At 37.7% G+C, this 57,671-nt stretch carries 52 protein-coding genes and 1 tRNA gene (2 of these 53 cut by a window edge); 19 read left to right on the forward strand and 34 right to left on the reverse strand.

Annotation, left to right across the window (positions count from 1 at the left end; genetic code table 11):
• From ACFIME_RS07700 to argH, 4 genes are all read right to left on the reverse strand, one after another.
• Positions 1-141 carry the beginning of a TIGR02302 family protein gene (locus ACFIME_RS07700; protein WP_375684755.1) on the reverse strand. 2,289 nt of this gene lie to the left of the window's left edge, so the window shows 141 of its 2,430 coding nt (coding positions 1-141); the start codon lies at positions 139-141; its stop codon lies off the left edge, out of view.
• Positions 142-267: 126 nt separating this feature from the next.
• Complete coding sequence (lysA, locus tag ACFIME_RS07705) at positions 268-1,548, reverse strand: diaminopimelate decarboxylase (protein ID WP_375634328.1); 1,281 nt, start codon at positions 1,546-1,548, stop codon at positions 268-270.
• Between the two features lie 8 nt (positions 1,549-1,556).
• Positions 1,557-1,736, reverse strand: a complete 180-nt coding sequence (locus ACFIME_RS07710; protein WP_375618333.1) for an LPS translocon maturation chaperone LptM — start codon at positions 1,734-1,736, stop codon at positions 1,557-1,559.
• A gap of 51 nt (positions 1,737-1,787) precedes the next feature.
• Positions 1,788-3,188 (reverse strand): argininosuccinate lyase, encoded by a 1,401-nt coding sequence (argH, locus tag ACFIME_RS07715; protein WP_375684756.1) that lies wholly within the window; start codon positions 3,186-3,188, stop codon positions 1,788-1,790.
• Between the two features lie 32 nt (positions 3,189-3,220).
• On the opposite strand from argH, the gene ACFIME_RS07720 reads away from it, so the two are divergent.
• A complete protein-coding gene (locus ACFIME_RS07720) occupies positions 3,221-3,916 on the forward strand; it encodes a TlpA disulfide reductase family protein (RefSeq protein WP_375642810.1) in 696 nt (231 codons plus the stop codon).
• 2 nt (positions 3,917-3,918) lie between these two features.
• Here the strand turns inward: ACFIME_RS07720 and ACFIME_RS07725 are convergent, their stop codons facing one another.
• The 7 genes from ACFIME_RS07725 to ACFIME_RS07755 form a co-directional block, all read right to left on the reverse strand.
• A complete protein-coding gene (locus tag ACFIME_RS07725) occupies positions 3,919-4,395 on the reverse strand; it encodes a YaiI/YqxD family protein (RefSeq protein WP_375684757.1) in 477 nt (158 codons plus the stop codon).
• 30 nt (positions 4,396-4,425) lie between these two features.
• Entirely contained in the window at positions 4,426-5,280 is an 855-nt protein-coding gene (locus ACFIME_RS07730) for a YihY/virulence factor BrkB family protein (protein WP_375642808.1), read from the reverse strand.
• 410 nt (positions 5,281-5,690) lie between these two features.
• Positions 5,691-6,620 carry a prephenate/arogenate dehydrogenase family protein gene (locus tag ACFIME_RS07735; protein ID WP_375618338.1) on the reverse strand — a complete coding sequence of 310 codons (930 nt, stop codon included), beginning with the start codon at positions 6,618-6,620 and terminating at the stop codon, positions 5,691-5,693.
• 1,952 nt (positions 6,621-8,572) lie between these two features.
• Positions 8,573-9,613 (reverse strand): DNA polymerase III subunit delta, encoded by a 1,041-nt coding sequence (gene holA, locus ACFIME_RS07740; RefSeq protein WP_375633607.1) that lies wholly within the window; start codon positions 9,611-9,613, stop codon positions 8,573-8,575.
• Positions 9,614-9,617: 4 nt separating this feature from the next.
• A complete protein-coding gene (locus ACFIME_RS07745) occupies positions 9,618-10,412 on the reverse strand; it encodes an ABC transporter ATP-binding protein (protein ID WP_375618340.1) in 795 nt (264 codons plus the stop codon).
• Entirely contained in the window at positions 10,405-11,301 is an 897-nt protein-coding gene (locus tag ACFIME_RS07750) for an ABC transporter permease (RefSeq protein ID WP_375634319.1), read from the reverse strand. The genes ACFIME_RS07745 and ACFIME_RS07750 overlap by 8 nt, the downstream gene beginning before the upstream one ends.
• Positions 11,302-11,363: 62 nt before the next feature.
• On the reverse strand, positions 11,364-12,341 hold the full coding sequence (locus ACFIME_RS07755; RefSeq protein WP_375654838.1) for an ABC transporter substrate-binding protein: 978 nt from the start codon (positions 12,339-12,341) through the stop codon (positions 11,364-11,366).
• Positions 12,342-12,527: 186 nt separating this feature from the next.
• Here ACFIME_RS07755 and ACFIME_RS07760 point away from each other — a divergent pair.
• From ACFIME_RS07760 to ACFIME_RS07770, 3 genes are all read left to right on the forward strand, one after another.
• Positions 12,528-12,602 (forward strand) — tRNA-Gly (locus ACFIME_RS07760).
• Positions 12,603-12,878: 276 nt separating this feature from the next.
• Entirely contained in the window at positions 12,879-13,127 is a 249-nt protein-coding gene (locus tag ACFIME_RS07765; protein WP_375684758.1) for a hypothetical protein, read from the forward strand.
• Between the two features lie 84 nt (positions 13,128-13,211).
• A complete protein-coding gene (locus ACFIME_RS07770) occupies positions 13,212-13,649 on the forward strand; it encodes a GNAT family N-acetyltransferase (RefSeq protein ID WP_375684759.1) in 438 nt (145 codons plus the stop codon).
• A 1,889-nt stretch (positions 13,650-15,538) separates the two neighbouring features.
• On the opposite strand, the gene thiD is transcribed toward ACFIME_RS07770, so the two are convergent.
• The gene (gene thiD / locus ACFIME_RS07775; RefSeq protein WP_375633612.1) at positions 15,539-16,393 is read right to left on the reverse strand and encodes a bifunctional hydroxymethylpyrimidine kinase/phosphomethylpyrimidine kinase; all 855 of its coding nucleotides are present in this window, start codon (positions 16,391-16,393) and stop codon (positions 15,539-15,541) included.
• A 129-nt stretch (positions 16,394-16,522) separates the two neighbouring features.
• Here thiD and ACFIME_RS07780 point away from each other — a divergent pair, with 129 nt between their 5' ends.
• From ACFIME_RS07780 to ACFIME_RS07790, 3 genes are all read left to right on the forward strand, one after another.
• Positions 16,523-17,329 carry a 1-acyl-sn-glycerol-3-phosphate acyltransferase gene (locus ACFIME_RS07780; RefSeq protein WP_273790137.1) on the forward strand — a complete coding sequence of 269 codons (807 nt, stop codon included), beginning with the start codon at positions 16,523-16,525 and terminating at the stop codon, positions 17,327-17,329.
• A 692-nt stretch (positions 17,330-18,021) separates the two neighbouring features.
• Entirely contained in the window at positions 18,022-19,119 is a 1,098-nt protein-coding gene (locus tag ACFIME_RS07785) for a D-alanyl-D-alanine carboxypeptidase family protein (RefSeq protein ID WP_375642807.1), read from the forward strand.
• Between the two features lie 406 nt (positions 19,120-19,525).
• The gene (locus tag ACFIME_RS07790; RefSeq protein WP_375633924.1) at positions 19,526-20,587 is read left to right on the forward strand and encodes a CobW family GTP-binding protein; all 1,062 of its coding nucleotides are present in this window, start codon (positions 19,526-19,528) and stop codon (positions 20,585-20,587) included.
• Between the two features lie 886 nt (positions 20,588-21,473).
• Here ACFIME_RS07790 and ACFIME_RS07795 read toward each other — a convergent pair.
• The 3 genes from ACFIME_RS07795 to ACFIME_RS07805 form a co-directional block, all read right to left on the reverse strand.
• Entirely contained in the window at positions 21,474-22,223 is a 750-nt protein-coding gene (locus ACFIME_RS07795) for a L,D-transpeptidase family protein (protein ID WP_375662029.1), read from the reverse strand.
• A 40-nt stretch (positions 22,224-22,263) separates the two neighbouring features.
• Positions 22,264-23,220: an acetyl-CoA carboxylase carboxyltransferase subunit alpha gene (locus tag ACFIME_RS07800; protein ID WP_375611312.1), complete on the reverse strand. Its 957-nt coding sequence runs from the start codon at positions 23,218-23,220 to the stop codon at positions 22,264-22,266.
• Between the two features lie 78 nt (positions 23,221-23,298).
• The gene (locus tag ACFIME_RS07805) at positions 23,299-24,237 is read right to left on the reverse strand and encodes a site-specific tyrosine recombinase XerD (protein WP_375617420.1); all 939 of its coding nucleotides are present in this window, start codon (positions 24,235-24,237) and stop codon (positions 23,299-23,301) included.
• 260 nt (positions 24,238-24,497) lie between these two features.
• On the opposite strand from ACFIME_RS07805, the gene ACFIME_RS07810 reads away from it, so the two are divergent.
• The 4 genes from ACFIME_RS07810 (at position 24,498) to ACFIME_RS07825 (ending at position 27,460) form a co-directional block, all read left to right on the forward strand.
• Complete coding sequence (locus ACFIME_RS07810; protein ID WP_375662050.1) at positions 24,498-25,130, forward strand: shikimate kinase; 633 nt, start codon at positions 24,498-24,500, stop codon at positions 25,128-25,130.
• A complete protein-coding gene (aroB, locus tag ACFIME_RS07815; protein ID WP_375684760.1) occupies positions 25,105-26,238 on the forward strand; it encodes a 3-dehydroquinate synthase in 1,134 nt (377 codons plus the stop codon). Before ACFIME_RS07810 ends, aroB begins: the two co-directional genes overlap by 26 nt.
• Before the next feature lie 416 nt (positions 26,239-26,654).
• Entirely contained in the window at positions 26,655-27,050 is a 396-nt protein-coding gene (locus ACFIME_RS07820) for an MliC family protein (RefSeq protein ID WP_375617422.1), read from the forward strand.
• 17 nt (positions 27,051-27,067) lie between these two features.
• Complete coding sequence (locus ACFIME_RS07825; RefSeq protein WP_375662027.1) at positions 27,068-27,460, forward strand: MliC family protein; 393 nt, start codon at positions 27,068-27,070, stop codon at positions 27,458-27,460.
• Positions 27,461-27,476: 16 nt separating this feature from the next.
• Here the strand turns inward: ACFIME_RS07825 and mnhG are convergent, their stop codons facing one another.
• The 7 genes from mnhG to ACFIME_RS07860 all read right to left on the reverse strand — a co-directional run bounded on the left by mnhG (position 27,477) and on the right by ACFIME_RS07860 (position 34,255).
• Complete coding sequence (gene mnhG / locus ACFIME_RS07830; RefSeq protein ID WP_375662026.1) at positions 27,477-27,887, reverse strand: monovalent cation/H(+) antiporter subunit G; 411 nt, start codon at positions 27,885-27,887, stop codon at positions 27,477-27,479.
• On the reverse strand, positions 27,884-28,165 hold the full coding sequence (locus ACFIME_RS07835; protein ID WP_375633620.1) for a K+/H+ antiporter subunit F: 282 nt from the start codon (positions 28,163-28,165) through the stop codon (positions 27,884-27,886). The genes mnhG and ACFIME_RS07835 overlap by 4 nt, the downstream gene beginning before the upstream one ends.
• Positions 28,162-28,647: a Na+/H+ antiporter subunit E gene (locus ACFIME_RS07840; protein ID WP_375684761.1), complete on the reverse strand. Its 486-nt coding sequence runs from the start codon at positions 28,645-28,647 to the stop codon at positions 28,162-28,164. The genes ACFIME_RS07835 and ACFIME_RS07840 overlap by 4 nt, the downstream gene beginning before the upstream one ends.
• The gene (locus ACFIME_RS07845) at positions 28,644-30,266 is read right to left on the reverse strand and encodes a monovalent cation/H+ antiporter subunit D (protein WP_375684762.1); all 1,623 of its coding nucleotides are present in this window, start codon (positions 30,264-30,266) and stop codon (positions 28,644-28,646) included. The genes ACFIME_RS07840 and ACFIME_RS07845 overlap by 4 nt, the downstream gene beginning before the upstream one ends.
• Positions 30,266-30,607 carry a Na+/H+ antiporter subunit C gene (locus ACFIME_RS07850; RefSeq protein WP_375617427.1) on the reverse strand — a complete coding sequence of 114 codons (342 nt, stop codon included), beginning with the start codon at positions 30,605-30,607 and terminating at the stop codon, positions 30,266-30,268. The genes ACFIME_RS07845 and ACFIME_RS07850 overlap by 1 nt, the downstream gene beginning before the upstream one ends.
• Positions 30,607-33,528, reverse strand: coding sequence for a monovalent cation/H+ antiporter subunit A (locus ACFIME_RS07855; protein WP_375684763.1), 2,922 nt, complete (start codon positions 33,526-33,528; stop codon positions 30,607-30,609). Before ACFIME_RS07855 ends, ACFIME_RS07850 begins: the two co-directional genes overlap by 1 nt.
• 229 nt (positions 33,529-33,757) lie before the next feature.
• Positions 33,758-34,255 carry a BA14K family protein gene (locus tag ACFIME_RS07860; RefSeq protein ID WP_375662022.1) on the reverse strand — a complete coding sequence of 166 codons (498 nt, stop codon included), beginning with the start codon at positions 34,253-34,255 and terminating at the stop codon, positions 33,758-33,760.
• A 167-nt stretch (positions 34,256-34,422) separates the two neighbouring features.
• Here ACFIME_RS07860 and ACFIME_RS07865 point away from each other — a divergent pair, with 167 nt between their 5' ends.
• Both ACFIME_RS07865 and ACFIME_RS07870 read left to right on the forward strand, forming a co-directional pair.
• Positions 34,423-35,520, forward strand: a complete 1,098-nt coding sequence (locus tag ACFIME_RS07865; protein WP_375633736.1) for a carboxynorspermidine decarboxylase — start codon at positions 34,423-34,425, stop codon at positions 35,518-35,520.
• Between the two features lie 55 nt (positions 35,521-35,575).
• The gene (locus ACFIME_RS07870) at positions 35,576-36,814 is read left to right on the forward strand and encodes a saccharopine dehydrogenase NADP-binding domain-containing protein (protein WP_375662021.1); all 1,239 of its coding nucleotides are present in this window, start codon (positions 35,576-35,578) and stop codon (positions 36,812-36,814) included.
• Between the two features lie 1,125 nt (positions 36,815-37,939).
• On the opposite strand, the gene lpdA is transcribed toward ACFIME_RS07870, so the two are convergent.
• The 8 genes from lpdA to ACFIME_RS07910 form a co-directional block, all read right to left on the reverse strand.
• Positions 37,940-39,346 carry a dihydrolipoyl dehydrogenase gene (gene lpdA / locus ACFIME_RS07875; protein WP_375662020.1) on the reverse strand — a complete coding sequence of 469 codons (1,407 nt, stop codon included), beginning with the start codon at positions 39,344-39,346 and terminating at the stop codon, positions 37,940-37,942.
• Positions 39,347-39,377: 31 nt separating this feature from the next.
• Complete coding sequence (gene odhB / locus ACFIME_RS07880; protein ID WP_375606076.1) at positions 39,378-40,589, reverse strand: 2-oxoglutarate dehydrogenase complex dihydrolipoyllysine-residue succinyltransferase; 1,212 nt, start codon at positions 40,587-40,589, stop codon at positions 39,378-39,380.
• Positions 40,590-40,621: 32 nt separating this feature from the next.
• Complete coding sequence (locus ACFIME_RS07885) at positions 40,622-43,621, reverse strand: 2-oxoglutarate dehydrogenase E1 component (RefSeq protein ID WP_375662019.1); 3,000 nt, start codon at positions 43,619-43,621, stop codon at positions 40,622-40,624.
• Between the two features lie 163 nt (positions 43,622-43,784).
• Positions 43,785-44,687: a succinate--CoA ligase subunit alpha gene (sucD, locus tag ACFIME_RS07890; RefSeq protein WP_375684764.1), complete on the reverse strand. Its 903-nt coding sequence runs from the start codon at positions 44,685-44,687 to the stop codon at positions 43,785-43,787.
• Positions 44,688-44,690: 3 nt separating this feature from the next.
• Positions 44,691-45,887, reverse strand: coding sequence for an ADP-forming succinate--CoA ligase subunit beta (gene sucC, locus ACFIME_RS07895; protein WP_375612755.1), 1,197 nt, complete (start codon positions 45,885-45,887; stop codon positions 44,691-44,693).
• Between the two features lie 88 nt (positions 45,888-45,975).
• A complete protein-coding gene (mdh, locus tag ACFIME_RS07900) occupies positions 45,976-46,938 on the reverse strand; it encodes a malate dehydrogenase (RefSeq protein ID WP_375684765.1) in 963 nt (320 codons plus the stop codon).
• 289 nt (positions 46,939-47,227) lie between these two features.
• Positions 47,228-48,427: a cell division protein ZapE gene (zapE, locus tag ACFIME_RS07905; RefSeq protein ID WP_375662016.1), complete on the reverse strand. Its 1,200-nt coding sequence runs from the start codon at positions 48,425-48,427 to the stop codon at positions 47,228-47,230.
• A 98-nt stretch (positions 48,428-48,525) separates the two neighbouring features.
• Positions 48,526-49,071: an AprI/Inh family metalloprotease inhibitor gene (locus ACFIME_RS07910; RefSeq protein ID WP_375620904.1), complete on the reverse strand. Its 546-nt coding sequence runs from the start codon at positions 49,069-49,071 to the stop codon at positions 48,526-48,528.
• Positions 49,072-49,296: 225 nt separating this feature from the next.
• Here ACFIME_RS07910 and dapF point away from each other — a divergent pair, with 225 nt between their 5' ends.
• From dapF to ACFIME_RS07940, 6 genes are all read left to right on the forward strand, one after another.
• Positions 49,297-50,148 (forward strand): diaminopimelate epimerase, encoded by an 852-nt coding sequence (gene dapF / locus ACFIME_RS07915; protein WP_375671703.1) that lies wholly within the window; start codon positions 49,297-49,299, stop codon positions 50,146-50,148.
• Positions 50,148-51,431, forward strand: a complete 1,284-nt coding sequence (gene mtaB / locus ACFIME_RS07920; protein WP_375633947.1) for a tRNA (N(6)-L-threonylcarbamoyladenosine(37)-C(2))-methylthiotransferase MtaB — start codon at positions 50,148-50,150, stop codon at positions 51,429-51,431. The genes dapF and mtaB overlap by 1 nt, the downstream gene beginning before the upstream one ends.
• 14 nt (positions 51,432-51,445) lie before the next feature.
• Positions 51,446-52,699 (forward strand): signal recognition particle-docking protein FtsY, encoded by a 1,254-nt coding sequence (gene ftsY, locus ACFIME_RS07925; protein ID WP_375612760.1) that lies wholly within the window; start codon positions 51,446-51,448, stop codon positions 52,697-52,699.
• Positions 52,696-53,382 carry a septation protein A gene (locus tag ACFIME_RS07930; protein WP_375620900.1) on the forward strand — a complete coding sequence of 229 codons (687 nt, stop codon included), beginning with the start codon at positions 52,696-52,698 and terminating at the stop codon, positions 53,380-53,382. Before ftsY ends, ACFIME_RS07930 begins: the two co-directional genes overlap by 4 nt.
• Before the next feature lie 62 nt (positions 53,383-53,444).
• Complete coding sequence (gloB, locus tag ACFIME_RS07935) at positions 53,445-54,206, forward strand: hydroxyacylglutathione hydrolase (protein WP_375684766.1); 762 nt, start codon at positions 53,445-53,447, stop codon at positions 54,204-54,206.
• 2 nt (positions 54,207-54,208) lie between these two features.
• Positions 54,209-54,682 carry a hypothetical protein gene (locus ACFIME_RS07940; protein WP_375684767.1) on the forward strand — a complete coding sequence of 158 codons (474 nt, stop codon included), beginning with the start codon at positions 54,209-54,211 and terminating at the stop codon, positions 54,680-54,682.
• Between the two features lie 21 nt (positions 54,683-54,703).
• Here the strand turns inward: ACFIME_RS07940 and ACFIME_RS07945 are convergent, their stop codons facing one another.
• The 4 genes in view from ACFIME_RS07945 to mnmG are tightly spaced (at most 41 nt apart) and all read right to left on the reverse strand, a layout consistent with a single transcriptional unit that may run on beyond the window.
• Positions 54,704-55,600: a ParB/RepB/Spo0J family partition protein gene (locus ACFIME_RS07945; protein WP_375684768.1), complete on the reverse strand. Its 897-nt coding sequence runs from the start codon at positions 55,598-55,600 to the stop codon at positions 54,704-54,706.
• A gap of 41 nt (positions 55,601-55,641) precedes the next feature.
• On the reverse strand, positions 55,642-56,439 hold the full coding sequence (locus ACFIME_RS07950; protein ID WP_375617447.1) for a ParA family protein: 798 nt from the start codon (positions 56,437-56,439) through the stop codon (positions 55,642-55,644).
• A 6-nt stretch (positions 56,440-56,445) separates the two neighbouring features.
• Entirely contained in the window at positions 56,446-57,093 is a 648-nt protein-coding gene (rsmG, locus tag ACFIME_RS07955) for a 16S rRNA (guanine(527)-N(7))-methyltransferase RsmG (protein WP_375654813.1), read from the reverse strand.
• Positions 57,093-57,671 carry the end of a tRNA uridine-5-carboxymethylaminomethyl(34) synthesis enzyme MnmG gene (gene mnmG / locus ACFIME_RS07960; protein ID WP_375662012.1) on the reverse strand. 1,290 nt of this gene lie beyond the right edge of the window, so only the last 579 of its 1,869 coding nucleotides appear in the window; its start codon lies beyond the right edge, outside the window; its stop codon occupies positions 57,093-57,095. Before mnmG ends, rsmG begins: the two co-directional genes overlap by 1 nt.

Genomic DNA, 57,671 nt, shown 5'->3' on the forward strand with positions numbered 1-57,671 from the left:
GCTAAACGAACAAAAGAGACTAAGAACGAGGAAAAATGGCAACAACCGTACCCACATCCGTTCAAATGAAAGGATCCCCCACATCAAAATGCGCGCACACAAAAGCTTCATTGCAAAACCTTTGATGTTTTTATTTTTCATAAACAAGCATTTATCCCCTTTTATCGTGGTGCATTAAGATCATAAACCCCATACAAAACAATTTCTAGAAAATAAATTGTTTCATCAAAGTTTAGTAAAAATAAGACCCAAAATATTTAATAATGCTCAATCTAATTTGGGCTCAATCCAATCTGGAATATGATCACAGCCTATCAATTGTGCATAATCAAGGCGTGGACGAATGACTGCATAACGCGTATCCTGAACCAGAACTTCCGGCACCAAAAGTCGACTATTATAAGTGCTTGCCATCACTGCGCCATAAGCCCCTGCTCCTGTTAACATCAAAACATCACCCGCTTTCAACACTGGTAAAGAACGTTCCAAGCCTAAATAATCACCAGTTTCACAAATAGGACCAACAATATCAGCATTAATCAGAGGGGCATCTACTGGTGTTTTTTTCACTGGCATTACATTTTGCCACGCATCATAAAGCGTTGGACGCATGAAATCATTCATCGCCGCATCAACAATAACAAAATTTCGTCCTTCCCCCTTTTTTAAATACACAACCGATGTTACCAATACACCGGCTTCACCAACAATACTACGCCCAGGTTCTAGGATAATATTGATCCCTAAAGGCGCAATATGTTTCTTTACCAGTGCTGCATACTCAAAAGGAGAAGGTACTGGATGCTGCTCATAACCATAAGGAATACCAAGCCCGCCCCCAATATCGATATGGGTTATCGCATAACCATTATTCCATAATTGACGCACAAAATCTGCAACAATAACAAATGCATCTTCAAACGGTTTTAAATCACAAATTTGACTGCCAATATGGAGATCAACACCACACACATGAAGACCGGGCAATTGGGCTGCTTTTTTATATGCATCACCCGCCAAAGACAGTGGAATACCAAATTTATTCTCAGACTTACCTGTTGTAATTTTCTTGTGAGTCTTAGCATCCACATCAGGATTAATGCGTAAAGAAATACGAGCCGTTTTTGAAAGCGCAGCAGCCCGCGCCGATAATTGTTCAAGTTCTGGCTCTGATTCAACGTTAAAACAATAAATATCTTGTGCAAGAGCAAAATCTATTTCTCTCACTGTTTTACCAACACCAGAATAAACAATATTCTGCGCAGGAATACCAACAGCAAGTGCACGCCGTAATTCCCCTTCTGAGACCACATCAGCTCCCGCTCCATTGTTAGCTAAAAGTTGTAAAACTGCTTGATTGGAATTCGCTTTAACCGCATAAGCAATTAAACTCGGCATATCATGAAATGCATTCTGATAATCTTTAAAATGTGCAACGATTGCGCTAGCTGAATAACAATAAAAAGGTGTTCCAACTTCCCGCGCAAGTTCCAAAAGAGAAAGACCTTCAGCGTGAAGCACACCCTGATGATAAGAAAAAAAACGCATAAAAATTCCTATTGTATTAACCGATCAAGAATAAAAGGTTTATCTGTTTTGCCTTGAGAAACAAAAGTTCCTTGTGAAGAATTCACTCCTGTTGAAGGAGGTAACTCTAATGACCCTTTACGCCCACACCCAACAATACCCAAGCCCCCCAAAAGGACAATCACCAACCCCTTTAATATAATTTTCATTTGTCCTCTTTCCTCATCTCGATTTCTTTTTTACCTTTAAAATACAATCACTCAAGCGCTCACGAGACGCTTTTTCCAATATGCAATTTGCCGAAGAACCTCTGAAGGCGCTGTTCCCCCAAAGCTTTTACGACTTTCAACAGATTTTTCAACGGTCAAAACATCAAAAAGTGTCGCATTGATATCAGGACAAATTGCTTGAAGTTCATCTAATGATAAATCATGAAGGCGACACTGTTTTTTTTCTGCCAATGCCACAGCACACCCTGTGATGTGATGTGCTTTGCGAAAAGGAATCCCTAAATTGCGTACAAGCCAATCCGCAAAATCTGTAGCTGTTGCATACCCTAAATCCGCTGCTTGTTTCATGGCTTTTTTATTCACTTTCAAATCAGCAATCATCCCTGTCATTGCTGCTAGTGATAATTCCAAACTCAAAGCCCCATCAAACACATATTCCTTATCTTCTTGCATATCCTTTGAATAAGCAAGCGGTAATCCTTTCATCACCGTTAACAATCCCATAAGTGCACCATTCAATCGACCTGCTTTCGCTCGTACTAACTCTGCCGCATCAGGATTTCTCTTTTGTGGCATAATGGAAGACCCTGTTGAAAAAGCATCTGATAAATGAATAAAACAAAACTGTGCACTTGACCAAAGGACAATTTCTTCCGCCAATCGCGAAAGATGTGTTGCACAAAGAGCACCAGCGCTTAAAAATTCCAATGCAAAGTCACGATCTGAAACACTATCAATTGAATTGCGTGTAGGTTCCCGAAAGCCTAGCGCTTTTGCTGTCATAAAACGGTCAATTGGAAAGCCTGTCCCCGCTAAAGCAGCCGCCCCTAAAGGCGATTCATTCATTCGCTCAACAGCATCACGCATCCGCGATAAATCTCGACCAAACATTTCAACATAAGCCATCATATAATGACCCAATGTTACGGGTTGAGCCAATTGTAAATGCGTAAAGCCTGGCATAAAGGTATCAACATGTTGTTCTGCGCGAATAAGTAATTGCTCTATCAATCCTTTTAAAGCTTGTGCTATTTTTTGCGTTGCTTCACGTACCCACAAGCGAAAATCAACAGCAACTTGATCATTGCGTGAACGCGCCGTATGCAAACGTCCTGCTACAGGACCAATCAACGCACTCAACCGCACTTCAATATTCATATGAATATCTTCAAGCTTTCGTGAAAAAACAAATTTACCGTCTTCAATTTCTTGGCGAATAAGTTTCAAACCATGAACAATTTTTTCATAATCTGATTGTGAAATGATTTTCGTTTGCGCTAACATAGCTGCATGAGAAAGAGAACCTTCAATATCTTGTCGATAAAGTTTTTGATCAAAATCAATAGAGGCATTAATTTCTTCCATAATTGCAGCAGGACCTGCCGCAAACCGACCACCCCACATTTGGTTCTTTAACTTCTCATCTGTCATATTCTGAAAACACCCATCCAAAGGACAAAATTATGATTTTTCAAATTTTCATCAGCGAAAAAAACAATAAAAAAAGGCAACTCTCCCTTGCATTCTTTATCATTGCACTGAGTTTATACGCAACCATAAACTACGATACCAAAAGAGAGTTTTTTCTTTTCAATTTCATTTCAGCAGCACAAGCACAAGAAATAAACATTAATAAAGCACGAGCAGAAAAAATGATGGCGATACGAAAAGCAGCAAAAGGCTTTTTTAGCCACATACGATTTGCTGATACGCTCTCAGATATGAATAAACTCTCTTTCAAGGATATTCAAGGAAAAGAGCGCACACTCAGCGAATTTACCGGAAAACCAATGCTGGTCAATCTATGGGCTATTTGGTGTGCACCTTGCCGCACAGAAATGCCTGAACTTGCGCAATTAAAACGTGAATTAGGTGGAGAAAACTTTGATGTCATAGCTATTAATATCGATAAAACTGCTTCTCCTGAAAAAATTCAGCAATTTTTACAGAATATTCATTCAGATAATTTGCTTTACTATCGCGATGAAACAATGGATATTTTCAACAATGTTAGAAAACAGGGGCTCGCTTTAGGACTCCCCATTACATTGCTCATTGATAAAGAAGGATATCTCATTGCTTCTTTCAATGGTGTAGCTCCATGGGCCAATGACGATGCCAAAGCACTTATAAAAGCAGTCATTAAAGAAGCCCTATAACTTTAATAACCGCGTTTTTTTAAACGTTGTATAACAAGATCCAGTGCTGACAAAAAAGCAGAACGGTCTTTACGAGAAAAAGGACGGGGACCACCTATTATACTGCCCTGTCCACGCAAATCTTCCATCAAATTGCGCATCGCCAAAGCCTGACCAATTGAATTTACATCAAAAATACGCCCCGTTGGCGAAAGACAAAAACCCCCAGCTTGCACAACCCGCGCTGCTAAAGGAATATCACTGGTAATAACGATACTTGCCTCACGCACATGTTCTACGATCCAATCATCAGCACCATTGAATTCACCAGCAACGACCACTCTTTCAATGAGTGCTTCATCTGGAAGGGACAAAGAACGATTTGCCACAACAAATGTCTTAAGCTGATAACGATTCATCACACGATAAACTTCATCTTTTACGGGACAAGCATCTGCATCAATCAACAAAGTGATAGCAGGCTTTATTGGGATACTCATACCTTGGCTTTCAAGTAATAATAAACTCTTTCATTCATCTGAATGTTGCAAATCCTTGCGATAAAACATTATCGCCGCGTTTATTTCTCCTCCCAAAATAAAAATTGCACTCAATATGTAGAGAAAAATAATAGCAACCATAATAGATGCCAACCCTGCATAGGTAGAAATATAATCAAACATCGTTAAATATTGCGCAAAAGCGATAGAAGCCATAAACCATATAAACATTGTCACCACTATTCCTGGTAAAATATCTATAAATTTCCGCCGCCCTGCTGGAAGCCATTTATGAACAATCAAAAGACTGATAAACAAAATAACGATTGCAACTGTATAACGCCATACACGAATAGCAGCAATATATTCAGTCATAAAAAAAGAATGATTTTGCATAATTTTGATCAACAAAGGCGCCAGAATCAATAAAAAGCTAATCACAACAAGACCAACAGCTCCAAGGATTACAAAAAACAGACTTTGAAAACGACAAAACAACAAACTCCGTCGATCAGTAACACGGTAAGCTTTATTTAAAGCCGTACGCAAAGCCTCTATCCCATTAGAAGCAAAATAAGCCGCTCCAATGACAGAAAGCGTCAACACACCTCCTCGATGAATGGTTAAAACATTGACAATTTCCTGAGATAAAGGCTCTGCGATAACATCAGGCAATAACTGCACCAGTGCTTTAATTTTTTGCGGTGTATAGGTAAAAGCACCTAGAAAACGAGCAAACGATGTTCCAAAAATAAAAAAAGGGAAAAATGCTAAAAGCCCCGATAGCGCAACATGGCTTGCAAAAGCACTCCCATTATCACGCCAATAATGACTTACTGCGTCACCCAAAATACGATAGCTATACCAAAAGATATTTTTTAACAAAACTCAATACTTTCTGGTAAAACTCTTCCTCAGTCTATTTCAAGTTTTATAAAAATCATCAAAGCTCTGCAAATAAACATTTTGCAATGTTGCAATATAACGGTCAATAATCAATACGGTCAAGCCCGACTTTATACCAAAACAAAAACAATAACCCACTCTATGAAGTTCTACAACGACCTCATTTTTTTGTTACTTCTACAGATCAGTAACCTCTTCTGTACATCATATGCCCTATAGAGAGCTAAGCAAGATGATCGTGCACACATAAAACCTTTTAAAGTCATGGTTATCTGTATCGGAGCAATCGTCACTCTTTTTTATTGCAATCTATGACTGAATAAAGAAAAAACTTCTTATCGATTTCTAGAAAAAACCAACGAAATTCAACAAAAACCCCTTGCTTTTATTCACCCTTTTTTAGAAACACTCTGACGTCCAAAATCAGGAGCATCAATTTCCTGTCCAGCATCAATAATATTGCGACGTACAGCACGCGTACGTGTAAAAAAGTTAAACAGTGTCTCACCATCTCCTAAATGAATTGCCCGTTCTAAAAAAGCAAGCCCCTCACTAAAACGGCTCAACATTTCTAAAATAGCATCCTTATTATGCAAACAAATATCTCGCCACATAACGGGATCAGAAGATGCTAAACGCGTAAAATCACGAAAACCGGAAGCGGAATAAGCAATTACTTCCGAATTTGTTACTTTTTCTAAATCACTCGCTGTCCCAACAGTATTATACGCAATCAAATGGGGTAAATGTGAAACAATAGCCAAAACAAGATCATGATGCTTAGGTTCCATCTTTTCGACACGCGCACCACAAGCTTCCCAAAACGCTGTTAATTGTGCGACAGCAGCAGCATCGCTATCCGCAAAAGGCGTTAAAATACACCAACGATTCATAAATAAATCAGCAAAACCAGCATCCGGTCCTGAATATTCCGTTCCAGCAATTGGATGCCCTGGAATAAAATGAACCGTTTTTGGCAATAAAGGTGCCATTTCCGCAATAACCAACGCTTTCGTAGAACCAACATCACTCACAATCGCTCCAAGTTTTAAATGATCACGAATGGTTTTTGCCACTTCTGCACTAGCCCCAACAGGAACAGAAAGAATAACCAAATCTGCTCCTTCAACAGCTTTTGCATTATCTGTCGTATAAAAGTCCCCAAGCTCCAATTCACGCGCTCTTTTCAGGGTTTCTGGACGACGTGTTGCAATAGAAATCTGAGCCGCAAGATTTTTCTTTTTAATCACTCTTGCTAAAGAAGACCCAATCAGACCGATCCCAATGAGTGCTATTTTTTCAAACTGAATATGGAGCATCTTTCACCTTCAAAGATTCTTTGCAAATGGCAATAAAGACAATTGTAAAATCACAATTTTCTTGTTTGTTTGTTCAAGAGTTATGCGTAAAACATTAAAAAATGACAACTAGGGAATAAAGAATAACGCAGTTTACCAATTATCACCTGCGCAAGCTGACAACAGATCACTTTACCTAGAAAACACATAAAAAATAAATGACGAGAAATCTAACATCACGCTCTAAAACTCCCTCTTAATTACTGATCAAAGCGCATCACCGAAACAAAATAAAATGCACTCTCAATTAGGATAACAACGACTCTACATAAAATCCCATCAGTTTACTTTATCTTACTAATTTTACTCACAAAAAAACACATCAAAAGCGTAAGCAGACACTAGCTCTTCTCCAATTATCCCGATACGTTCATTAATTTGTACATCAGACCTATATAAAAACGTATTACGCCTCCACCTACAACAACATAAGTTTCGCGAATATTGAAAACACCGTAAAACAACGCATACCAAAAGATACCATTAAAAACATTTTCCTCTCCAGATTCCGGATACCATAAATCAAATAAATATGAGAAAAACACGACCTCTCAATAAAGAAAAAGTTTGATAATAAAAACACCGAATATCCCTTTAATGGAATCACACCCCTCACGTAAAACAGAACGCCCTAAATAGAATAGATTTGGATTACAAATTCATGCGTTTGTTTTAAAAAGGCATCTCGCTCTCTAGCCTATCTCACGACAGTGTTCGTAAATGTTATAACTATAAATCTATTAAGCACGACCCTCTTCACACTTAATAAAACACTATCATTATATTTTCCTACCCCCAATGTTGCAAAAAACCTTGGAATTTGAGAGCATTCATAAGAGGCATTTTAGTGCTTTCTTGCACAGTTTTTATCCACACGCCCCCACTTATGACGCGCAAAAGACATTGTTCTGATTGATTCAATATGAAAAATAATAAATTATTAATAATAAACAATGGCTAGCTCTGTTTATGAGACACATTCATTGCTAAGATAATCATCTCTATATCAAACATAAAAGTTTCCCCATAGGTGTTGTCATTTTCATCATAATCTATTTTGACTTTCTCCTCACCCCACGAAGATTCTTAATTCATACCAATCTGCAAACAATTCATTTTCTTGTCTAAAAGATTCCTCTGGCTCACTATTTTATGTGATTCAATTAATCTATAATACATTGATTTATAAAAATAATACTTTTTTCAATTTGAATCATAACTTCGAATACTGTAAAATTCTTCCATCACAAACCCTCTTATCAATTAAAATCTCTTGTCTACACATCACAAGAAGACATGTGAGCAAAAATGATGAAAAACGCTTTCTAATGCTAAAAACTGTAGCAACATTAGAGGCTAGCAAAGTATATAATGAGTGTCGACTTGCACTTTTATTAAGCGTAAAGATAGAGTTGCTCTATGGGTTTTATATTCTTCACAAGGAACTTTACTTCTACACCATTCATAAACACCGCCGCAAAATAGTTATAACGCGCATTGAAAAATATTTCTAAGAAAGCGTATGAATCTACCATACAAGTGTCTTCTGTTGTTTGAGATACTCTTTTTTACACGGGGGTGTTACTCCATTAAGACTCTATGAACCAACCTAATATTCACCAAATACCCACACAAAAAAACATCGAACACATAAAATTTGATATGGGCCTCGTATCACTACCCTAAAAAACAGTATTTTACGACACAACAAAATAATAAAACTGTTTCAAAATGGCCTTTTGAAAATAAACTATTTCTTTTGAAGAAAAATTTCTATCAAGCTTTCAAGCTCCTAAAATGCATCCTCAAAAATACAAGTTCCCTCAACCTCTACTTGATAGCATAACAGTTTTAATTACTGAAAATACCTCTGTGGTATACCAAAAATAAAAAATCATTATATTTCTAGGCTGTTAAGCTGCCATCTGGCGTCGTGCAATAATTGTAAGCCCTAACAAAACTTGACGAATGATAGCTTCGCCCAAAAGTGGATTTTTACGACTGTCTAAAACAGCACTCTGAATTCTTTCCATTGCATAAGAAATTTGTTCTAACTTCCAATATTTTAAAGCTTGTTCAACGATCTTTTTCCGTTGAAAAAAAATGGGAGGACGTGCCTGAGAAACCACCGTAAAAGGTGAATTTCCTTCAACCTCTACCTGATAACGCAATAGCTGTAATTGCTGAAAATGCCTTTGAGCTGTACTCAAAATTAAAAAAAGTGCCCCCTGCACTGCTGCATGTCGGTTAAAATGCGCTTCAAAGCCTGATATATCGCCCAATAAAAGAGCATCAATGACTTCATCTTGAGAAAGAGCACTGACATCGCTTACAACAGCTTTCACATCTTCAAGAGTAATACGAACATTTGCAGCGTAAAGACAAAGCTTTTCTAATTCACCTCGTGATACAAGGCGATCCGCCCCTAAACATTCATGCAACCATCTACGTGCATCTAAAGAAAGAGTCTTCTTAAACTGTCCTAAAACCTCATCAATCAAACCGTCAAGAGAACGCATATCATCGGCAAAACAGGGCAAAGCCATCGCTTTTGATGCTGTTTCAACAGCATTGCGCAACCCTGTTCCTTTTTTTAAATCCCCTGCCTCAATGAGAATAAAACAAGCTTCTGGTGGTTTCTCAATTAAAAGCTTTAAGGCAGCAAGAAAACCTTTTTGGTTAGCAGCATTAGAGATCCATATCAAACGATCTCCCCCAAAAAGCGATAACGTACGCGCTTCATTTTCTAAACGTGCAGGATCTTTATCAATTTCAGCAGCATCCAAACGAATTGTCGAAAATGGATCTTCTATTGCTACCCGTGTAAGTTTTGCAAAACATTGTGCACGCTCACAAATAAGACCACGATCTGGCCCATAAATGAGAACAATAGGAAAAGCACGTGAAAAGCGCATTAGAAACTGATCAACTTCATGTGCTTTTTTCTGAGCCACACTATTAATCCATTAACAGTTCATCATCATCAAGAACTTCCCCGCGAACTTTCTGAAACATGCCAATTAAATCATTTACATCCAAGCCCTTACGCTCTTCATGACAGACATCCAAAATCACTTTTCCACCATGCAACATCAAGGTACGATCGCCATAATCAAGAGCCTGACGCATAGAATGAGTCACCATGATAGTCGTTAATTTTTTCTCTTCAACGATTTTTTCAGTCAACCGCATCACAAAATCAGCCATTCCAGGATCAAGCGCTGAGGTATGTTCATCAAGCAATAAAACATCCGCATGTGCTAATGTTGCCATCACAAGACAAACTGCTTGGCGTTGCCCACCTGACAAACTATCCATAGGATTATGAATATATGCTTCAAGACCAATGCCTAATTGAGCAATTTTCTCTCGAAAAAATTGCCGTTTCTCATGATTTAAAGCCGCACGCAAACCACGACGACTTCCTCGAAGAGCAGCAAGAGCCAAATTTTCTTCAATTGTTAAAGAACCACAACTTCCCTCTAAAGAATCTTGAAAAACACAAGCAATCTTTCCAGCGCGTTCACTGACTGATTGCCTAGAAACATTTTGTCCATTGATAACCACTTTCCCCGTTGAGGGAAGCGTTGCACCCGCTAAAACACTGAGCAAAGTTGATTTACCAGCACCATTTGAACCAATAACCGTAACAAAACTACCCTGATCAATTTTCAGGTTAATATCAATTAAAGCCTGTTTTTCCAAAGGTGTTTGCGGTTTAAATGTGACCCCAACATGAAAAAATTCAATCACGTTTATGCCTCCTCCAATAGCGTGGCACAATAAGGGTTAAAACAACCAACAACGAAGTAATCAACTGAAGATCTGTCGACGTATCAATACCAATGCCATTTGCTTCAAATGCAAATTGCACCGCCACACGATAAAGTACAGACCCTACAATACAGCTGATTATAATCCAAAAAATATTGCGCGTACGAAAGAGAGTTTCACCAATAATCACGGCTGCCAATCCAAAAACAATTGTTCCAATTCCACCGGTAATATCTGTTGCAATCGCAGTTTGAATATAAAGAGAACCACCAAGTGCCACACACGCATTGGAAAGCCCCATTCCAAAATATATCAATGCTGATGTATGAACACCTTGCGCCGTCGCCATGCGTGGATTAGCGCCCATTGCACGCATAGCAAGACCAATTTCACTTTCCAAAAAGCGCCAAATCAAAAACGCCATAACGAGCAACACAATACCAACGAAAAGAGGACGCACAAAAATATCAGACAAACCAAACAGATTATAAAAGGGCGTTAACGCCGTATCAGCAAGAGCTAAATTAACATTAGACCCTCCCATAATTCCCATAATACGAAGATTAACCGTATAAAGTGCCGACATTGTTAAAATAGAAGCTAAAAGATTCAAAATACCAAAATGCAAACTCAACAGAGCGGTTAATAAACCAGCTACCATGCCTGCACAAAAAGCACATGCCATAGCTGTCCATGCATTAAAACCTAAAAGAATCAAGACGCCACAGACACAAGACCCAAGAAGAAATGAGCCATCAACTGTTAAATCAGGAAAGTCCAAAACGCGAAAAGAGAGATAAACCCCTATAGCCACAAACGCATAAATAAGACCTAATTCTACAGCGCCAGAAAACGCAAATATATTCATGTAAAGACAATCCCCATGAAAACTTAACGTATTTTATTGTATCAACATCCTATCAATGAAAGTCATTGAATCACTTTTGTTGCACGATCAATAACTGCCTGCGGAATAACAATCCCCGCTTTTTTTGCTGCTTTCATATCAATTCGAATGTCATTATTAGCCGCCTGCACAACATCAATATCACCAGGCTTTTCACCCTTTAGAATACGCACAACCAGCTTCCCAGCATCAACCCCTACATCATAGAAATTCACACCTTGCGTCATAAAGGGACCGCGTCCAATAGAATTAGCATCAACAGTAAATACAGGAACATTTGCTTCCTGTGAGACCTTTACTGCCCCCTCTAAAACAGAAAGAACCGTATTATCAGCGGGAATAAAAATGATATCTACCTTACCTATTAAAGCCCGTGTTGCCGCCTGAACATCTGAAGGTTTTGGTGCTGATGAAGGAATGATTTCAATTCCAACTTTTTTTGCCGCATCTTTTAACACCTTAAGTGTTGAAACAGAATTTGCTTCAGAAGCATTATAGAGATAACCAATTTTTTTCAAATCTGGTTTTACTTCTTGTAAAAGTTTAACACTTTCTGCAACATCTATACGATCAGAACTCCCCGTCATATTACCGCCAGGTTTGGTAAGCGAAGAAACGATTTTAGCTCCGATAGGATCAGAAATCGCCGCAAAAACGATAGGAATTGTTTTTGTTGCCGCAAGCATCGTTTGTGCTGAAGGCGTGGTAATTGCTACAATAACATCGGGTTTATCACCAACAAATTTACGTGCAATTTGCGTTGCTGTTGAAATATTACCCTGCGCTGATAAAAAGGTAAGTTGAAAATTTTCACCTTGCTTATAACCATTTTCTGCAAGAACATCTTCCACACCTTTACGAACGGCATCCGCAGCAGGATGGACCATAATTTGCGTTATTGCAACTTTAACGCGTTTAACTTGGTCATCTGCCTTTGCAACACTGTTCATCATAAAAACAGTTGCAATGATAATCCCTAATATATTTATTCTCTTCAACATTATATTCCACCCCTCTCCATGCAAAAATTAAAAAAAGAATAATCTATTACTGAAGAATTTTCTAAAATCAATCTTTATTTCATTTTATTTAAACATGGACAAAATAAATCAAACTAAAATGATATTTTTTTGTTGCAATTCGTAGAAGCCTACGCCATACAGACAAGACATATATCGAATCGGTAAGCGGGTGTAGCTCAGGGGTAGAGCACAACCTTGCCAAGGTTGGGGTCGTGGGTTCGAATCCCATCGCCCGCTCCATTGAATTTTGTATTTATTCGTTCTTGTGTGGAGTTATAGCTTGTCATCGGTTGTTGTAGCTTTATGTAGCTTGCCAGCAGGTTTTGTATATTTTTCCACTCGATCTTGTATCAATTTATTTTTTTTTCAAAGTTTTTCTAAGATTCGTAATTTCTTATGAAGCATCTATTGGATTGGGGGCTTAGATCTAAGATAATAATTTTTAACTTAGACGGATTTTTACAGCCCCCGTATAAAAGATTAATTAGAAATGATGAGCAATGACAAGAAAAACAAATGTTAAACAAATCAAAAATTGACTTATCATTAGAGAATAATTTTTGTTCAAAAGTACGTTTTTTACCAAAATTGTGCCCTAAAATGAAGGTTGTTGATTTTTCAAATGGCGTGTCTTCTATTAATTCAACATTCGCTTCAGATACATTCAATATTATCTCTTCTAAAAATTTACAAGAAACTATACCTGTAGAGCAGGCAAAATCTATAATCGCTTCCTTTAATGCGCAGAAACTACCTTTAGTTTAGTGGGTTGGACCTCATTCATCTCATTATAAAGTTGATGAAGTTCTCTTATCTATTGGCTTAGAGCATGTTGAAACAGAGGTAGGAATGGCAGCTTTAGCGCAAGATATAGACTCACATGTTACTTCTATGCCAGATAGCTTCAAAATCAAGGAAGTTGAATCACTTCAAGATTTTAGAGATTATGGAAATGTCATGGCATCAGTCTTCGAGCCTTTTAATGAAGAAGCAGTTATATTTTATGAAACAATAGGCCGTTGTTATAAAAAAGACTCTGATGTAGAGATGTTCGTTGGTTATATAAATAACAATCCTATAGCAATATGTTTTTGTATTAAAGCGGATGGGATTGGTGGATTGTATGATATTGTCACCAAGCCAGATTTTCAGAAAAAAGGTATTGGGACATTCATGACAAAAATTGCTATTGAGCATTTAAAAAGAAAGAGATGTCATGTTATTGGTATGCAAGCCTCTCACGAGGGAATTAGCGTTTATAAAAAATTGGGCTTTACAAACTTCTGAATTCTTTTTTGCTCATCAATTAAAAGAATTTATTATTTTCAGCAGAACTCAAATATGATCAAGCAATCGATATAACCAAGGAAGCTTGGCCAATCCCCTTTAATACTGATAGTGAAAAGCTAAAATCAGTTTTACAAACATAATTGTTTCAAATGACTCACTCAAATTTTCTTATTTTTTACTTTGTCTTAAAAAAGATATCTATCACAAATCTAAGTTGAACAAATGTAATTTTTTATATGATCGATAATCTACTGTCTGTTACTGATATTTATGAAGAGCTCGAAAGCAAACATTTAAAACGACAGTTGCATCATAATTTGTTAGATGGTTAGTCTGTTAGTTAATTAATAGAAAAAATTTTCGCTTTATAAAATAACCAAAGGAGCTTAAAAAATCTTTCAAAGATCATTTAAAGGTCCTCTATGTGTATTGTTTCTTTTTCTATGTCACAGTTGATGATGAAAAATCCCTCACGCTAATTGTAATTATTTCAAACGAAATAAACTGTTTTCACCTATTATTTAGAGTAAATTAAGTTTTTGGGATTTCTGGCACATCATTTGATAATCCTCTTTCTTGAACAAATTCTTATCCAGAATAATCTTCAACACAAAAATAAATTAATAACTTGATTTATAAAGATAATTTATCATTATTCATATTGAGCAAGCGTCTCAAATATCATAGGATTATCTCATTTCAAATCTCTATACATTAAAATCACTCACAATCATCTGCTCACGCATAACAGGAAAAATTGAGGCATCAATAAAATTCACTTGAAGAAAGGAATAAAAACTCTTCTTCTGAACGCTCTGAAATACCAAAGATTATCGCAACATTGGGAGCTAAAATAGTATAGGGAGGTACCCCTTTCACCTTGAAAACGTAAAAATGGGAAGCATAATAGCTTTATACACTTCATAGAGGCTTTAGACCATTCACGAACGTTATTATAAAATGGATGTGACATACTTTGAGAGAAATCTCTTTAAAATAGACATGTGAATTAACAATATTAAGTGCATTCTATTTTACATGAGGAACATAACTTCAAATCAAGATAAGGTAACATAAAGTATTGAAACCGTCATAGTGCACAATAAAATCAGACCATTTTAAATGTTTAATGGTAACATCAGCTAAACAACAGAATAAAAATTCAATTTTGAAAAGATTAAACCATACGCTACAAGTCTATTGAAACTCCGATTGTGCAATCGACTACCTTCTCGCTAAAACTGAATCACTATAAATATAAAAACCTTAAAATCCGCTCTAAATTCGTAAAAGTTTCTAGATCTTGCTGTATTAAATGTTGAAACTCCTCATGGCTACTCATCTGAAACGCCAATAATTCTATAAAGCAGTTCCATAAAAAAGGATAATGACGTTGTAATATCCGAAAAAAATTTACCACATCACCTGAAAGATCATTAATAATTCCATCAGGAAGTATCAATTTCTATTTAGAAAACCCTATCCATGCCGACAAAAACTATGTAAATGTTAGATATATAATAATTTTGATGACGATTTTGGCTCACCCTGTTTTGCCACCAATATAAGAAACAGCGAATATAGCGGGATCCGCCAGCTTTAATATCGCCTTGTAAAAGGTCTTTCCCTCTACTCTTTTTGCTATCAAATCCTGATTTTACAATTCCTTGCTCTCTTTTTTATACTCAAAATTGCCTCTGAAACAGGATAGATTAATCGTAAAAAATATATAAAAGAAGCAAATTATAACATTTTTTCTTATCCTTCTTAATACAAAATAACTGTTAAGCTACAATGCGCTAACACTTATCAGTCATAAGTCCAAAACATCATATAATGACGAAACAAATTCATAGAGTGAAGATTTTTCACAATCAATCGTTGTATTAATCTTTCCATAATGCATAAAAATGATGAAGCGGCCCTCGCCCTTTCCCTACTTTTAAAGCATCTGAAGCAGTTAAAGCGCCATGCAAATAATCTTTTGCTTGTTTAACAGCGCAATCCAAAGGTTGAGTAGGTAACAGAGCTGCAATGGCAGCAGAAATGGTACACCCTGTCCCATGATCATGAGTGGTTGAAAGACGAGAAGCTTCAAGTATAAAAAGGTTTTCACAATCACAATAAAGATCTGGACTAGAACAATCGTAATTTTCTGTGCTATTTTTGGTAAGCGTATTCAAATGTCCCCCTTTTAACAAAACTGCATGACACCCTAGCGCCAAGAGTCGTGGAGCATATTGATACATAGTCTCTAAAGACCATTGCACTTCACACCCCAATAACAGTGCAGCTTCAGGCAAATTTGGCGTGATCAAAGTTGACATCGGCACAAGAACATCACGCATAATTTCAATTGCATCAGACTTTAAAAGAACATCACCACTTTTTGCAACCATAACCGGATCAAAAACAATGAAACGCACTTTATGATAAGCAAGACGTTCTGCAATAACCTGTGCAATCTGAGCATTTGCAACCATACCAATTTTAACGGCATCAACATGGATATCCTCAAAAACAGAATCAATTTGATCTGCAACAAAAGAAGCATCTAATGCCTGAAAAGAACGCACACCCTGAGTATTTTGTGCAACAACAGCTGTAACCACACTCATACCATAAGTTTTCATAGCTGAAAAAACCTTCAAATCCGCCTGCATTCCAGCGCCACCAGAAGGATCTGTTCCCGCAATAGATAAAATCCGTGGAATAAAAAGTTTATCTTTTTGTAATTCCATTAACCTCTTTCCTTCTGTTTTTAAATATCGGAAAATGAGTTACCGAAAAAATAGATGCTTGAGAAAACATAAAGAAGATGTTTTCTCATGTGAATTATATTATATATGAAGTCTTCTTATAGATATAAAATGGAAAATGTAGTGCTTATCCTTCGTTCTATTCTTTTTACGTTCGCTTTTTATACAACAACTTTCATACAAATGATTCTTTACGCTCCCGTTTATTTTTTAATGCCCCGCAAAAAGGCATGGATTGTCCCTAAAACATGGGCACGCGTTACACTCTTTTTGCAAAAATACATCGCAGGCACAAGTTATGAGATTGAAGGTTTAGAAAATCTTCCCAAAGGCCCCTATATCATTGCTCCAAAGCATCAATCAGCTTGGGAAACTTTCAGTCTTGTTCCTTATTTTGATGATCCCACTCTCATTTTAAAACGTGAATTGATGTGGATTCCATTGTTTGGCTGGTATATGGCAAAAACGCAAATTATCCCCATTAACCGCACAACACCCATCAAAGCTTTAAAAATGATTATACAAAAAGCAAAAGAGAAAGTAAAACAAGGGCGCCAAATCTTGATTTTTCCCGAAGGAACACGCCGACAACCCGGTCAAGAACCAGATTATAAGTCAGGAATTGTCGCGCTCTATAATGAATTAGGACTTCAAGTTGTCCCTATTGCACACAATGCGGGTTTATATTGGCCACGCAATAATTTTCGCCGCTATCCCGGAACAATTCGTGTCCGTATTCTTCCCCCGATAGAAGCGGGTTTAAGCAAACGTGATTTTCTAGATCAACTTGTCCAAAAAACTGAAAAAGCGTGTGATGAACTGCTTCTCTTAGCAGCTCAAGATCCTACCCCTCCTCCTATGCCACCATACGCTGTTCAGAAACTTCAAAAACTAAATCATCATGAAACAATGCACTAATTGATAAGAATAATGCATAACTTTGTATATTGAGCGGAGTATAGGGAACAAAAATATAAGAAAGATACTTCAAACTTTCTAATTCAAAATTATAAAACACATGTACATGATAAGAAATAATCAATGTGTAAATTTTTTTGAAAAAGAATTCTTCCTCTCTTTAAAATCATTTAAATAACATACATCTCATTGACTTATAAGGATGTTTTAGCGTTATTCAACTTGAATGAGAACCCTGAATACCGTAAGATTCTCTCATTTCAAATCTATTCTAGGTTGAATCAATTAGAATCATTTTCTTACACATTACAAGCGGGGATATCTGTGTGAATAAAACGATACAAGAAAAGATTAAAATGCTTTTTACGAACCGTCTCAAGTGCCAAGGGCTATCCTAACAGGAGAGCAAGAAAAATGCATGATTATGCAGATTCATTCCTTTCTGAGAAATTCAATCCCTCCAAGAACATGAAATCTTGTACAATCTTCATTATTTAAAAAGTATTTCTTGAGATACTTAAGTCATCAAACCAAATTCAAGGGGAAAATAAAAATGAGTGTTGGTTTTTATCCCACAGACACAACGGATACAGCAATTAACCATCTTTCCTCCCTATCCTAGACTTAAAAGCTTTGTGTGCTACATTAAAACAATTCTAAATAACGAATAAGAGGGAACTAGATTTAAATTAATGCAACGTCTCTTCTATAATTTATTTTTTTCTGTGATTTTGAGTTTATCCAGCGCTGTTGCTTTAGCGCAGCCTTTTATTTCTGTTGATGTTACAACGAGGCGTATCTTAAAACATAATCAAGCTTTTGAGCGTTGGTATCCTGCTTCCTTGACAAAATTAATGACCGCTTATGTTATTTTTCGTGCCATGAGCCGAGGAGAAGTTTCACCAAACAAACATATCACCATCAGCGAATACGCCGCAAAAGCTCCCTCATATCGTTCAGGCTATAAAGCTGGTTCTGTACTCACACTTGATACAGCCTTAAGTATCACCATGGTTAAATCTACCAATGATTTAGCCATTGCCATGAGTGAAGCTGTTGCGGGTTCACAGAAAGATTTTGTACATAAAATGAATAGCGAAGCTAAACGTTTAGGCATGTTTGGCACCCATTTTGCGAACGCAAGTGGTTTACCAGATCCTCAAAACTATTCCACGGCACGCGATATTGCTCTTTTAGCCGTTCAAATACGTAGAGAATTTCCACAATATGCTCATTATTTTTCTATTCCAGCCATTGATTTTGGTAATAATCGAAAAATCCAACATAACTCAAACAACCTCATTGGCCGTTTTTATGGGATAGACGGTATGAAAACAGGCTTTATTTGTGCCTCTGGTTTTAATCTTGTTGCCTCAGCCACCCGCAATAAACGTACAATTATTGCTGTCATTCTAGGTGCTAACAACATAAGTGAAAGAGAAGAAAAAGCTGCACAACTTCTTGAAATAGGATTTTTGCACCAAGGAAACCCCCAATTAACACTAGCAACATTAAAACCTTATGGGAGCAACATAACAAAAGCCAACAATATGAGACAACAAACATGCACACCTGAAGCCATAAAAATGCATGCAAAATCATATGATGATCAAGGAAATATTATTCTCACCTCACCTTTTATCACTGCTCCACCTTCTTTTTCTCATCCTTTATCAGTACACCTCATTCGTACGCCACAAACACCTAAAATGACAGTAAAACCACTAAGAAAACCCTATATTCCGTATAAAAGGCACGCAAACCATTCTATAAAAAGCCATAAATCATAATCTACAATTAATTATAATACTTTGATTTATAATGATAATTAATTATTTTGTACCTTATGTCAAAACCACAAGTATTGTAAGATTCTCTCATTTCAAATCTGTATTTGTTGAATCAATAAAACCAGTCTCTTGCGCGCCACAAGGTGGATGAACATGTAGATAAAATAATTAAAACAAGGAATAAAAATCCTTCCTATAAGTCCTTTCAAGAACCAAGAATTATCATAACATTGACGCTAAAAAGTGTATAATATACCCACGTGCACCTACCTTTATAAGCGTAAAGATAGAGGTACAATGGATCTCATGAGGGATTAACCATTACATCCCTCACGGACATCATTATAAATTGGTTAGACATACTGAGATATATTTTTTAAAAACAAAACTATGATTGATGATTAACATGAAAATAAAGCGCATCCCTCTCACGCTTATTACGGGTTTTTTAGGCTCTGGCAAAACAACTTTGCTCAACCGTATGCTACAAGACCCTCTTCTAACAGAATGTGCTGTTATCATCAATGAATTCGGCGAAATCAGTATTGACCACCTTCTGGTTGAAAAAACAACAGAAGGAATTATTGAGCTTGCCAATGGTTGCTTATGCTGCAATTTACGCAGTGATCTCATCGACACATTAATTGATTTAATAAATCGCGTTCAGACAGGACAGATCAAACAACTCCATCATATTATCATTGAAACCACAGGGATGGCTGATCCCGCCCCTATTTTACAAATACTTTTAAGCCACCCATTGTTTATTCAAACATTGTCCATAAATGCTGTTCTTGCAACATTTGATACATTAAGCCCACTTTCCATATGTGAGCGCTATCCTGAAATATATAAACAATTAATATTTGCTGATAAAATCATTCTCACCAAAACAGATCTTAGAGACCCACAAACGCTTTCAGATGCACTCCTTAGCACACTTAAAACAATGAATCCTACAGCACAAATCATTGACGCCCATTCTAAAGATTTCTGTTCAAATCTATTAATAAATAACACATTATGGGATGAAAAAGTAGAAAATACAAAACTTAAACAAAATCTTACGACTACCCCACATGATCATAGCCCCCATAAAACCATTCGTACCTTTTCACTAAACTGTGAGGGTCCTGTTGATTACGCCACAATTGAGGCTTTTTTAGATCTCCTACAAGAGCGTTATGGTACAAAATTATTACGTATTAAAGCAATTATCGCATTACGTGATGACCCTTATCGCCCACTTGTATTACATGGCGTACAAACATTTTTTCATCCTCCCATAAGATTGCCAGCATGGCCAAAAGGAATAAAACAAACACGTTTCGTCATCATTGCCGATGGTGTTGAAAAAGACGCAATACAAAAGCTCCTCAATGCTTTTTTTAATAAACCAGCAATAGATACTGCAGACAAAACAGCTCTCTTAGAAAATCCCCTGGTCATTCCAGGAATAAAATTTTAATTTTTTCTCCCCTTCAATGATATAACATTAAATTCATTAGCACCACCATCTTTATGCTTTTAAAGGAGCAAACCGGCACCATTACACACTTTGCTAATTCCCAATGTTGAAACAGCTCTTGGTACTTGAGACGGTTTGTAAAAAGCATTTTAGTCTTTCTTGCACAGTTTCACCCACGCGGCTATCCCCGCTTGTAACGTGCAAGCAAATGGTTTTAATTTATTCAACATGGAACGGCTTTGAAATGAGAGAAGCTTACGGTATTCAGGGTTCTAATTTGACTTAAAAACTAAATTATCATTATAAATCAAATTGTTATGATACAAAATTTAATACCCATCAATCTGCAAATAGATTGTTTTCTTTCTAAATGCGCTTCATCTGCAAACCATTTCATGTGATTCATTTCACAGACCGATTGGCCAAATTCTTGGTTCTAAAATATTCTGCTCAACTCTATATTTATTCAAGCTAATTGAAATCAAAATCCCTGTTAAGAAAAAAACCAAAATTAGACAGAGGCAATATCGCATTTTAAAATATGTGAATGTATCTTATATAACAGCACGACAAGACAATATTTCACAGCATAAAAGAATAAAACTCTTTGAAAGAAATAAAAAGAGAGGTACATTTTATATTAACTTACTCTTCACTAAAAACGAAGATTGATACCAGTAACGATGTGCAAACAATCCAACTTCTTTGAGAAAATTCCTCTTGGCTTCCCACTTCATATGATTTACTTACATAAAGCTCTATGAAAAAACTCTGCACTTTAAAATATTGACCACTCACTTAAACATCTTATGTGCAAAGTTTTTGCATATCCTGTATCACCATTATTAAGTGATAGTGTTTACGGTGCAGTAGGATACAATACCACTCACTGCATTAGAGAAACTGAATTTTTATCAATATCGCGATTAAAAACGTAACGTTTTCCATAAACCTCAACAGTTGGAGGTTGACGATTTTTTTCAAAAAAATCATAACCTTTCTTAAGCATAACCCAGAATTGATAATGAGGATTCTTGCTATGACGTGACATATTAACCTCGGTCATGCGGAAAGGAAAAGCCTGCAACTGAAACTCTCTTTGTCCTCCTTTAAAAGCATCCCGTGCAAACGCATAAATCTGAGCCATGTTCTTATCACTCATAGAATAACAACCTGCGGAAAAGCAAGAACCATGCACCATAAGATTGCTTCCTGTGCGACCATTTTCCTGATCATAAAGGTTAGGAAATCCTATATTAAAAGAGAGATAATATTTTGAATAAGGATTCATTTGGTTTGCGCTAATAGTATAAAAACCCTCTGGTGTCTGAAGATCCCCTTCTTTATATTTAGGTCCAAGCTTACCAGACCATTTGCAAATGCCATAGCGAGCAACCAAGATAAAAGGTCCTGAACGAGATTGCTTCCAAACTTCAGCAAGATTTTCTTCCTTAAAAAACCGCATCATAATCGGTGCATAGGGATCTATATCATACAGAACCATTCTATTTTTGATTTCTTGCGGCAACGGCTGCTCAACTTTAGCGCGAATAGAGGCTGGTAATCTTCCTTCACATGCTGTCAATAGTCCCATTACAAACAACACACACACAGCGAGGAATCTGCTAAATGTCATCGAATAAAACTCCAATCCAACACCCCTCACAAAAAATAACCTATGTTAGAGATCGACCAATTTGAAGGTATTTTTCCCTTCGCTCTTGTTTAAGCACTTGACCATCTTTTCCAGCCATAGCTTTTAAAGCCTCTGAAATAACATCACCCGTTGCATCAATGACAATCTCTTTGCCACGATGCGCTCCCCCTAAAGGTTCCGAAATAATGCCATCAATAATCTTTAAGCGATACAAATCTTGAGCGGTAATACGCATATTCATTGCAGCATCTTTTGCACGAGCTGGATCACGCCATAAGATAGAAGCTGCTCCTTCTGGTGAAATAACAGAGTAAATTGCGTGCTCCAACATATAAACTTTGTTGGCAGCCGCGATTGCTATCGCCCCTCCAGAACCGCCTTCTCCAATAACAACGGAAACTACAGGAACTTTCAAACGCAAAGTTGTAGCTGTTGATTGAGCAATTGCTTCCGCTTGCCCACGTTCTTCAGCGCTTACCCCAGGATAAGCACCTGCTGTATCAATAAAAGTGAGGAGTGGCAAACCAAAGCGGTCAGCCATTTCCATAATACGTACAGCTTTACGATAGCCTTCTGGACGTGCAGAACCAAAATTATAGCGCAAACGTGTTTGCGTATCGTGACCTTTCTCTTGACCGATATAAGCAACGGCCTCACCTTTAAAGCGTGCAAACCCCGCTTGAATAGCCTCATCTTCAGCAAACTTGCGATCTCCGGCCAAAGGCGTAACGTCACTCAATAGGCGTTTAGAATAGTCCATAAAATGGGGACGATCCGGATGACGAGCGACTTGTGTTTTTTGCCACGGCGATAATTTTTTATAAATATCGCGCAACGCTGTTTGGGAACGCGTTTCAAGACGAGCAATCTCGTCACTCATATCAAGACTGCCTTTTTCCTGAGAAATTTTTTTTAATTCAAGAATTTTCCCATCAAGATCAGCAACTGGTTTTTCAAAATCAAGATAATTATACATTTGTATCAACTCATTCAGTGTCACTTATACACTTATAATTTGCTTTATAAAGTCTTTTTCAAAAACATCACCTTTTCTTTAACGAGCCTTTTGCTCATCGGCAAGTGGATGATGCTCATTGACTAAACGATAAAGTCCCTCTTCCAACACATGGGTATAAATCTGAGTGGTAGCAATATCAGAATGACCTAACAAATGTTGAACGGCACGCAAATCAGCACCATTTTGCAAAAGATGACTAGCAAAAGCATGACGCAACACATGGGGAGAAAAGCTATCACTTCCTATCCCTGCTCTTCTAGCGAGATTTTTCAACTCTCGTGCAACGACTTGACGAGCAATATATCCTGTCTCGGAATGCGCAGGAAAAAGATAAGAACTCGTAGCATCCTTTCCCTGATCACGCAAGTTTAACCACTGTGAAAGAACTTGGCATGCTTTTTTTGATAACAGCACCATTCGTTCTTTTTTGCCCTTACCACGAACCAAAACGCTGTATTCCTTCCTTCGAACAGACTGAACCGGCAGACTCACCAACTCACTAATACGTAACCCTGTTGCATAAAGCATTTCAATCAATAGCTGAAGACGCAGTGCACGGAAATAACCTTTGGACCCATAGTCTGCTTGATTGACTTCTAACTCCGCAAAATCAAGCAATTTTATCACTGCATCTTCACTCATGATTCTGGGCAAAGGACGCCTCTGACGAGGTGCATCAATATCATGAGAGGGATCATCTGCTCTCAACCCTTCAGCATAAAGGAATTGATAAAACTGACGCAAAGTTGATAAACGGCGCGCTTGCGACGATGCCGCAAAACCAAAAGTATGCATAAGCGACAAAAGGGTAATTAAATCTTCTTTTTGTGCTGAAAAAAGCGAAACAGAGTGTGAAGACAATTCGTCTTGTGCCCACTGCAAATCATGCTGATAAGCCGCAAGCGTATGAGACGAAGCCCCTCTCTCCGCACTCATCATCTCAAGAAAATGATCTATCACAGCACCACTTTTCATTTCATTGATTCGCTTCCGTAGAAAAATTCCATGAATCCAAGGGAACATCAATGTACATATCCACAGTTACTGGTTCAACCCAAACCACAAGAGCACCCATTATAATGAAAAGAACAGAAAGCAAAATGAAAAGAATCATCAAAAATCTAGTCAATGTTGGCATAAGACAATAACCTACCCAAAAATATTCTATCTCGTATTATGCCTCACAAAGATTAACAGGAATTGACTTTAAGATGGATAAATGCCGAAATAAAGTTATGAAAAGCAATCGACCAAAACGCGTCCCCATAACACAAATAAAGAATCAGCTCTTATCGTCCCTTGATAAAAGAGCACTTGTCCTTGTTGGTCTTATGGGGGCAGGCAAATCAGTGATCGGAAGACGCGTCGCCACCATGCTCCGTTTACCTTTTTATGATTCTGACCAAGAAATTGAAAAAGCTGCACAAATGACAATTACGGAACTCTTTGAAATTTATGGTGAATCCGAATTTCGTGCTCTTGAACAGCGTGTTATTCTAAACCTCATGAAAAAAAATCCCCTTGTTTTAGCAACAGGTGGTGGTGCCTATATAAATGAAAATATCCGAAAAGCCATTCACAAAAATGGTATATCCATATGGCTAAAAGTCGATCTTGATATCCTCATGCAACGTGTCTCAAAGCACCCGACACGTCCCTTGCTTCAAACAGCCAATCCTAAAGAAACCATGCAAAAACTCATGGAACAGCGTTATCCTATCTATGCAAAGGCAAACTTAACAATTAACAGTCATAAAGAAAGCCGTCATACCGTAGCACGAAATGTTATACGATCCGTACAGCACTACCTATACACAGAAATTAACAATAGGGATAACCAGCATGCAAACCAAAACCGTTACTGTTAAACTGGACAAACACTGTTACGATATCATCATTGGTCCGGGTCTGATTACACAAGCTACTTCACAAATTAAACATGCTCTTAATAAAAAAGATCCTCATCAAACGCGCTTGGCACTTGTTACAGATACAAATGTTGCTTCCCTTCATTTGGAGATATTGCAAGAAGAATTAACAAAAAATAAAATTCATACTGTCCCTATTATTGTAGAAGCGGGAGAACAATCAAAATCATTTTCAACCCTGCAAGTTGTCATCGATCAAATTCTTGCTGCGCGTTTAGAAAGAGGCGACTGTGTTATTGCTTTTGGCGGTGGTGTCATTGGCGATCTAGCAGGATTTGCGGCAAGTATAATCCGCCGTGGTATGAACTTCATTCAAATGCCCACAACGCTTCTTGCACAAATTGATTCCTCTGTTGGTGGAAAAACTGGAATCAATAGCCAATATGGCAAAAATCTTATTGGTGCTTTTTATCAACCACAATGCGTTATTGCTGACACGTGTCTTCTTGATACCCTGCCGCCGCGCGAATTTCGCGCTGGCTACGCAGAAATAGTAAAATACGGTCTCATTAACCAACCTGACTTTTTTGAGTGGCTTGAAAAAAATGGGCAGAAAATTTTCTCTAATGGCCCTATACGAACAGAGGCCATTGTTCGCTCATGCCAATTTAAAGCTGACATTGTAGCACGCGATGAGTACGAAACGGGAGAGCGCGCACTCTTAAATCTTGGCCATACATTTGGACACATGCTTGAAACAGCAACCGCTTATGACTCCAACCGTTTAATCCATGGCGAAAGCGTAGCAATTGGGATGATTCTAGCTCATCAATTCTCTGCTCAATTAAATTTAATAAGCCCCACGCTTACACAACGCATTGAAGCGCACTTCAAATTTATAGGATTGCCTACACAATTAAAGGATATCCCAGGGTGTCTACCAGATGCTGAAACTTTAATGACTCTCATTGCCCAAGATAAAAAAGTTTCGCAAAACAATTTGACTTTCATCTTAACACGCGGACTTGGCCAATCATTTATTGCAAAAAATGTTTCACCAGATGCAGTTTTATCCTTTTTGGAACAAAAATTAACAGAAATTCGTTAATTCATATTGAATATAATTGATTCGTTTTTATACTTCTATTAAAGATTAAATATGATGATGTCTGCGTAGCTCAGTAGGATAGAGCACAGGATTCCTAAAGAAATTGGGCACTTTGAGGAGAAATCCTCAAAGTGAATCTGCTCAAATTCGGGGAAAGCTTCATGGGCGACTATATGCCAATCCCGAGCCAAGTCTCTTTTCAAATGAGAGAAAGGTGTAGAGACTGAACGGGCAGCACCTAAAGAGCAAAAGCTTCAAGGTGAAGAGACAGTCCAGACCACAAACAGCCGATAAGGCTGGCGGTGAAAATCGAAGTGGTATGAATCCTGGGGTCGCAGGTTCGAATCCTGCCGTAGACACCATCGTATCAGTCAAATTATTCTTTGTGCACAATATTAGAAATATAGGGAAGCATCATGAAAAAAACTTTGCACATTTTAGGATTTTTCACCGCTTTAAGTTTATCACTCTTCAGCTCAAACAATAGCTTAGCTGGTTCTTTAATCATTGAAGTACCAGACAATCCAGAGCCCAAAACAGAGACCATTACCTATCAGTGTGATACTGAAACAGGTAAAGAGCGCGTAGAGGCAGTTTATCTTAATGCTGACAATATTTCGTTGGTTGATTTCAAATGGAACGGTGATCGTGTCATTGCTGCTAATGTCATCGCGGCAACAGGAGCAAAATTTGCAGGAGCTCAGTACATCTGGTGGGAGAAGAACAAAGAAGTCACGCTTTATGACCTTGCTCAGGATCCAGAAGAAAAAAAACCTATCCTATGTAAAGATGAGTCAACATTATTATTTTAAATAACACGGGAAATATTATGAAAAAAATTTCTTTTACTAAACAATTTTTCATTACTTTAAGTGTGTTCCTCCTCGGTTCAATTAATGCATTAGCAAGTTCTTTAGTCATTGAAGTACCAAATGATCCAGAACCAACAACAGAGACCGTCTCCTATCAATGCGACATGGGAACAAGCAAAGAGCATGTTGAGGCAACTTATCATAATGCTGGCAATATTGCGCTTGTTGATTTAAAATGGAACGGTAAGCGCATCGTTGGTTCTAATGTAATTGCCGCTTCTGGAGGAAAATATGTGGGTGGTCAATACATTTGGTGGATAACTAAAAATGAAGCCATATTTTACGATCTTATTAATGATCCAAAAGAAGAAAAGCCCATCCTCTGTGTAGAAGAAAAAAGCACAGAATAAAGAAGGTTCTTACATTTCAAGAACCGCGCTGGCTCTCATCTCTTGATGTTCCTTCTGACGTGGATAACTTTTCCTCCGTCTGGTGTAATAAAAGAGCCAGCGGTTTTTCTGACTGTTCTTCTGAATGATGTCGATAAGCTGCTGTATGTGAGAGCAACATAGAAGCTACCGGTGCTGTTAAAAATAAAAAAAACATTAGCAACACTTCATGAAAAACAAAATAATGGTCCACAAATATTGAATAAAGAAATGAAGAAATAAGAATACTACCAACGCCCCAACTCGTACATACTGAAAGCATATGCAAACGCTTATAAAAATTGGAAAAACGCACCAAACCTATCGTTGCGATCAATGTCAATCCAGACCCTAATATTAAGAAAACTGTGATAGCAATAGCAACCACAAGCGATATATCATCTTTCATTCAATAATCTCCCCCCGCATAAGAAATTTCGCCAAAGCGATGCTTGAGACAGATCCCAACAATCCAATAATGAGAGCTGCGACAAAATAAGCGGTTGTTCCTGAACGAATATCGAATGTAAGAAACAAAAGAATAGTGCTTATATAAAGGGCATCCAAACCAACAATTCTATCCTGCGCCCGTGGACCACGAATCAACCGAAACAGCGCGAAAATCACCGCTAAACTTAAAAAAAACTGTGAAAAGAAAAGCCCCCAATAAAGAATCACCATACTCATAAAAAAATCTCCAAAAGCAATTGCTCATACCGTTGTTTGATCAACTGTTTGTAATCATATCCATTTTTAAAATTTAAGACATGAAGCAAAAGTTCACCCTTTTTACTATTATAGGCAACCCAAGCAGTTCCAGGGGTTGCCGAAAGGATGCATGCTAAAATAGCCAAAGCAGTGCGATTATGAAGCAGAAGAGGTACTACAATAAAACCAGATTTCTGCTCTCGAGACCTTTTTGTTAAAACAAACCAAGTCACCGAAACATTTGAGAATATAGAATCTATAAATACTCGAAAAACGAGACGAAAAACCGCACTCCAGCTTTTAATAACAGCCTTCTCCGGCTCCAGAAGCCGTATCATCCAACCACAAAAAAAAGCGGTTAAAATCCCTAAAAGCAATTGCCCTAAACTAAAACCATTTAAAATAAGCCACATAAGGACAATGACACCACTGAAAAAAGGGGAAGGACAAAAACGATTCATTTACTCACCTCCCTATTTTCGAGAGAAAAATCCGTTAAAACGCTCCCAATATAGTTTTGAGGTTCATACAAAGTCTTAGCAGTTTCAGACATATAATGACCAACAGGACTGGCTACAATTGTTATAAGAAAACACAAAGCAAGGAGAACGGCAATAGGCGCAAATTCTATCACTTGCACACGGGGAATACGCCCTTCAAGAGAAACCCAAAAAGTTCGGATACCCGTTCGTGTCAATGCAATCAAAGCCGCAAAACCAGAGAGAGTGACAAAAACTACAAAAAGCCAATCTTGGTAAACCGGTAGAGAGACAGAAAAATCCTCTCTACTGTGATTTAAAATTGCCATGAACATCATAAATTTAGCAACAAAACCAGAAAAAGGCGGCAATCCAATAATCAAAATGGCACAAATACCAAAACAAGCTCCAAGAATTGCCAAGGTTACCGGAAAATAGATGCCAACTTCATCTTCTTCCTCCTCTTCATCGTCACCATACACCTCCATTGTGACAGCAAGAACATTTGCAGCCACATCTTGACAGCGTTCAACCAACTCTACCAAAAGAAAAAAAGCTCCCAGTGCTAAAGTTGAAGAAACAATATAAAAAAGTGCACCTGCTGTCAGTGCTGCATTGCCGATCCCGATCGCGGCCAACAATGTACCAGAAGAGACAAGGACACTATAAGCTGCCAAACGCACCAAAACTTGGCTTGCCAATACCCCAATAAAACCAACAATCATAGTGGCAAGCCCACCATAAAACAAAACCGTATGACCAAAATGGTTAAAATATTCACTTTCAGAACCAAACCATAGCAACGTTAAACGTAAAATAATATAAATACCCACCTTGCTCAAAAGTGCAAAAGAAGCTCCAACTGGCGCTACTGCTGCACTGTAAGTTGGAACCAACCAAAAATTAAGCGGCCACATACCCGCTTTAAGCAAAAAAGCAATACCTAAAAGTGCAACACCTATTTCGAACAAAACAATATCTGTAGAAGATATATATTTTATTTTAACAGCCAAATCGGCCATATTAAGAGTACCAACGACTCCATAAATGAGCGCTATACCAACTAAAAAAAATAATGAAGCAACAAGATTAACCACGACATAATGCAACCCTGCGCGCACGCGTGTCTGACCAGAACCATGCAAAGCAAGCCCATAGGAAGCTGTTAACATAACTTCAAAAAACACAAATAAATTAAATAAATCACCAGTCAAAAAAGCACCATTTATCCCCACCATAAAAAATTGCATTAGTGACTGAAAATGAGAACCAGCTTTGTACCAATGAGCCCGCGCAAAAACCAACACGCTAGTCACCAACAAGCTGGAAAGTAAAAGCATCATAGCGCTTAAGCGATCAAGGACTAAAACAATTCCAAAAGAAGACGGCCAATTACCAAGTCGATAAACATCGCAAGCCGGTGCTATTTCAAGAGTACGTATAATCAATAAAATGGCAGTAACGACCAAAAGTCCCGCAGAAGAAAGACTGATGAATGATTTAAGTCTTGCACGACGTTCATCATAAAAAAGAAGAAGTGCTCCAGTGATTAACGGCAAAAGAATAGGCAAAATAAGGAGATGATGCACTCCTATTTTCATTATTGCACCTCACGTCCATCAACGTGATCAGAACCCGTTAAACCACGTGAAACCAACAAGATAACTAAAAATAAAGCTGTTGTTGCAAAACCAATCACAATTGCAGTTAAAACCAAGGCTTGTGGGAGAGGATCGACATAATTAGCTGGATTAATAACAGGGGTAGGATCAACAATTGGAGCAGCATTACTACGCGGTCTACTCATTGAAAATATAAAAAGATTAACACCATAGGAGATCAAGGACAAACCAAGAATGACTTGAAAAGTACGTGGACGCAAAACAAGCCAAATACCTGATCCGACAAAAACACCGATACCCAAAGAAAGAACAATTTCCATTAATTTTCCTTCTCTTTTAAAATAGGTTTCTTACCGATTCGGTAACTCCGAATTGACTGGTGTGCAAGTGCAATTAAAATGAGAACAGTTGCTCCTAACACAAGAGAAAGCACACCAAAATCAAACAAAAAAGTGGATGCCATGGAAACTTTCCCAATTAACGGAAGATGAATATATCGAAAAAAGGATGTTAAAAAAGGATATCCAAAAAACCAAGAGCCCATCCCCGTTACGACTGACAACAATAAGCCAAAGCCTATCCAACGCAAAGGTAAAACTCTCAAATGCGTTTCCACCCACCGAATATCGCGTGCAAGATATTGTAAAATAAATCCTATAGCCAAAGTAATCCCACCGACAAATCCACCTCCTGGCAGATCATGCCCTCGCATGAATAAATAAATAGCAAAAGCGATAATAATCGGAAAGAGCCAACCCATAATAACAGCAGGAACAGCTAAATAATTCAATACTGTATCTCCCACATTTCGATTAGGCTGTGCTATATCAAAGGCTTTCTGGATACGTTGTTGAAAAGGCGCATCAATACTCTCAGGCGCAGGACGAAAACGTCGTAAGAGTGCAAAAACAGTAAGGGAAACAACACCCAAAACCACAATTTCTCCCATGGTATCAAAACCACGGAAATCAACCAATAACACATTCACAACATTGCGACCACCAGCATCTGAGTAAGCATGCGTTAGAAAAAAATCAGAAATCGTTGTACCTTGGGGACGTGTCATCACTGCAAAAGAAAGCCATGCTACACCAGCACCTCCTACAAGGGATATGACGAAATCACGGAAACGACGCAAGCGAACCCAAAAACGAACAGCAGCTGGCCCAGGGTCATGCAAACGTTTAGGCAACCACCGTAAACCAAGCAATAATAAAACGACTGTAACAACCTCAACAACCAATTGTGTTATTGCTAAATCAGGAGCAGAAAGCCATAAAAAGGTTGCACAAGTCATCAAACCAGCTCCCCCTAAAAGCATAAGTGAAGCAAGACGATGAAACTTTGCTCGCCAAGCAACTAAAAGCGCACATAATCCGCCAACCAGCCAAAGAGCGAGAAAAGGAATATCAAGTGGAAAAAGCGGTAATGTCCCCACTGGAATGAAACCATCGCACCAAAGTAAAAGACCAACAAAGGCAAAACAGACCCAAAAAATCCAATGCAATTGGATCTGCAAACGGCGTGTTGACAAAGCAGATTCCACCGCACGGGCCCATTTCCAAGAAATAATTACGAGAATGCGTTCAAAAATACGCGGTCCTTTTAAGTGACGGAAAAAAGGAGCCCCATCATCACAGGATAAAAAATAACGATGCCCGACAGCATAGAGCAATCCGCCCCCTAATAATGCAACAAAACTCATCACTAATGGAGTGTTAAACCCATGCCAAACAGCCAAACTATAAGGAATTGTCATTGGTCCTAAAACAGACACGACCGCATTATCTAAAATAGGTCCTATTGTTAAATTAGGAAAAATACCAACCGCTAAACAAATAAACACCAAAAGCTCCATTGGTAAACGCATGAAATGCGGTGGTTCATGGGGAGTCTTGGGTAAATTGTCAGGCTTTGGTCCTAAAAAAACGCCATGAATAAAGCGTATAGAATAGGTCACACTAAACAGACTAGCTAGCGTTGCCACATAAGGTGCAATCCAATCGAGCCATGATTCCATATGCGTTTCAACAGCTTCAGCAAAAAACATCTCTTTCGATAAAAAACCATTCAACAAAGGAACCCCAGCCATCGCTGCACTCGCAACTAAAGCAAGAGTCGCTGTAATAGGCATAGAACGATAAAGCCCTGACAGTTTGCGCATATCACGTGTTCCCGTCTCGTGATCAATAATGCCAGCAGCCATAAATAAAGAAGCTTTAAAAGTAGCATGATTGGCCATATGAAAGATCGCCGCAACACATGCAAGTGGACTACCTAGACTTAAAAGTGTTGTAATTAATCCAAGATGACTAATAGTCGAGTACGCAAGCAGTCCTTTCAAGTCTTGCTGAAACATGGAAAAATAGGCACCTAGAAGAAGAGTTGAGAGTCCTGAAAAGCCCACCAGCCAAAACCAAGATTCTGTTCCAGAGAGCACAGGCCATAAACGAACAAGCAAAAACAATCCTGCTTTTACCATTGTTGCCGAATGCAAATAAGCCGATACAGGGGTTGGAGCAGCCATCGCGTTGGGTAGCCAAAAATGAAAGGGAAATTGCGCGCTTTTTGTTAACCCTCCCAATAAAATGCAAATAAGGATAGGACTATAAAGAGAACTTGACCGGATCATATCTCCAGACTGCAGAACCTTATCCAAATCAAAACTGCCAACAGTATACCCAATCAATAAAACTCCAATAAAAAGGGCAAAGCCGCCAAAACCTGTGATCGTTAGAGCCATACGCGCACCCTCACGCGCACTTGCATTATGGTACCAATAGCCGATCAACAAAAAAGAAAAAATACTGGTGAGTTCCCAGAAAACAACCAAAAAGACGAGATTACCTGATAAAACTATTCCTATCATTGATCCCATAAAGGCCAAAAAAAAGGAAAAAAAACGCGGTACAGAATCCGCTGGATCTATGTAATAACGTGAATAAATGACAACAAGCAGCCCAATCCCTGTAATAAGCAAGCAAAAAAGCCACGACAAACCATCTATGCGGAGAATCAAATCGCTTCCCCATTCTGGAAGCCAAGAAATATCTAAACGCACTATGTGGTTTCCGCAAACTTCCGGATAAAGCATTATTGTAAAAATAAGACAGAAAAGTGCGACAACCCCAGCAAACCACGCTTCATTATTTTTTGCTGTCGAACGAAAAAAGCCAATGACAGCACTTCCACCAAAGGGAAGCAAAACGAGCAATACCAACATTGCTTCCCGTGTTGTCATTCTTTAAACTCCATTTTGCCTTAATATTTTGTCATCGACAAAACAAAAACTTATATTCTCACCCCCCATTCCACACTTAATGATAATAAGATTTAATAAAACTTAAAAGCATTTAAAATTTTTAAAAAAACAATGCTGGCATGAAAATACTGCGCACAACAAAAGTCTTCTCTTTATTGTAAGAACAATAACGCCCACGACAAGAAGCAATTAAAATTTTATTTAATTTCTATCCTTTAAAAAAGCGTGATAAACACTGCCTACGCCCCCCATGAAAAGGCTGAAAACTATTATCATTTTTATTATAAGAGCGATAACGCGCACGGCAAGATTCAATATGTTGTTTAAGCATCCATGGCTCTTTTTTTTCTAATTTTTCCGAAGAAGACGTTAAAAACACTTTTTTAGCATTTGATACAACTTTTAATGATGCGCCTTTTGTGCTTAAGTGCGGTGATGTAACAAATGCCACTTCAGGATACCACCAATTATCACTGTATTTACGATAACCACGCCGATAATGACGATAACCTTTGAAACCATTAAGTTCTCTACGCCCCGTAAAAATCAGAGGCACCGAACTATCTAGGACAGAAGTCTGAGTAACCAGTTTGGCTTTAGCGTCACTTCTATTTTGCCCCCAATTAACAAGAGTGGTTGTTATAATGAAAAAACTGCTAACAAATACAAAAGCTAAAGCATAATATAATTTTTTTTTCATACTCATAACAAAAAACTCAACATAATAAACAACAGTAATTACAGAAAGCCTTTCTCTTTCTAGACAGAAACAGATTCTTTTCTTAAGATTCTTTTTTCTTGAGACATTCTGTTACTCTTTGTACTAAACGTTGATCTTGGCAATAAGATCCTTCAAAAAAGAATGAATAAATGATGATAAAAACCCCCTACTATCTTATAGACAAATCGAAACTCATCAAAAACATGCAAACAATTTCTCGTTTACGGGAAATGTCCGGAGCTAAAATTTTACTTGCTTTAAAATGTTTTGCCACATGGAGTGTTTTTGATTTAATGTCTGAGTTCATGGATGGAACCACATCATCATCCCTTTATGAACTACGTTTAGGAAGAGAAAAATTTGGCAAAGAAACCCATGCTTATTCAGTGGCTTGGGCAGATGATGAAATTGATGAAGCCTGTGGTTATGCAGATAAAATCATCTTTAATTCCATCCAACAGCTTCAACGCTTTTCTGATGCAACAAAAACCATTCAAAGAGGTTTAAGGTTAAACCCAGGAATCAGCGCATCAAATTTTGATCTTGCCAACCCCTCTCGCCCTTTTAGCCGCTTAGGAGAAACAAACCAAAGCGCTATCAAAGAAGTTCTGCCTCTTATCAACGGATTGATGATCCATAACAATTGTGAAAATGCTGACTTTAATCTTTTTAACCAAATGCTTGGATATATGGAAGAAAAATTTGCAGAACTTTTTTCTGCTGTTGACTGGATAAGCCTTGGCGGCGGAATCCATTTTACGGCTGAAAATTATCCTCTAGAAGCTTTCGCAAAACGCTTAAAACAATTTTCTAAAACTCATGGTGTCACTCTTTTTCTAGAACCAGGAGAAGCTGCTATTACCAAAAGCACCACATTAGAAGTCAGTGTTCTTGACACATTGTATAATGAAAAGAATCTAGCCATCGTTGATAGCTCAATTGAAGCACATATGCTTGATCTTCTCATTTATCGTGAAAATGCCAAATTAGAACCCAATCTAGGACCACACGAAATTATGATTTGTGGAAAATCTTGTCTTGCCGGCGATATTTTTGGAACATTTCAATTTCAAAAACCTCTTAAAATAGGCGATAGACTGTCTTTTCAGGATGCAGCAGGTTATACAATGGTCAAGAAAAACTGGTTTAATGGCGTTACAATGCCTGCTATTGTTCTCAAAGAGTGCGATGGTACATTAACACTTCAACGCCAATTCAGCTATAACGACTATCAGGAAAGCCTTTCATAAAGATAAACCATAAAAAACGTCATACAACAGTATTAAAAAGGGAGATGGACCTACAATGAAAAAAAATGTTCTCATTATTGGTGCTGGAGGTGTTGCACAAGTTGTTGCACACAAATGTGCTCAAAACAACGATATTCTTGGTGAAATTCATATTGCTTCACGAACACTCAAAAAATGTGAAGCCATCATTGCTTCTATTAAAGAAAAAAACACAATGAAAGAGCAAGGTGTTCTCAAAAGCCATTCGCTCAATGCCATGAATGTAGAAGAAACTATAAAGCTCATCCAAAAGACCAAATGTGAAATTGTCATTAATGTTGGTTCTGCCTTTCTTAATATGTCTGTTCTTTCAGCTTGTATTGAAACAAAATGCGCTTATATCGATACAGCGATTCATGAAGACCCATTGAAAATTTGTGAAACACCTCCTTGGTATGGCAATTATGAATGGCCTCGGCGTCCAGAATGTGAAAAAGCTGGTATAACCGCTATTTTAGGAGCAGGTTTTGACCCAGGTGTAGTGAATGCTTATGCAGCATTAGCGCGCGATGATTATTTTGATAAAATCACAGATATTGATATTATTGATATTAATGCCGGAAATCATGGACGTTGGTTTGCTACAAATTTTGATCCAGAAATTAACTTCCGTGAATTTACAGGACAAGTATGGTCATGGCAAAATAAAAAATGGACTTCCAATAAAATGTTTGAAGTCAGCCATGAATGGGATCTTCCCGTTGTGGGAAAACAAAAAGCCTATATGACAGGACATGATGAAATTCATTCACTTTCCAAAAATCTTGATGTAGAGAATGTCCGTTTCTGGATGGGATTTGGTGATCGTTATATCACTGTTTTTACGGTTCTGAAAAACCTCGGACTCTTATCCGAACAACCGATTAAAACAGCAGAAGGTCAAGAAGTCGTGCCCTTGAAAGTCGTGAAAGCCGTCTTACCCGACCCTTCCTCTCTCGCCCCAGACTACACAGGAAAAACCTGTATTGGAGATCTTATTAAAGGCGAAAAAGATGGACACCTGCGAGAAATTTTTATCTATAATATAGCCGATCACAAACAAGCTTTTCATGAAACTGGGGCACAAGGCATTTCCTATACGGCTGGCGTACCAGCAGCCGCAACAGCTCTTCTTATTGCCACAGGTGAATGGGATGTAAAAACTATGGTCAATGTGGAAGAATTACCACCCCACCCTTTCCTTAAATATCTTGATCATATGGGGCTTCCCACTTTTATAAGAGAACAACAAGAGGATAAAAAATTACAATTTTAATACCTATAGAAAGCATATGCTTGATTTTTTAAGTTATCACAAAACTGCCCAATGAAAACAAACTTAATATTCTCGTGTAATTATGGTTTTCAAAAAAATTTTAGCTATTCGTTATATTTTGGCAACATTGCGATTTCTTAACAACCCTAAAGAAGAGACATAGCATCTTTTTAAGACATAGCGAGCAATGATCAAGAAAAACAGAGAAGAAAAAACTAATTTAATCACACTGTATAACTTGTCATTATCATCAAAAAGATAGTGTCATAAACAAAAGATATAAAAATACCGCTCTTTTAAAGAAGAGCGGTATTTTGTAGAATATTCAATCCCTCCCCCCTCTTCATCTTAAATGACAAAGATCCTTAACCCACACCAATCATTAAACAATTCAATTTCTTTGGGTGAATTCCTCTTGGCTTCTCTCTTCATATGATTCACCATCGTATACAACATGTTGATTTATAACGCTGAATACTGTAAAATTCTCTTAATCACAAACTCTCTCACATTGAAGCAATTAAAATCTTTTGTCTGCACATCACAAACAAAACGAGCGTGTGAGGTAAAATGATAAAAGAACAGAATAAAAATTCTCTTATGAAAACTCTCAAATAATAAAGAGCTTTAGCAATATTGAGAACTGAAAAAGTGTATTATAATACCAGCGTGTACTTTTACTAAACATAAAGATGATGGTGCACAATAGGTCTTATAACAGTTTGAATGAATTTCATATATTTCAAGAGGAACTTTACAGCTATACCATTCATGAACACCATCGCGAAGTAGATTTAAGCATTTTGAGAGATGTTTTCTTAACACAAAGCACACAGATAGGTTCAGAATCTTATCTTAAATATTTTATAACAGTATAAAAACTACCCCATATATAAAACTTTACATAGACTAAACACCACCGCTCTAAACGATAGTGCACAACAGAATAATCAATCAAAACTGCACAACAGATATCTAAAACAGTAATTATCGAAAAGCATACAACAAATGGAACATTTCAATACAATTGGTTATATTCTTTTTTTAAGTTTTAAAATGTTGTTGCATGCTTCACAAATATTTTCTGCCCCCCGTACCTTTTAAAATTTACTTTTTAAAAGCTTTTTAAATATGAAGTGGTTTAGCAAATGTTGCCAAAGCTGCCTCACGCACGGCTTCTGATAAGGTAGGATGTGCATGGCAACAACGTCCCAGATCTTCTGATGAACCACCAAATTCCATTAAAACTGCAATTTCATGGATCATTTCACCAGCACCAAATCCAAGAATATGCCCCCCTAATACCCGATCTGTTTTTTTATCAGAAAGGATTTTAACGAACCCATCACTCTTTTGCATTGCACGTGCACGACCATTGGCCATAAAAGGAAATTTGCCAACATTATATTCAATACCAGCAGTTTTTAGCTCTTCTTCTGTCCTTCCTACACTCGCAATTTCCGGCTGTGTATAAACAACACTAGGAATAACATCAAAATTAACATGCCCTTTTTGACCTGCCAAAATTTCTGCCACAGCAACGCCTTCTTCCTCTGCTTTATGTGCTAGCATTGGCCCTTTTACAACATCACCAATCGCATAAATTCCTGGAACATTCGTCTGCCAATGAGCATCAATTGAAATAAATCCGCGTTCATCTAACTGAACACCAACCTCTTGTAAGCCAAGCCCCTCTGTATAAGGAGAACGTCCAGTAGCAATAAGCACAACATCAGCCTCTAAAGTTTCAGATTCACCACCTTTGACAGATTCAAAGCTCACCTGAGCAGTTGAGCCAGATTGTGTAACAGCTGTTACCTTTGCACCCGTTTTATATTCAATCCCCTGTTTTTCCATTAATTTCTGAAATTGCCGTGAAACTTCACCATCCATTGAGCCCAAAACTTTATTAAGATACTCAATAATGGTCACCTTAGCACCTAAACGGCTCCAAACTGATCCAAGTTCTGAACCAATGACACCAGCACCTACTACAATCATATGCGTTGGTACTTTTTCAAGTGAAAGAGCTCCCGTAGAAGAAACAATAGTCTTTTCATCAATTTCAACATTTACTCCTGGAATGCCTGAACTCTCTGAACCGGTAGCAATAATAATATTTTTTGTTTCAATTGTTTGTTTATTACCATCTCTGGCAACAACTTCCACATGACCCGCACTCAAAATTTTGGCTGTCCCAAAAAAAGTATCAACTTTATTTTTTTTCATCAAAAAAGAAACACCACTCGTATTGGCTGTCACCACAGCTTTCTTATGAACCATCATTTGTTCAAGATTAAGCTTAGATTTACCAATAGAAATACCAAGCGTTTCAAAACCATGCTGGGTTTCAGAAAACACTTCTGAAGCATGCAGCAACGCTTTAGAAGGAATACAACCAACGTTGAGACATGTTCCTCCTAATGTTGTACGCTTTTCAATAATTGCTACTTTAAGTCCCAGTTGCGCCGCTTTTATTGCTGCTACATAACCACCTGGACCCGCTCCGATCACAGCCACATCATAAGACATCCGTTTCTCCTTTCATCCTGAAAACTGTATTTTACAAATCAAGAACAAGGCGTTCCGGATCTTCTAAGCTTTCCTTAACACGCACAAGGAAAGTCACAGCTTCTTGCCCATCCACAATACGGTGATCATAAGAAAGCGCTAAATACATCATGGGGCGGATCACAACTTGACCCTCAACAACCATTGCTCGCTCTTTAATCGCATGCATTCCCAAAATACCAGATTGTGGTGCATTCAAAATCGGTGTTGACATCAACGATCCATACACACCACCATTGGTAATGGTAAAAGTTCCGCCCTGCATATCAGAAACGGCTAATTTTCCATCACGCGCAAGACGCCCCAAACGACCAATCTCTTTTTCAATCTCAGCCAATGACATTTGATCTGCATCTCGCACCACTGGAACAACAAGCCCTTTATCCGTTCCAACAGCAATTCCAACATTGACATAGTTTTTGTAAACAATATCTGTCCCATCAATCTCTGCATTAACAGCAGGAAGTTCTTTTAATGCATGACAAACAGCCTTGGTAAAAAAACCCATAAAACCAAGCTTAACACCATGTTTCTTTTCAAAAAGATCCTTATAACGCTTGCGCAAATCCATCACCGCTGACATATCAACCTCATTAAATGTGGTTAACATTGCTGCTACATTTTGTGCATCTTTAAGACGGCGAGCAATTGTTTGACGCAATTTCGTCATACGAACCCGCTCTTCACGTGTTTCTTGGACAGGAGTTGCCGAAGAACTCGTCGCAGAAGAAGAGGGTGTAGGAGCATTTGTACTTTGTTTTAATCCACCAAGAACATCTTCTTTAAGAATTTGTCCACGTTTTCCAGAACCTGAAATATCGCTTTTTGCAACATTATTTTCAGCCATCAATTTTGCTGCTGAAGGAGAAGGAGGCATTGCACTGCTCAAAGCAGGCTTCTCCGATTCAGATGAAGCCGCTGGAACAAGTGTAGCAGAAGGTGAAAGTGATTGGGAGATACCAGCTTCTCCAGCCTTCACCACTCCTAAAAGAGCATTTACTTCAACCGTATCGCCTTCTTTTGCAATGATTTCAGATAATTTCCCAGCAACAGGAGAAGGAACTTCAACGGTTACCTTATCAGTTTCTAATTCAACCAAAGGCTCATCCATAGCGACAGCTTCGCCAAGTTTTTTAAACCATTTGCCAACCGTTGCTTCGGTAACCGATTCGCCCAAAGTAGGAACACGAATTTCAGTAGTCATAATATTTTTCCATACATCAGAGTAGTAATAAATTAAGAACCTAACGCGTCTTTAAGAAACGCAGCCAGTTGTTCAAGGTGTTTCACCATTAACCCAGAGGCCGGTGACGCACTCGCAGGACGTCCTGCATAACGAGCACGTGAATATTGCGCATTAATATGCGTCAAAACCCATTCCAAATAAGGCTCAATAAATGACCAAGCCCCCATGTTTTTTGGTTCCTCTTGGCACCAAAAAACTTCCGCCTGCAAAAAGCGCGATAATACATTCACCAAAACTTTTGCAGGGAAAGGATAAAGCTGTTCAACACGAAGGAGGTAAACATCATCAATACCCCTTTTTTCACGTTCTTCATAAAGGTCGTAATAAACCTTACCAGTACAAAGAACGACACGGCGAATCTTATTATCTTTTTGCAACTTAATGACAGAATCTTTGAGACATTCTGCATCATCAAGCAACACACGACAAAAACTTGTTTCTGGCCCCATTTCATTGAGAAAAGAAACAGCTCGCTTATGACGTAAAAGTGATTTCGGTGTCATCAAAATCAATGGCTTCCGGAAATCACGCTTAATTTGTCGACGCAAAATATGAAAATAATTTGCAGGGGTTGTACAATTAGCAACCTGCATATTATCTTCCGCACAAAGTTGAAGAAACCGTTCTAAACGTGCAGAAGAATGCTCCGGCCCTTGCCCTTCAAAACCATGAGGCAATAAACACACAAGACCAGACATACGAAGCCACTTACGCTCTGCGGATGAAATAAATTGATCAAAAATGACCTGTGCACCATTAGAAAAATCACCAAATTGTGCTTCCCAAAGTGTTAATCCTCGTGGTTCAGCAAGAGAATATCCATATTCAAAACCAAGAACAGCTTCTTCAGAAAGCATAGAATTAACAACATCATAAAGCGCTTGTCCCTTTTGTAAATGATTCAAAGGAATATAACGCGCCTCATTTTCTTGGTCATAAAGAACTGAATGACGTTGTGAAAAAGTTCCCCGTTCAACATCTTCACCGGAAAGACGAACCGGTGCCCCTTCCAAACAAAGTGAACCAAAAGCTAAAGCTTCAGCAGTTGCCCAGTCAACACCCTCACCGGTTTCAAAAATTTTAGCACGATTATTTAAAAAACGTTGAATGGTTTTGTGAACGTGAAAATCTGCCGGAATTTCAACAATTTTCTGACCAATTTCCATTAAAGTTTTTAATTCAACACCAGTTGTTCTAGAATGCTGCTCATCAGAACTACTAAAAGCTTTGAGTCCCGTCCAGCTTCCATCAAGCCAATCAGCCTTATTAGGTTTATAAGAAGCACTTGCTTCAAGTTCACCTTCAAGCTTATCGCGCCATAATTTTTTTTGTTGCTCAATCTCTTCTGAAGTAACCATTCCTTCTGCTACCAATTGGTCACTATAAAGTTGAAGTGTTGTTTTATGATTACGTATTGCTTTATACATAAGCGGCTGCGTAAAGGAAGGTTCATCACCTTCATTATGCCCATAACGGCGATAACAAAACATATCAATAACCACTGGTTTATGGAAAATTTGGCGAAACTCTGTTGCTATTTTGGCAACAAAAACAACTGCCTCAGGATCATCACCATTCACATGGAAAATTGGTGCGTCAATCATTTTTGCGACATCTGATGGATAAGGCGAAGAACGTGAAAAACGTGGAGATGTTGTAAAACCAATCTGGTTATTGATAATAACATGAAGTGAGCCTGCAACACGATAACCTTTAAGACCTGAAAGACCAAAAGTTTCTTGGATAACGCCTTGTCCTGCAAAAGCAGCATCACCATGAATAAGCAATGGCATCACTTTTGAACGCTCACTTAATGGGAGTAAATCAGTATGCGCAGGTCCCATAAGTTGATCTTGTTTAGCACGTGCTTTTCCCATAACAACCGGATCAACAATCTCAAGATGAGATGGATTGGCCAACAGCGATAAATGAACTTTTTTACCATCAAAGTCCAGATCAGCGGTAGTTCCCAAATGATATTTGACATCACCGGATCCCTCCACATCATCAGGCTTGTAAGACCCTCCTTTGAATTCATGAAAAATAGCCCTATGCGGTTTGGCAAGAACTTGTGAAAGAACATTTAAACGACCACGATGTGCCATTCCTAAAATAACTTCCTGCACCCCCAAAGCACTACCACATTTGATAATCTGCTCAAGAGCGGGAATCAGCGCCTCACCACCATCGAGTCCAAAACGCTTTGTACCTTTATATTTAGTGTCTAAAAACTGTTCGAATCCTTCTGCCTGAATAAGCTTATTCAGAATAGCTTTCTTGTCTTGTTGTGTGAAAGAATTTTTTTTATCTCGCCCTTCAATGCGTTCTTGAAGCCATACTTTCTGAACCGGATCAGAAACATGCATATATTCCACACCGATTGTTGAACAATAGGTACGATTGAGAATCTCAAGCATTTGCGGAATAGTTGCATATTCCAACCCTAAAACATTATCAATAAAAATGGGACGCTCGTAATCAGCTGGAGTAAAACCATAAGCTTCTGGAGAAAGTTCCTTATAATCTTCTTGTTTTTCGGCCAATTGAAGAGGGTCAAGTTGCGCATGAAGATGTCCCCGTTCTCGAAACGCACGAATCATCATAATTGCATGAACGGAATCACGTGTTGCACGAATAATATCTTGTTCACTGGAAGTTTTTCCCTTTTGTGCAGCACCTGTTATTGCTTTTTCCTTTAATTTATCGCCAAAATATTTTTCAAGAGAAGACCAATCACCATCAAGAGCAGAAATCAATTCACCCTCTGCTTTTAATGGCCAATGATCACGCTGCCATGTTGCTCCTTCAGCATTTTTAAGAACATCTTCTTTATTATCATGAAGTCCTTCAAAAAAAGCACGCCACTGTGAATCAACACTGGTAGGATCTTTTTCATATTGAGCATAAAGTTGATCTATATAATCCGCATTCCCACCATAAAGAAATGATGTCTGTGCAAAAAGGCTATTTATTTCGTCCTGCCTTGCCATATACTTCTCCGGAACATTTATTCCGTCTCCTTATATCTCTTTTTGACCTTTAAATGCTTACAAACAAGCAGTGATTCGAACATTCAAAAAAGTTTTACCTTTTTATACTCAAGCTTTTTCACCTGAATCTAAGAACCTTTTCTTATTCAGGTGAAACTTTCTTTTAGCCTTTCAAAACTGACATCAAAGTCTTACCTATCTGTGATGGCGAAGAAGACACACGAATCCCTGCTGATTCCATTGCCGCAATTTTATCTTCTGCTCCACCTTTACCACCAGAAATAACAGCACCAGCATGTCCCATTGTACGTCCTGGAGGAGCCGTACGGCCAGCAATAAAGCCAACAACTGGCTTTTTACGACCTTTTCTTGCTTCATCTTGCAAAAACTGTGCGGCTTCTTCTTCAGCAGAACCACCAATCTCACCAATCATAACAATAGACTGAGTTTCATCATCCGCTAAAAACATTTCCAACACATCAATAAATTCAGTACCCTTAACAGGATCACCACCAATCCCTATAGCAGTTGTTTGTCCGAGACCTTCCTGACTCGTCTGAAAAACGGCTTCATAAGTTAAAGTTCCCGACCTCGAGACAACCCCAACAGAACCTTTTCTAAAAATAGAACCAGGCATAATACCAATTTTACATTCATTTGGTGTAAGAATACCGGGACAATTAGGACCAATAAGACGAGACTTTGAGTTTTCTAATAGCGCCTTCACTTTAACCATATCCATAACGGGAATACCTTCCGTAATACAGATAATTAAACGAATTTCAGCTTCAATAGCCTCTATAATAGCTGCCGCAGCCCCTGCAGGAGGAACATAAATAACGGAAGCATCCGCACCTGTTTTTTCTTTTGCTTCTGCAACATTAGCAAAGATAGGAAGAGTTTCGCCTTTTGAACCTTCCCATGTTTCTCCACCCTTTTTAGGATTAACGCCACCAACCATTTGCGTACCATGATAAGCAAGCGCCTGTTCTGTATGAAATGTTCCTGTTTTTCCTGTAAGCCCTTGAACTAGAACTTTTGTCTCTTTATTCACAAGAATTGACATAGCTTAAGCTCCCTTCACGGCTGCAACAATTTTTTGGGCAGCATCATCTAAATCATCAGCAGGAATAACATTCAAACCACTCTCATTGATAATTGCTTTACCTTGCTCAACATTAGTACCTTCAAGACGAACAACCAAGGGAACCTTTAAACCAACCTCACGAACAGCAGCAACCACACCTTCAGCAATGACATCACAACGCATAATACCACCAAAAATGTTAACTAAAATGCCCTTAACATTTGGATCGGCCGTAATAATTTTAAAAGCAGCTGTCACCTTTTCTTTTGATGCTCCACCACCAACATCTAAAAAATTCGCTGGCTCTGCTCCATAAAGCTTAATGATATCCATTGTTGCCATAGCAAGCCCAGCACCATTAACCATGCAACCAATCGTACCCTCAAGAGCAACATAAGCAAGATCATGCTTTGATGCTTCTATTTCCTTTGGATCTTCTTCTGAAAGATCGCGCAATTCTAAAATATCTGGATGACGAAACAGAGCATTATTATCAAAAGAAACTTTCGCATCAAGGACACGCAAGTGACCATCTTTCATCACAATAAGCGGATTGATTTCTAAAAGGCTCATATCTTTTTCACAAAATGCCTTATAGAGAATCGGAAAAAGCTTTTCACCATCTTCTCGCGCACTACTTTGTAGTTTCAACGCATCACAAAGTCTTGCACAATCAGCTGAAGTAACACCCTCTACAGCATCAATGGGAAGCGTGAATATTTTTTCTGGTGTCTCTTCAGCAACCGTTTCAATATCCATTCCACCTTCTGTTGAAACAACAAAAGCAATTCGACCAACGCTACGATCAACCAAAAGTGAAAGATAAAGCTCCCGTTCAATATCGGCACCATCTTCAATATAAAGGCGGTTGACCTGCTTACCCTCTGGACCAGTTTGTTTGGTTACCAAAGTTTTTCCAAGCATTTCTTGAACATTTGCAACAACTTCTTCAACAGATTGTGCAAGCCGAACACCACCCTTTGCATCAGGACCAAGTTCTTTAAACTTACCCTTACCACGACCACCAGCGTGTATCTGACTTTTAACCACATAGAGAGGTCCGGGCAATTTTTCCGCCCATTTTTCAGCTTGCTCTACAGAATAAACAGCGACACCATTTGCAATTGGTGCTCCATATTCATGAAGCAGACGTTTGGCCTGATACTCATGGATATTCATGCATTTGTCCTTTTCTTTTATGGATCTTATTAATCCTAAAGTTTTAACACTCTAAATACTTATTTTAATGAATTAAATCTTGTTCAATTTACTTGAGACTAGGTACAAGAGCAATACAAGCTTCACAAAGCTTTTTAACCGCATTTACTGAATGATCAAAAGCGCCTCTTTCTTCTTTGTCAAGATCAATTTCAATGACTCGTTCAACACCACCTGCACCAAGTACAACAGGTACCCCAACATAGGTATCATTAACCCCATATTCTCCTGAAAGATAAGCTGCAACAGGCACAACACGCTTAGTATCCTTTAGGTAGGCCTCAGCCATAGAAACAGCAGAAGCTGCTGGTGCATAATAAGCAGAACCTGTTTTTAACAAACCAACAATCTCTGCACCGCCATCACGGGTACGCTGGATAATTTGATCAATTCTTTCCTGTGTTGTCCAGCCCATCTTTATAAGATCAGGCAAAGAAATACCACTAACTGTTGAATAACGCACGAGAGGAACCATTGTATCACCGTGCCCCCCTAAAACAAACGCTGTCACATCTCTAATAGAGACCTTAAATTCCTCAGATAAAAAATGACGAAAACGCGCTGAATCAAGAACACCAGCCATACCAACTACTTTATGTGTAGGGAGACCTGAAAATTTCTGCAATGCCCACACCATCGCATCAAGGGGATTGGTAATACAAATAACAAACGCTGAAGAAGCGTATTTTTTAATTCCAGCTCCAACTTGTTCCATAACCTTTAAATTAATGCCCAAAAGTTCATCACGGCTCATACCAGGTTTTCGCGCAACGCCTGCTGTTACAATAACAACATCAGCATCTTCAATTGCTTCATAAGCATTAGCACCTTTTAGACTGATATCAAAACCATCAACGGGAGAAGATTCGGCGATATCTAGAGCCTTACCTTGTGGCACACCTTCCGCAATATCAAATAAGACCACATCAGCAAGCTCTTTAAGCCCAATAATATGTGCTAAAGTACCACCAATCATACCTGAACCAATGAGAGCTATTTTTTTCCGTGCCATTTTATTTTTTCCTAACTTTTAGATAATTCAGCGCACACCCAATCAACGTCCGTATACTGAATATTTTTGACTTCAACCATATTCAAACAATATCATAAAAAGGAGTAAAGAAATGAAATTTACAAATTTATCTCCTTACAGAAACAACAACCCTCCGCTGAAACAACTATTAGAAAATTATCACGATGTATCGATAAAGTGAATTTAAAAAAAATACAACAGAATTATTATATTTCTTTAATTTCAAAAAGTTATTGTTTTGACAGTTTACGTAAAGGTAAAAGTATAATCAATGCTTCTTCTTCAAAAGAAAATGTTCTTCCCAAAGTTTTAAATAATCGTAGCTTTGCATTTCGAAAAGACGTGATTGTGTTCTTTGAAATTCAAATGTTTCCGTAATCTGCGCATGCCCTTTATACAAATCCCCTATCCCTGCGGCTGCCGACATAAACAACCGTATATGCCGCTCATAAAGAATATCAATAAGCAAAATAAACCGTTTTGTTTCATTGCGACATGTATCATCCATGACCGGTACATTATCAATAAAAATCGTATGATAATGCTCTCCTAATAACAAATATTCAGCTGCGGCCAAAGGCTTTGCACATAAATCCCCATAATCAAAACGAGCACATCCTGCACCAAAGCGCGGAATAGGAATAAAGCGCCCTTTTATAGAAAGCTCATCAGACATCTCCTTATGTCCTTGCAATACAAGTGCCCATGCTTGATCCATATATTCATTTGCTTGGACCCCCAACGGCGATACATACATCTGTTGTAGATTTGATTTTTCAAGGCGATAATCTGTTTTTGCATCAAGATTAACAACACGAACATATGCTTTCAAAACTTGAATAAAAGGCAAAAAGAGCTCACGATTCAAACCGTTACAATAAAGGTTATCCGGCGCCACATTTGAAGTCGCAATAAAGAAAATTCCTTTATCAAACAGAGCAGAAATAAGCCGCCCCAATACCATAGCATCAGCAATATCCGTTACACTAAACTCATCAAAACAAAGTACTTTTGCTTCTCGTGCAAGATCTTTAGCAACAGCTAAAATAGGATTATCTTGTTTAAATTTTGTACACCCAGATGCTTGACGATAAGAATTAATACGCTCATGCACATCAGCCATAAAATCATTAAAATGGGCACGCTTTTTATGAACTTTAGGCAAACAAGAAAAGAACAAATCCATCAGCATGGTTTTGCCCCGTCCTACTTCACCATAAATATACAGTCCCTGAAAAAAACCTGTTTCATCTCCTTGTTTTACAACGCAAGAAATATTTTGTTTTTTCCTTTTAAATATTCTGTTAAAGAAAGAGCAAAATATCCAAGGCAAAGAATGAGAGATATTTTGTTCCGCAATTTTTTTTAATAAATGATCAAAATATTCTGTTATAGCTAATTGAGCGGGATCAAAACAAACCTCTCCTTTAGCGACAAGCTCCTTATAACGTGTTGAAACGAGAATCATCCAAAAAACCTTTTTCAAACTGATCTCAATGAAAAATACAAATACTTTTCAAGAATCTGTCCGTCTAGTTTAGTTTATCATAAACGATCAAAAATGATTTAACGACTTAAAATAACGGGATGATCATCAAGTGTACGTCCCTCAAAACGATCAACATTTGAAGAATAAAGAACGAGGATAACACGTCCAGAGTTATTATAAAAATATAATCTTTTTCCTTTAACAGCCCACGATCTCACTTGGGAAGCAATTCCTGGACAGTGTAAAGGACCAGCACGGTACCCTTGTCCAAACTTTGTTTGTGGAGTTGCAATCCGGCAAACTTTTCCTCCCATAGAAAGATTCCATACCCCAGCAACACTTGCAGGAAATAAATCAGTGGCATTACTTGGCAATTCGAGACTAGCCATTCGTCCATCGCTCTGAGAATCTCCTTTTTCATACATCGGAGCGTTTGCATCTTCAGATATCGACGAAGAAGTAGACGACAGATCAGACGCTTCTAATATTGTCATTTGTTGAGATGGATAAAAAACTTCTAATGCGTTACCATCGTCATTACCATCAAACCGTGTTGTTGAACATCCCCCTAAAAACATTACAGTTGATAGTGCAACGAAAAACGAAACTTTTGAAAACGCCATGTCTGTACTCTCTCCCACGACAATAAATAAGTTCACAAAAAAATTAAGCGAATATTTGTTATAGTTACAAAGATAAATTAACAAATTAAAAAAAACAGATTAAAATCACTTATTTTAAAAGAAATAATTTATGTACCCAATTTTATATTTATTAAACACTAGGAATTTATAATATTTTCAGTCATATATCTTTTTATAAGTAATCATTAGAAATAGAGAAGTTTCATGAAAACGCCATTTAGCAAAATGGACGGTCTTGGAAATCAAATTATTGTTGTTGATATGCGTGAAAGCACATACGCTCTTACACCACAAGCAATCCTTGCTTTGTCGGCAGATCCTGAAATGCATTTTGATCAAATCATGGCTATCCACACACCAACCCAGAAAAAAACCGACTTCCGCATAGAAATATGGAATGCTGACGGATCAATGGCTAAAGCTTGTGGCAATGGTACCCGCTGTGTCATCGCATGGCTTAAAGATCACAATTTTGGTGAAAAATTTCATTTAGAAACTCCCGCTGGAATTATTGAAGGAAAATACCAAACCGATAATCTCATTTCTGTTGATATGGGATGCCCAAATTTCAATGCAAAAGAGATGCCTGTTTCACGTGAAATAGTTGATACCAATCACGTAGAAATTATGGCTGGTCCCCTAAAAGACGCTTGTCTCATATCCATTGGCAATCTCCATGCTATCTTTTTTGTTGAAAATGATATTCAACATATTCCATTAGAAAAATATGGGCCAAAACTTGAACATGACCCCCTGTTTCCCGAACGGTGCAATATTTCCATTGCTTGCATAACGTCAAAGAAAAGTCTAAATTTACGTACATGGGAGCGAGGGGCAGGATTAACACAAGCATGTGGGAGTGCTGCTTGTGCAAGTGCAGTGGCTGCTTATCGTCGTGGACTTACAGAGCGCCATGTTGATGTAAATTTACCTAAGGGAACACTTAATATTTTTTACCGAGAAGACGATCATATTATCATGACAGGACCAATTAAATATCACTTTAGTGGTTTTTTAAGCCCTTTAACAGGGTGCTACAAAAAGGATCACTCCTGATGGCAATAGAAATTGTAACTTTTGGTTGTCGACTTAATAGCTACGAATCGGAAATCATTCGCAAAGAAAGTACTTCTTCAGGGCTAGATCAACTTAAAGATGGTGCTATTATCTTTAATACCTGTGCTGTCACTGCCGAAGCCGTACGACAAGCAAAACAAGCTATCCGCAAAGCAAGACGTGAAAATCCTCATACGCGTATCATTGTAACAGGGTGTGCAGCCCAAACAGAAGCACAAAATTTTGCCTCAATGACAGAAGTAGATCTTGTTTTAGGAAACGAAGATAAACTTCACGCTCATTCTTATCGTCAACTTCCTGATTTTGGTATTAATCATTCTGAAAAGGTGCATATCAATGACATTATGGAAGTACAAAAAATTGCTCCACATATGGTCAGTGCAATGCAAGAGCGCACCCGCGCTTTTGTACAGGTACAAAACGGATGCGATCACCGCTGTACATTTTGCATTATTCCTTATGGACGAGGACCATCTCGTTCAGTTCCCATGGGTGTTGTCATAGAACAAATTAAAAAGCTGATAGGTGGGGGTATCCAAGAAGTGGTCCTTACAGGTGTTGACCTTACAAGTTATGGCCACGATCTTCCTGGAAAAGCTACTCTAGGAAAATTAACTTCAGCTATTTTGCATCATGTCCCTGACTTAGCCCGATTACGCCTCTCATCTATTGACTCTATTGAAGCAGACGAAGAACTCATAAATCTTTTAGCTTATGAAACAAGAATCATGCCCCATTTGCATTTATCTTTGCAAGCAGGTGATAATATGATTTTAAAACGGATGAAACGGCGTCATCTGCGCGAACATGCCATTCAATTTTGCCAAGAATTGCGTGCCAAACGTTCTACAATGGTTTATGGTGCCGACTTAATTGCTGGTTTTCCTACAGAAACAGAAGAGATGTTTCAAAATAGTCTTGCCTTAATCAAAGACTGTAATTTAACCCATCTCCATGTCTTCCCCTTTAGTCCAAGAGAAGGAACACCTGCCGCACGTATGCCACAAATCAACCGTAAAATAGTTAAGCTGCGTGCTGAAAAATTGCGTAAAGCAGGTGATATGGCTTACCAAAAGCATCTTGCTCATTTACAAAACAGTCTGCAAACAATTCTCGTTGAAAAAGATGAAATCGGACGAACAGAAGATTATACTCTTGTACAAGTTAAAGGTGCAAAAGCAGGAACAATTGTTCAAGCCCTTATCGTTGATCATGATGGCGATAAATTGATTGCTGTCCCTCCAAAATTAAACGCTGCTTGAGCAGGAGAATTCTTATGACTAAATCTTTTATAAAAAAAATATTCTCTTTTAACAAATCTCAAGAGCAAGAAATTGAACAACAGATTTCTATTCCTGATAAAAGCGATATAATAGAAGAAAATAAAGACAAAAATGAAAAGACAAAAAATAATCAAATCTCTATAAACACAGAAAAAGAAGAACAAACAAAAAATCCAGAGTCAATACTTACAAAATATGATGAAAAATCTCCATTTCTAGAATCCCATTCTGATAAAATTCCCTTTTCTGGTAAAATTATTGTCACAGACAACATCCGTGAAAAAAAGAATGAAGAAATTTTATCTGAACCTTCTGTTGAACAAAAAAAGACAGCGTGGTTTGGGCGCCTTAAAAAAGGCCTATCCCTTTCTTCACAACGCCTAAGCGGATCAATTGGCGATCTCTTTGTTAAAAGAAAACTTGATGAAGATACATTGCAAGAGCTCGAAGATATTCTTATCCAAGCTGACATAGGTGTAGAGACGGCAACACGCATCACAAATACTTTAGCTTCCAGTCGTTACGGAAAAAACCTCTCCCCAAATGATATTCATACTATTGTAGCTGATGAGGTCAAAAAAGTTCTGGAACCTGTTGCAATACCATTAGAACTTGATCTCAGCCATAAACCTCATGTTATTTTGCTGGTAGGTGTAAATGGCACTGGAAAAACGACAACTATTGGAAAACTTTCAGCCAAATTAACAGAAGGGGGATTAAAAGTTATGCTGGCAGCAGGTGATACTTTCCGAGCCGCTGCTATTGAGCAATTACACATTTGGGGTGAACGTACCAATTCTCCTGTTATTTCGACAAAATTGGGTGCAGATGCCGCCAGCTTAGCATTTGATGCTTATGAAAAAGCAAAAAAAACAAACAGTGATGTATTAATTATTGATACAGCAGGGCGTTTACAAAATAAATCTGAATTAATGGATGAGTTGGCAAAAATTATTCGTGTTTTAAAAAAACACACCCCCCAAGCACCCCACACAATCCTTCAAACTCTTGATGCAACAACCGGACAAAATGCACTCAACCAAGTAGACATTTTCCGTGATATTGCTGGTGTTAATGGTTTAGTTATGACAAAGCTAGATGGGACTGCACGAGGAGGAATTCTTGTCGCTATAGCAGCAAAATATAAATTACCCGTTTATTTTATCGGTATAGGAGAAGATATTGAAGATCTTCAACCCTTTTCTGCTTCTGACTTTGCCGAAACTATTGCAGGAAAACACGCATGAAACAGCCTTTATCTAATCTTAATTTACACAATAATTCTGAAAAAAAGATGAATAACAATAAAAAAATTTCTCTCTCACCAACACTTAAGTTTCTTTTGGAAATGGGTCCATTGGTTGCCTTCTTTTTTGCCAATTATAAGGGAGAATGGCTGATAAAAAACATTGGATTTTTTCAAAATTTTAGTAAGCCTATTTTCCCTGCAACAGCTATTTTTATGGTGGCTATTATTATTTCCCTAAGCTTATCATGGATCCTTGCAAGACAAATTCCTATTATGCCTCTTATTTCAGGAATATTTGTTTTAGTTTTTGGCTTTCTAACTCTCTGGCTTCATAATGAAACTTTCATAAAAATGAAACCAACAATCATTAATAGCTTATTTGCTTTTATACTTTTTGGTGGGATGTTTTTTAAAAAACCACTTTTACGTTATGCTCTTGATTCTACCTTAAAACTTGATGATTTAGGTTGGCAAAAACTTACCTATCGTTGGGCGTTTTTTTTCATTTTTCTTGCCATTTTGAATGAAATAATTTGGCGTAATTTTAGCGATAATTTCTGGACAAGTTTCAAAGTATTTGGCGTCATGCCTATAACAGTCCTTTTCATGCTTACCCAAATGCCTATAATTATAAAACATTCAAAAGGACTTTTTACAGAAGAGGACAAATCTGATTCTTAAAAAAATCATCACTACCGATTATTTTATAGATTCATCGCCAAACACTGTTCGGGAGAAAAAATATGTTGATTGAACAGTTTATTTGTCGAGAAGACAATTTCGGTGTACTCCTTCATGATGAAAAAAGTGGTATGACAGCTGCAATAGATGCTCCTGAAGGCAAAGCGATTCACAATGCCTTAAAGCGCCGCAATTGGACACTTAACACTATTTTTGTAACTCATCATCATCACGACCATGTAGAAGCCCTATCAGAATTAAAACAAGTTTACAACGCTACGGTTATCGGACCAGAAGCAGAAAAAGAAAAGATCAATCATCTTGATAAAACACTTCAACCTGATGAAAGTTTTTCTTTTGGCTCACACCTTCTTTTAGCTCTTTCAACACCTGGTCATACTCTAGGCGCATTATCTTACTATTTTCCTGAAAAGAATTTACTCTTTGCTGGAGATACACTTTTTTCATTGGGCTGTGGACGTCTTTTCGAAGGAACACCAGCACAAATGCTGAATTCTTTAAAAAAACTTCGTAAACTTCCTGATGAAACACTTCTTTATTGTGGACATGAATATACAAAAAATAACGCTCTTTTCGCACTAACAATTGACCCACATAATAAAAAACTCCACCAAAGAATAGAGGAAGTTTTTTTGCTACGTGCAAAAAACGCTATGACTTTACCAGTAACCTTAGGGCAAGAAAAAGCCACCAATCCCTTTCTCCGCTGGGATGATAGTGTATTGCGAAGAAACCTTGTAATGGAAGAAAAAACAGATGAAGAAGTTTTTGCTGAAGTTCGAAGAAGAAAGGATAATTTTTAACCATGCGTAAGTTCGTATTACGTTTGTTCCTGCTTTTTCTTTTCGTGATACATATTCAACAAACAATGGCAGAGGAAAAGGAAACAGATAATTCTTCTCTTATAGCACCTCTCATTGCAAATTATCCCTTAACGGAAGATTTTCTTTTAAAGCTGGAAAAAATTGAAAAAGAATGTAAAAACTTACTTCCAGAAACAAAAAATAATCTTATAACTTATGATTCTAGTATCCACTCTAGTATTGAAAACTACACTACCTATATTTCTAGTAAACAAAAACTTGTGAATATTTTAAAAGAAAATAATATAACACCGAAAGAGTTTGTTATTGCTCACCTAGCACTTCAAGCGACATTGTATGTACTTACTGATGAAGAAAATTCTACTTATGAAAAAAACTTTTTACCTTCAAGCAATATAGAATTTGCTAAAGAGCATATGTATAGAATAATAAAAATTTTAAAAGATAACTGTTAAAAAACTTTTTAGAACAATTGATTAACTTTGTAAACGCCGACAAATTTCATCTAATTGTTCTAATGAAGAGTAATGTATTTTTAAATCTCCACCTTTTTTACCATGTCGAATAATAACTTTCATTCCTATCACATCTGCAAGTAATTTTTCTAAAGATTTTGTTTCAGCATCTTTCTCCAAATTGGTACGTTTTTTAGTTTTAGGATTAGCTTGCTCATATGCAAGTATTTCTGTTTGACGTACAGAAAGCCCTTCACGAATAATTTTCTCAGCTAAATTTTGTGGGTCATCAACGGTTATAAGACAACGTGCATGACCTGCAGAAAGTTGTCCATCAGTTAAGAATTGTTGTACTTTTTCTGGAAGTTTTAACAAACGAAGCGTATTTGCAACATGACTACGACTTTTTCCTATAACTTGCGCTAAATCTACTTGTGTATAATCATGTTCATTTAGAAGCATCTCATATCCCTTTGCTTCTTCGATAGGATTAAGATCTGCACGTTGAACATTTTCAATAATTGCCAATTCCAAAGCCGTTTTATCGTCCACATCACGAATAATAACGGGTAATTGACTTAAATTTGCACGTTGTGCTGCACGCCAGCGCCGTTCACCCGCAATCAATTCAAACCGATGAGGATGATCTCTTAAAGGTCTCACAATAACCGGTTGAACCACACCGTGTTGACGAATTGATTGTGTCAAATTATCAAGCTCTGTTTCAGTAAAATGACGCCGAGGATTGTGAGGATTACATGAAATAGATTCAATAGAAATAAATCGCTCAGAAATACTACCGGATTCATTTAATTTATCAAAGCTTGATGAACGTGCAATATTGTTGTTTAAATTGATATCTCCAATCAATGCCGCTAATCCACGTCCTAGTCTTTTTTTTGATAGATCATCGTTCATAATTTTGCTCTTTGAATTTTCTTACAAAATTTTTTACATTTTTAAGCAGCAGCACGTGCTTGTTTTTCACGTTGAATCATTTCTGATGCTAGACGCAAATAAGCTTGGCTTCCAGCACATTTAAGATCATAAAGCAATACAGGTTTGCCAAAAGAAGGCGCTTCTGATACTCTTACATTTCGTGGAATAACAGTACGATAAACTTTATCTCCCATAAAAGAACGTACATCTTCAACAACTTGATTTGAAAGGTTATTACGTCCATCATACATTGTTAAAACAATACCTTGGATTTCTAAAGATGGATTAAGTACGGATCGCACTTGTTTTACTGTTTCAAGTAATTGACTTAAACCTTCAAGTGCTAAAAACTCACACTGCATAGGCACTAAAACAGAATCCGCAGCCCCCATAGCATTAAGTGTTAAAAGATTAAGGGAGGGAGGACAATCAATTAAAATATAATTGAATTTTTCTTCCATTTCCGGATCATCATAGAGAGCTTTACGTAAGCGTTGTATGCGATCTTTTGATGAAGAAATTTCCATTTCCACACCTAAGAGATCAAGTGTAGAGGGAACTATATAAAGATTGGGTACGGCTGTTTTTAAAGCCGCCTGTGTAATTGAAACGCCCGAAACCAAAACATCATAAGAAGATAAAGGACGGCTATTACGATCAATCCCTAAACCTGTACTAGCATTACCTTGTGGATCAACATCCATAATAAGGACATTTTCACCAATAGCCGCTAAAGCTGTAGCAAGATTAATTGCTGTGGTTGTTTTTCCGACTCCACCCTTTTGGTTTGCAATAGCGATAATTCGTGTTTCGCTCATTTTGCTCTACCCTCTATATGATCGAATATGAGAAATTTCCAAAATAACAGAATTTTCATCAACTTTACTTTTATGTTTTAACAGATCAAAGTGCCAATTGGCAGAGGCATTTTTTATTTCTGTAGCGTAATCCCGACCTTTTTGCAAAAGAGCTATTGTTTTTTCTGTTAATAAAGGAAAAATGAGTTGTAAAAGAGTATCAAGCGGCGCTAATCCCCGTGCCGTTATAATATCAGATATGGGAATTTTTTGATATATATCTTCAATTCTAGCGTGATAAACCGTTGCTGGAAGATTAAGTTGAGCAATAACTGTTCGCAAAAAAGCAACTTTTTTCCCATTACTTTCAACAAGATTAATATGTGCTGTTTTTTTTTCTTTCAAAAAGATAGCAATCACAATTGCAGGAAAACCTCCTCCTGATCCTAAATCACACCAATGTAAAGAATGAGCATACAAAGGAAAAATTTGTGCTGAATCTAGAATATGTCGTGTCCATAGATCTGGTATAGTTGTAGCAGATATCAAATTAATATGTGTATTCCACTGAAGTATTAAAGACTCAAACTGAATTAAATTTTCCATCGTTTCACGTGAAACAGAAGGAACAATATTTAATAATTGTTGATATTTTTTTTCTGTAGAAAAATTCATTAAGCTGTTTTAGCCTTTTCACGTCGTTGACGTTGAATATGTGTAATAATAAGCGATAACGCGGCGGGTGTCATGCCATCAATTTTTTGTGCATCAGCAATTGAACGCGGCGACACTTCTTGAATTTTTGATTTAAGTTCATTTGAAATACCTGAAATTGCCTGAACATCAAGAGAAGAAGGAATTTCTAAACGCTCATCTCTCTGAAGAGAGGCAATATCTTGTGCTTGTTTATCTAAATAAACCGCATATTGTGCTTCAATTTCTAAAGATTCTGCTGTTTTAGAATCAATTGTTTGTAATTGTGGCCAAAAATTTGAAAGACGCTCTAAGTTCATATGAGGATAAGCAAGAAAATCATAAGCCGAACGCCGAATTCCATCATGATTAACATGTAATCCATGAGCAGAAGCTTCATTGGGTGTTAAAAAAAGATTTTGACATATTGATCGTGCTTGATCAAGCCGTTGTTGTTTTTTCTGATAACATTCCCAACGTATTTTACTCACAATACCCCATTTTTGTGCCAAAGGTGTTAAACGCGTATCAGCATTATCAGATCGTAAAGATAAACGAAA

The organism is Bartonella sp. AP1QHHD, from assembly GCF_042196265.1.
Lineage (GTDB): Bacteria > Pseudomonadota > Alphaproteobacteria > Rhizobiales > Rhizobiaceae > Bartonella.

Coding starts and splice junctions, on each gene's coding strand:
- ACFIME_RS07940 (WP_375684767.1), top strand. CDS start 54,209: ATGCGTAAGTTCGTATTACGTTTGTTCCTGCTTTTTCTTTTCGTGATA.
- ACFIME_RS07770 (WP_375684759.1), top strand. CDS start 13,212: ATGGCAGCTTTAGCGCAAGATATAGACTCACATGTTACTTCTATGCCA.
- ACFIME_RS07785 (WP_375642807.1), top strand. CDS start 18,022: ATGCAACGTCTCTTCTATAATTTATTTTTTTCTGTGATTTTGAGTTTA.
- zapE (WP_375662016.1), bottom strand. CDS start 48,427: ATGATTCTCGTTTCAACACGTTATAAGGAGCTTGTCGCTAAAGGAGAG.
- ACFIME_RS07810 (WP_375662050.1), top strand. CDS start 24,498: ATGAAAAGCAATCGACCAAAACGCGTCCCCATAACACAAATAAAGAAT.
- aroB (WP_375684760.1), top strand. CDS start 25,105: ATGCAAACCAAAACCGTTACTGTTAAACTGGACAAACACTGTTACGAT.
- ACFIME_RS07800 (WP_375611312.1), bottom strand. CDS start 23,220: ATGTATAATTATCTTGATTTTGAAAAACCAGTTGCTGATCTTGATGGG.
- ACFIME_RS07950 (WP_375617447.1), bottom strand. CDS start 56,439: ATGAGCGAAACACGAATTATCGCTATTGCAAACCAAAAGGGTGGAGTC.
- argH (WP_375684756.1), bottom strand. CDS start 3,188: ATGACAGATGAGAAGTTAAAGAACCAAATGTGGGGTGGTCGGTTTGCG.
- sucD (WP_375684764.1), bottom strand. CDS start 44,687: ATGTCAATTCTTGTGAATAAAGAGACAAAAGTTCTAGTTCAAGGGCTT.
- ACFIME_RS07755 (WP_375654838.1), bottom strand. CDS start 12,341: ATGTTGAAGAGAATAAATATATTAGGGATTATCATTGCAACTGTTTTT.
- ACFIME_RS07910 (WP_375620904.1), bottom strand. CDS start 49,071: ATGGCGTTTTCAAAAGTTTCGTTTTTCGTTGCACTATCAACTGTAATG.
- ACFIME_RS07860 (WP_375662022.1), bottom strand. CDS start 34,255: ATGAGTATGAAAAAAAAATTATATTATGCTTTAGCTTTTGTATTTGTT.
- thiD (WP_375633612.1), bottom strand. CDS start 16,393: ATGGAATTACAAAAAGATAAACTTTTTATTCCACGGATTTTATCTATT.
- rsmG (WP_375654813.1), bottom strand. CDS start 57,093: ATGAATTTTTCTACAGAAAAAAAATATCAACAATTATTAAATATTGTT.
- ACFIME_RS07765 (WP_375684758.1), top strand. CDS start 12,879: ATGTTAAACAAATCAAAAATTGACTTATCATTAGAGAATAATTTTTGT.
- odhB (WP_375606076.1), bottom strand. CDS start 40,589: ATGACTACTGAAATTCGTGTTCCTACTTTGGGCGAATCGGTTACCGAA.
- ACFIME_RS07850 (WP_375617427.1), bottom strand. CDS start 30,607: ATGGAAATTGTTCTTTCTTTGGGTATCGGTGTTTTTGTCGGATCAGGT.
- ACFIME_RS07720 (WP_375642810.1), top strand. CDS start 3,221: ATGATTTTTCAAATTTTCATCAGCGAAAAAAACAATAAAAAAAGGCAA.
- ACFIME_RS07795 (WP_375662029.1), bottom strand. CDS start 22,223: ATGACATTTAGCAGATTCCTCGCTGTGTGTGTGTTGTTTGTAATGGGA.
- mtaB (WP_375633947.1), top strand. CDS start 50,148: ATGGCAATAGAAATTGTAACTTTTGGTTGTCGACTTAATAGCTACGAA.
- ACFIME_RS07820 (WP_375617422.1), top strand. CDS start 26,655: ATGAAAAAAACTTTGCACATTTTAGGATTTTTCACCGCTTTAAGTTTA.
- ACFIME_RS07805 (WP_375617420.1), bottom strand. CDS start 24,237: ATGAAAAGTGGTGCTGTGATAGATCATTTTCTTGAGATGATGAGTGCG.
- ACFIME_RS07780 (WP_273790137.1), top strand. CDS start 16,523: ATGGAAAATGTAGTGCTTATCCTTCGTTCTATTCTTTTTACGTTCGCT.
- dapF (WP_375671703.1), top strand. CDS start 49,297: ATGAAAACGCCATTTAGCAAAATGGACGGTCTTGGAAATCAAATTATT.
- ACFIME_RS07870 (WP_375662021.1), top strand. CDS start 35,576: ATGAAAAAAAATGTTCTCATTATTGGTGCTGGAGGTGTTGCACAAGTT.
- ACFIME_RS07750 (WP_375634319.1), bottom strand. CDS start 11,301: ATGAATATATTTGCGTTTTCTGGCGCTGTAGAATTAGGTCTTATTTAT.
- lpdA (WP_375662020.1), bottom strand. CDS start 39,346: ATGTCTTATGATGTGGCTGTGATCGGAGCGGGTCCAGGTGGTTATGTA.
- ACFIME_RS07835 (WP_375633620.1), bottom strand. CDS start 28,165: ATGAGTATGGTGATTCTTTATTGGGGGCTTTTCTTTTCACAGTTTTTT.
- ACFIME_RS07710 (WP_375618333.1), bottom strand. CDS start 1,736: ATGAAAATTATATTAAAGGGGTTGGTGATTGTCCTTTTGGGGGGCTTG.
- mdh (WP_375684765.1), bottom strand. CDS start 46,938: ATGGCACGGAAAAAAATAGCTCTCATTGGTTCAGGTATGATTGGTGGT.
- lysA (WP_375634328.1), bottom strand. CDS start 1,548: ATGCGTTTTTTTTCTTATCATCAGGGTGTGCTTCACGCTGAAGGTCTT.
- ACFIME_RS07725 (WP_375684757.1), bottom strand. CDS start 4,395: ATGAGTATCCCAATAAAGCCTGCTATCACTTTGTTGATTGATGCAGAT.
- ACFIME_RS07930 (WP_375620900.1), top strand. CDS start 52,696: ATGAAACAGCCTTTATCTAATCTTAATTTACACAATAATTCTGAAAAA.
- ACFIME_RS07885 (WP_375662019.1), bottom strand. CDS start 43,621: ATGGCAAGGCAGGACGAAATAAATAGCCTTTTTGCACAGACATCATTT.
- ACFIME_RS07945 (WP_375684768.1), bottom strand. CDS start 55,600: ATGAACGATGATCTATCAAAAAAAAGACTAGGACGTGGATTAGCGGCA.
- ACFIME_RS07840 (WP_375684761.1), bottom strand. CDS start 28,647: ATGAATCGTTTTTGTCCTTCCCCTTTTTTCAGTGGTGTCATTGTCCTT.
- ACFIME_RS07825 (WP_375662027.1), top strand. CDS start 27,068: ATGAAAAAAATTTCTTTTACTAAACAATTTTTCATTACTTTAAGTGTG.
- ftsY (WP_375612760.1), top strand. CDS start 51,446: ATGACTAAATCTTTTATAAAAAAAATATTCTCTTTTAACAAATCTCAA.
- ACFIME_RS07845 (WP_375684762.1), bottom strand. CDS start 30,266: ATGAAAATAGGAGTGCATCATCTCCTTATTTTGCCTATTCTTTTGCCG.
- ACFIME_RS07790 (WP_375633924.1), top strand. CDS start 19,526: ATGAAAATAAAGCGCATCCCTCTCACGCTTATTACGGGTTTTTTAGGC.
- sucC (WP_375612755.1), bottom strand. CDS start 45,887: ATGAATATCCATGAGTATCAGGCCAAACGTCTGCTTCATGAATATGGA.
- ACFIME_RS07855 (WP_375684763.1), bottom strand. CDS start 33,528: ATGACAACACGGGAAGCAATGTTGGTATTGCTCGTTTTGCTTCCCTTT.
- ACFIME_RS07735 (WP_375618338.1), bottom strand. CDS start 6,620: ATGCTCCATATTCAGTTTGAAAAAATAGCACTCATTGGGATCGGTCTG.
- mnhG (WP_375662026.1), bottom strand. CDS start 27,887: ATGAAAGATGATATATCGCTTGTGGTTGCTATTGCTATCACAGTTTTC.
- ACFIME_RS07865 (WP_375633736.1), top strand. CDS start 34,423: ATGATAAAAACCCCCTACTATCTTATAGACAAATCGAAACTCATCAAA.
- gloB (WP_375684766.1), top strand. CDS start 53,445: ATGTTGATTGAACAGTTTATTTGTCGAGAAGACAATTTCGGTGTACTC.